Annotated in this window: 47 protein-coding genes (1 of these 47 running past the window's edge); 25 read left to right on the top strand and 22 right to left on the bottom strand. The window is 40.9% G+C overall.

The annotated features are described in order from the left end of the window. The 11 genes from RB604_RS00235 to glmM all read left to right on the top strand — a co-directional run. Positions 1–156: the end of an L-threonylcarbamoyladenylate synthase gene (locus RB604_RS00235; RefSeq protein ID WP_025818995.1), read on the top strand. Its footprint begins 408 nt before the window's first position; 156 of the gene's 564 nt are visible here — the last part of the coding sequence; the start codon falls outside the window, past its left edge; the stop codon is at positions 154–156. Beyond that, positions 157–726 carry a sugar transferase gene (locus RB604_RS00230; RefSeq protein WP_007482121.1) on the top strand — a complete coding sequence of 190 codons (570 nt, stop codon included), beginning with the start codon at positions 157–159 and terminating at the stop codon, positions 724–726. A 7-nt stretch (positions 727–733) separates the two neighbouring features. Beyond that, positions 734–2524: a chloride channel protein gene (locus RB604_RS00225; protein WP_005933626.1), complete on the top strand. Its 1791-nt coding sequence runs from the start codon at positions 734–736 to the stop codon at positions 2522–2524. Positions 2525–2708: 184 nt separating this feature from the next. Further along, a complete protein-coding gene (gene fmt, locus RB604_RS00220; protein WP_005933623.1) occupies positions 2709–3677 on the top strand; it encodes a methionyl-tRNA formyltransferase in 969 nt (322 codons plus the stop codon). A gap of 304 nt (positions 3678–3981) precedes the next feature. After that, on the top strand, positions 3982–4575 hold the full coding sequence (locus RB604_RS00215; RefSeq protein ID WP_005933619.1) for an RNA polymerase sigma factor: 594 nt from the start codon (positions 3982–3984) through the stop codon (positions 4573–4575). Positions 4576–4653: 78 nt separating this feature from the next. Further along, positions 4654–4827 (top strand): hypothetical protein, encoded by a 174-nt coding sequence (locus tag RB604_RS00210; RefSeq protein WP_005933617.1) that lies wholly within the window; start codon positions 4654–4656, stop codon positions 4825–4827. A gap of 69 nt (positions 4828–4896) precedes the next feature. Continuing rightward, on the top strand, positions 4897–5547 hold the full coding sequence (gene rpe, locus RB604_RS00205; RefSeq protein WP_005933615.1) for a ribulose-phosphate 3-epimerase: 651 nt from the start codon (positions 4897–4899) through the stop codon (positions 5545–5547). Positions 5548–5553: 6 nt separating this feature from the next. After that, a complete protein-coding gene (locus tag RB604_RS00200; RefSeq protein ID WP_055294775.1) occupies positions 5554–7662 on the top strand; it encodes a ComEC/Rec2 family competence protein in 2109 nt (702 codons plus the stop codon). 45 nt (positions 7663–7707) lie between these two features. Further along, a complete protein-coding gene (locus RB604_RS00195; RefSeq protein WP_005933610.1) occupies positions 7708–8742 on the top strand; it encodes a DHH family phosphoesterase in 1035 nt (344 codons plus the stop codon). Positions 8743–9063: 321 nt separating this feature from the next. Next, on the top strand, positions 9064–9762 hold the full coding sequence (gene bamK, locus RB604_RS00190) for a BamK family beta-barrel-assembly machinery protein (RefSeq protein ID WP_005933607.1): 699 nt from the start codon (positions 9064–9066) through the stop codon (positions 9760–9762). A 46-nt stretch (positions 9763–9808) separates the two neighbouring features. Beyond that, entirely contained in the window at positions 9809–11200 is a 1392-nt protein-coding gene (glmM, locus tag RB604_RS00185; protein ID WP_007482123.1) for a phosphoglucosamine mutase, read from the top strand. Between the two features lie 249 nt (positions 11201–11449). Here the strand turns inward: glmM and RB604_RS00180 are convergent, their stop codons facing one another. Together RB604_RS00180 and RB604_RS00175 are read right to left on the bottom strand one after the other, a co-directional pair. Then, positions 11450–11971, bottom strand: a complete 522-nt coding sequence (locus tag RB604_RS00180; protein WP_005933603.1) for an NUDIX hydrolase — start codon at positions 11969–11971, stop codon at positions 11450–11452. 50 nt (positions 11972–12021) lie between these two features. After that, entirely contained in the window at positions 12022–13242 is a 1221-nt protein-coding gene (locus tag RB604_RS00175) for an S-adenosylmethionine:tRNA ribosyltransferase-isomerase (RefSeq protein WP_005933601.1), read from the bottom strand. Between the two features lie 80 nt (positions 13243–13322). Here RB604_RS00175 and RB604_RS00170 point away from each other — a divergent pair, with 80 nt between their 5' ends. After that, entirely contained in the window at positions 13323–14375 is a 1053-nt protein-coding gene (locus tag RB604_RS00170; protein WP_007482124.1) for a DUF2027 domain-containing protein, read from the top strand. A gap of 84 nt (positions 14376–14459) precedes the next feature. Here RB604_RS00170 and RB604_RS00165 read toward each other — a convergent pair whose 3' ends face one another. From RB604_RS00165 to RB604_RS00120, 10 genes are all read right to left on the bottom strand, one after another. Then, positions 14460–14816, bottom strand: a complete 357-nt coding sequence (locus RB604_RS00165; protein WP_005933596.1) for a hypothetical protein — start codon at positions 14814–14816, stop codon at positions 14460–14462. Positions 14817–15064: 248 nt separating this feature from the next. Then, a complete protein-coding gene (locus tag RB604_RS00160) occupies positions 15065–15667 on the bottom strand; it encodes a LysO family transporter (protein ID WP_005933593.1) in 603 nt (200 codons plus the stop codon). Continuing rightward, a complete protein-coding gene (locus RB604_RS00155; protein WP_055294885.1) occupies positions 15664–15945 on the bottom strand; it encodes a LysO family transporter in 282 nt (93 codons plus the stop codon). Before RB604_RS00155 ends, RB604_RS00160 begins: the two co-directional genes overlap by 4 nt. Positions 15946–16026: 81 nt before the next feature. Beyond that, a complete protein-coding gene (locus tag RB604_RS00150; protein WP_055294777.1) occupies positions 16027–17055 on the bottom strand; it encodes a DUF4249 domain-containing protein in 1029 nt (342 codons plus the stop codon). 5 nt (positions 17056–17060) lie between these two features. Continuing rightward, complete coding sequence (locus RB604_RS00145) at positions 17061–19703, bottom strand: carboxypeptidase-like regulatory domain-containing protein (RefSeq protein ID WP_373133521.1); 2643 nt, start codon at positions 19701–19703, stop codon at positions 17061–17063. 165 nt (positions 19704–19868) lie between these two features. Further along, complete coding sequence (locus tag RB604_RS00140; RefSeq protein WP_005933585.1) at positions 19869–20744, bottom strand: FecR family protein; 876 nt, start codon at positions 20742–20744, stop codon at positions 19869–19871. 6 nt (positions 20745–20750) lie between these two features. Continuing rightward, positions 20751–21176 carry a hypothetical protein gene (locus tag RB604_RS00135; RefSeq protein WP_005933583.1) on the bottom strand — a complete coding sequence of 142 codons (426 nt, stop codon included), beginning with the start codon at positions 21174–21176 and terminating at the stop codon, positions 20751–20753. An 87-nt stretch (positions 21177–21263) separates the two neighbouring features. Beyond that, positions 21264–21818, bottom strand: a complete 555-nt coding sequence (locus RB604_RS00130; RefSeq protein WP_007482127.1) for an RNA polymerase sigma-70 factor — start codon at positions 21816–21818, stop codon at positions 21264–21266. An 8-nt stretch (positions 21819–21826) separates the two neighbouring features. Then, a complete protein-coding gene (gene hemW / locus RB604_RS00125; RefSeq protein WP_005933578.1) occupies positions 21827–22960 on the bottom strand; it encodes a radical SAM family heme chaperone HemW in 1134 nt (377 codons plus the stop codon). A gap of 250 nt (positions 22961–23210) precedes the next feature. Next, a complete protein-coding gene (locus tag RB604_RS00120) occupies positions 23211–27287 on the bottom strand; it encodes a hybrid sensor histidine kinase/response regulator transcription factor (protein WP_007482128.1) in 4077 nt (1358 codons plus the stop codon). Positions 27288–27652: 365 nt separating this feature from the next. Between RB604_RS00120 and RB604_RS00115 the strand changes: the two genes are divergently transcribed. The 6 genes from RB604_RS00115 to rprY all read left to right on the top strand — a co-directional run bounded on the left by RB604_RS00115 (position 27653) and on the right by rprY (position 38533). Further along, entirely contained in the window at positions 27653–27904 is a 252-nt protein-coding gene (locus tag RB604_RS00115) for a hypothetical protein (protein ID WP_007482129.1), read from the top strand. 7 nt (positions 27905–27911) lie between these two features. Beyond that, positions 27912–31040 (top strand): glycoside hydrolase, encoded by a 3129-nt coding sequence (locus tag RB604_RS00110; protein WP_055294781.1) that lies wholly within the window; start codon positions 27912–27914, stop codon positions 31038–31040. 378 nt (positions 31041–31418) lie between these two features. Beyond that, the gene (locus tag RB604_RS00105) at positions 31419–33587 is read left to right on the top strand and encodes a glycoside hydrolase family 2 TIM barrel-domain containing protein (protein WP_373133515.1); all 2169 of its coding nucleotides are present in this window, start codon (positions 31419–31421) and stop codon (positions 33585–33587) included. A 267-nt stretch (positions 33588–33854) separates the two neighbouring features. After that, positions 33855–36011, top strand: coding sequence for an elongation factor G2 (gene fusA2, locus RB604_RS00100; RefSeq protein WP_005933566.1), 2157 nt, complete (start codon positions 33855–33857; stop codon positions 36009–36011). Positions 36012–36276: 265 nt separating this feature from the next. Beyond that, a complete protein-coding gene (locus RB604_RS00095) occupies positions 36277–37827 on the top strand; it encodes a sensor histidine kinase (RefSeq protein WP_005933563.1) in 1551 nt (516 codons plus the stop codon). A gap of 4 nt (positions 37828–37831) precedes the next feature. Next, on the top strand, positions 37832–38533 hold the full coding sequence (rprY, locus tag RB604_RS00090) for a response regulator transcription factor RprY (RefSeq protein ID WP_002562540.1): 702 nt from the start codon (positions 37832–37834) through the stop codon (positions 38531–38533). A gap of 63 nt (positions 38534–38596) precedes the next feature. Here the strand turns inward: rprY and RB604_RS00085 are convergent, their stop codons facing one another. Beyond that, positions 38597–38773 (bottom strand): hypothetical protein, encoded by a 177-nt coding sequence (locus RB604_RS00085; protein WP_005933561.1) that lies wholly within the window; start codon positions 38771–38773, stop codon positions 38597–38599. A 131-nt stretch (positions 38774–38904) separates the two neighbouring features. Then, complete coding sequence (locus RB604_RS00080) at positions 38905–39351, bottom strand: MarR family winged helix-turn-helix transcriptional regulator (RefSeq protein ID WP_005933559.1); 447 nt, start codon at positions 39349–39351, stop codon at positions 38905–38907. 161 nt (positions 39352–39512) lie between these two features. Between RB604_RS00080 and rpsF the strand changes: the two genes are divergently transcribed. Genes rpsF through rplI form a run of 3 tightly spaced genes read left to right on the top strand, consistent with a single transcriptional unit; the run spans position 39513 to position 40590 of the window. Continuing rightward, positions 39513–39857, top strand: a complete 345-nt coding sequence (gene rpsF / locus RB604_RS00075) for a 30S ribosomal protein S6 (RefSeq protein ID WP_002562537.1) — start codon at positions 39513–39515, stop codon at positions 39855–39857. 2 nt (positions 39858–39859) lie between these two features. Beyond that, entirely contained in the window at positions 39860–40132 is a 273-nt protein-coding gene (gene rpsR / locus RB604_RS00070) for a 30S ribosomal protein S18 (protein ID WP_002562536.1), read from the top strand. 14 nt (positions 40133–40146) lie between these two features. Then, positions 40147–40590, top strand: a complete 444-nt coding sequence (rplI, locus tag RB604_RS00065) for a 50S ribosomal protein L9 (protein ID WP_005933552.1) — start codon at positions 40147–40149, stop codon at positions 40588–40590. Between the two features lie 205 nt (positions 40591–40795). On the opposite strand, the gene RB604_RS00060 is transcribed toward rplI, so the two are convergent. Both RB604_RS00060 and RB604_RS00055 read right to left on the bottom strand, forming a co-directional pair. Then, a complete protein-coding gene (locus tag RB604_RS00060; protein WP_005933549.1) occupies positions 40796–41011 on the bottom strand; it encodes a hypothetical protein in 216 nt (71 codons plus the stop codon). A 157-nt stretch (positions 41012–41168) separates the two neighbouring features. Further along, positions 41169–42842, bottom strand: coding sequence for a long-chain fatty acid--CoA ligase (locus tag RB604_RS00055; protein WP_007482132.1), 1674 nt, complete (start codon positions 42840–42842; stop codon positions 41169–41171). Positions 42843–43046: 204 nt separating this feature from the next. Here RB604_RS00055 and mtaB point away from each other — a divergent pair, with 204 nt between their 5' ends. Genes mtaB through RB604_RS00040 form a run of 3 tightly spaced genes read left to right on the top strand, consistent with a single transcriptional unit; the run spans position 43047 to position 45925 of the window. After that, on the top strand, positions 43047–44366 hold the full coding sequence (gene mtaB / locus RB604_RS00050) for a tRNA (N(6)-L-threonylcarbamoyladenosine(37)-C(2))-methylthiotransferase MtaB (protein WP_007482133.1): 1320 nt from the start codon (positions 43047–43049) through the stop codon (positions 44364–44366). After that, positions 44367–45398 carry a glycosyltransferase family 2 protein gene (locus RB604_RS00045; protein WP_007482134.1) on the top strand — a complete coding sequence of 344 codons (1032 nt, stop codon included), beginning with the start codon at positions 44367–44369 and terminating at the stop codon, positions 45396–45398. A gap of 5 nt (positions 45399–45403) precedes the next feature. Next, positions 45404–45925, top strand: a complete 522-nt coding sequence (locus RB604_RS00040; RefSeq protein WP_005933538.1) for a methylglyoxal synthase — start codon at positions 45404–45406, stop codon at positions 45923–45925. A gap of 426 nt (positions 45926–46351) precedes the next feature. Here the strand turns inward: RB604_RS00040 and RB604_RS00035 are convergent, their stop codons facing one another. The 5 genes from RB604_RS00035 to RB604_RS00015 all read right to left on the bottom strand — a co-directional run bounded on the left by RB604_RS00035 (position 46352) and on the right by RB604_RS00015 (position 55170). Continuing rightward, positions 46352–47311, bottom strand: coding sequence for a hypothetical protein (locus RB604_RS00035; RefSeq protein WP_055294887.1), 960 nt, complete (start codon positions 47309–47311; stop codon positions 46352–46354). A gap of 283 nt (positions 47312–47594) precedes the next feature. Further along, a complete protein-coding gene (gene folB, locus RB604_RS00030; RefSeq protein WP_055294783.1) occupies positions 47595–47966 on the bottom strand; it encodes a dihydroneopterin aldolase in 372 nt (123 codons plus the stop codon). 60 nt (positions 47967–48026) lie between these two features. Next, the gene (locus RB604_RS00025) at positions 48027–49037 is read right to left on the bottom strand and encodes an acyltransferase family protein (RefSeq protein ID WP_055294785.1); all 1011 of its coding nucleotides are present in this window, start codon (positions 49035–49037) and stop codon (positions 48027–48029) included. A 124-nt stretch (positions 49038–49161) separates the two neighbouring features. Further along, entirely contained in the window at positions 49162–51864 is a 2703-nt protein-coding gene (locus RB604_RS00020) for a 4-alpha-glucanotransferase (RefSeq protein ID WP_055294787.1), read from the bottom strand. 768 nt (positions 51865–52632) lie between these two features. Then, complete coding sequence (locus tag RB604_RS00015; RefSeq protein WP_005933524.1) at positions 52633–55170, bottom strand: adenosylcobalamin-dependent ribonucleoside-diphosphate reductase; 2538 nt, start codon at positions 55168–55170, stop codon at positions 52633–52635. A 287-nt stretch (positions 55171–55457) separates the two neighbouring features. On the opposite strand from RB604_RS00015, the gene RB604_RS00010 reads away from it, so the two are divergent. After that, positions 55458–56198 carry an NADPH-dependent oxidoreductase gene (locus RB604_RS00010; protein ID WP_055294789.1) on the top strand — a complete coding sequence of 247 codons (741 nt, stop codon included), beginning with the start codon at positions 55458–55460 and terminating at the stop codon, positions 56196–56198. A gap of 51 nt (positions 56199–56249) precedes the next feature. Here RB604_RS00010 and dnaA read toward each other — a convergent pair whose 3' ends face one another. Further along, entirely contained in the window at positions 56250–57671 is a 1422-nt protein-coding gene (gene dnaA / locus RB604_RS00005; protein WP_005933520.1) for a chromosomal replication initiator protein DnaA, read from the bottom strand.

The raw sequence follows: 57671 nt of genomic DNA, 5'->3' as shown, positions 1-57671 counted from the left end.
CAACCGGGTGCAGCTAATTTCAGCGAGATAAGTGATGAGGTTAAATCACAAGTAGATTATGTTGTCGGTTTTCGTCAGGATGACATGAGCCGTCCGAAGCCGTCGAGTATTATTAAACTCGAAAAAGGTGGGGTAATAAAGATAATACGTGAATAGATGAAGCAGTTGATGGATTATATAGTGGCGGCGTTGGTGTTGCTGCTGTGTTGGCCATTACTGCTCTATATTGCTATTCGTATCCGCATGCAGGGAACGGGTAGTATTTTTTACCAACAGGAGCGGTTGGGAAAGGGAGGTATTCCTTTTCGGATGGTGAAGTTTCGTACGATGGTGGCGGATGCCGAAGACGGCACTCCTTTGCTCGCTGTCTCCGATGATTGTCGTGTGACACCTTTCGGACGTACGTTGCGTAAACATCATCTGGATGAATTGCCACAATTTTGGAATGTGCTGAAAGGAGATATGTCCATTGTAGGCCCTCGCCCCGAACGTGCTTATTTCGTACAGCAGATTCTAAAGAAAGAACCCCGTTATAAACAGGTGTTCCGTTTGAAACCGGGAATTACTTCTTTGGGAATGGTGAAATTCGGTTATGCTAACACGACAGAGAAAATGGTTGAACGTGCCCGTTACGACCTTTATTATTTAGAACACTATAGCTTTTGGCTCGATATCAAAATTCTGCTGGCAACGGTCCGGGAGGTTTGGATCGGCAAAGGCATTTAAAAATAAGATGGAAAAAGAAAAGATTACTCTGATCCAACGTTTTATCCGTTGGCGTGAAAACAACATTAAGGAGAAACAGTTTATTCTGATTCTCAGTTTTCTTGTAGGTATTTTCACAGCATTTGCTGCACTGATTTTGAAGTTCTTTATCCATTCGATACAGAATTTCCTCACTGATAATTTCAATGCTACGGAAGCGAACTACCTTTATTTGGTTTACCCGGTGGTGGGTATCTTCTTGTCGGGATGGTTCGTGCGGAACATTGTGAAAGATGATATCAGTCATGGGGTGACAAAGATTCTGTATGCTATCTCTCGCCGGCAAGGACGTATTAAACGCCATAATGTGTGGTCGTCTACGATTGCCAGTGCCATTACTATCGGTTTTGGCGGGTCGGTCGGAGCAGAAGCGCCTATTGTACTGACAGGTTCGGCCATCGGCTCTAACTTAGGAAGTGTGTTCAAGATGGAACATCGTACGTTGATGCTGCTTGTGGGGTGTGGTGCTGCCGGGGCCATTGCGGGCATTTTCAAAGCGCCGATTGCAGGACTGGTGTTCACGCTGGAAGTACTGATGATCGATCTTACGATGTCGTCTTTGTTGCCTCTGCTTATTTCTGCCGTAACTGCTGCAACGGTTTCCTATATTGTTACCGGCACGGAAGCCATGTTTAAATTCCATCTCGATCAGGCGTTTGAGCTAGAACGTATTCCTTTCGTTATTTTGTTAGGAATCTTTTGCGGACTCGTTTCTCTTTATTTTACCCGTGCCATGAATTCGGTGGAAGGGGTTTTTGGAAAACTCAACAATCCGTATAAGAAATTAGCTTTAGGCGGTGTGATGCTGAGTGTACTCATCTTTCTTTTTCCTCCGCTTTATGGTGAAGGTTACGACACAATTGAACTGTTGCTGAATGGAACGAGCAATGCCGATTGGGATACGGTACTGAACAATTCTTTGTTTTATGGTTATGGCAACCTTTTGCTGGTTTATTTGTGTTTGATTATCCTATTGAAAGTTTTTGCTTCCAGTGCTACAAATGGTGGTGGCGGTTGTGGTGGTATTTTTGCGCCTTCGCTTTATTTGGGTTGTATTGCCGGGTTTATCTTTTCTCATTTCAGCAATGACTTTGAGTTCTCTGCTTATTTGCCCGAAAAGAATTTCGCACTCATGGGGATGGCGGGTGTGATGAGTGGAGTAATGCATGCCCCATTGACAGGGGTGTTCCTTATTGCCGAGTTGACAGGCGGCTATGACTTGTTTTTGCCGTTGATGATTGTTTCCGTCAGTTCTTATTTGACTATTATCGCTTTTGAGCCGCATAGTATTTATTCCATGCGTTTGGCAAAGAAAGGCCAGTTGCTGACTCATCATAAAGACCGTGCCGTACTCACATTGATGAAGATGGAAAATGTGGTTGAAACAGATTTTGTAACTGTTCATCCGGAAATGGATTTAGGGGAATTGGTGAAAGCGATAGCTTCTTCTCACCGTAATGTTTTTCCGGTAACTGATAAAGAGGGTGTTCTGATTGGCATTGTCCTGTTGGATGACATCCGGAATATAATGTTCCGACAAGAACTTTATCATCGTTTTACGGTTAGTAAATTGATGACATCCGCGCCGGCTAAATTGTTTAATACCGATGGTATGGAGCAGGTAATGCAGACTTTTGATGATACAAAAGCATGGAATTTACCTGTGGTGAACGAAGAAGGTAAGTATTTAGGATTTGTATCAAAGTCGAAAATATTCAATTCATATCGGCAGGTACTGGTGCATTTCTCGGAAGACTAAGAAATAATGTGCCAATATAATAATGTGCCAATGTGGCAATATGCCAATAGGCTGCGCTATGTAAAGGATATAAAACAAATTGGTGCATTTCTGAATTAGTATATTGGCATTTTATTGGATAATTGTTATTTCATTCCTTAATTGGCACATTGGCATATTAGCATATTATTTAATTATTTATAGTATGAAGAAAGAAGATCTGAGAATCGTTTATATGGGTACGCCCGAGTTTGCGGTGGAAGGCCTGCGTTGTCTTGTAGAAGGCGGATACAATATAGTCGGTGTTATTACGATGCCCGATAAACCTGCCGGGCGTGGACATAAAATTCAATATTCTCCAGTCAAGCAGTATGCATTGGATCATGATCTCCCCCTGTTGCAGCCGGAAAAACTAAAGGATGAGGCTTTTGTACAGGCTTTGCGTGATTGGAAAGCCGATTTGCAGATTGTAGTTGCCTTTCGTATGTTGCCCGAGGTGGTATGGAATATGCCCCGTTTGGGAACTTTTAACTTGCATGCTTCTTTGCTTCCTCAATATCGTGGAGCAGCTCCGATTAATTGGGCGGTGATTAACGGTGATACGGAAACAGGTATTACTACTTTCTTTTTGAAACATGAGATAGATACGGGAGAAGTTATTCAGCAAGTTCGTGTTCCTATTGCCGATACGGATAATGTAGGTGTCGTACACGATAAATTGATGGTGTTAGGTGGCCGTTTAGTTGTAGAAACGGTAGATGCAATATTGAATGATGAGGTAAAAGCTATTCCACAAGACGAAATGGCTGTTGTTGGCGAACTCCGTTCTGCACCGAAGATATTTAAAGAGACCTGTAGAATCGATTGGAATCAACCGGTGAAACGTATTTATGATTTTATTCGCGGACTTTCTCCTTATCCGGCTGCATGGTGTGAACTTACCGACGCTACCGGTGAAGCGGTTGCCGTAAAAGTGTTTGAGACAGAAAAAATACAGGAGACTCATCAGTTGGTTCCCGGCACGATTGTTACAGACGGTAAAAACTATCTGAAAATAGCTGCGACTGATGGTTTTGTAGGTATCCTGACTCTTCAGCTTCCCGGCAAAAAACGACTGAGAACAGATGAACTATTGCGTGGGTATAAAATAGATAAAACGGCATTGATGAGGTAATAATTGGAGAATGAAAGAATTAAGGAATGAAGAGAATGAAGAAATTCATCTGTTGACAATATTAGCCGATTATTCAATTGACATATTTCACGTTATTTTACAACGCAGTCCATTGGCCCACTTTCATTCTTTCATTGATCATTAACTTCGCCAATGAGTTAATATTGTTGTCTCCATTAAAAATATTTCTCTTTTCTTTTGGTTCTTTCATTGGGATTCCTTTTCTTTGTCCCGAGTTATTAATCCTTTAAATATGAATGCCTATAGAAACACGTTACGCTAATTATATCTAATCGCATACGTAATGGACACATGGAATAACAAGGCTGACGAAACGTTGGTCGCTCTCTATGCTAAAGGAGAGAATCAGGCATTTAATGTTCTTCTGAACAGATATAAGGATAAGCTATATACCTATATTTATTATATAGTACGCAACTCCGAGATGACAGAAGACATTTTTCAAGAAACATTTATGAAGGCAATTATCACAATTCGCCAAGGACGTTATAATGAGAATGGCAAATTCTCAGCATGGTTGCGCCGTATTGCCCATAATTTGATTATTGACTCTTTCCGCCAAGAAAAATCCGAGAATCTGGTATCTTGCGATGAACCGGAAGTGAACATTCTGAACAATATAGGCTTGGCCGAAGGTACGATAGAAAATACGATTGTCAACCGGCAGATATTGGCGGATGTACGTCGTTTGATGGAATTTTTGCCGGATGAACAGCGCGAAGTGGTGTATATGCGTTTCTATCAAGATCTTAGTTTTAAAGAGATTGCCGAGCAAACAGGTGTAAGCATTAATACTTCTTTGGGTCGCATGCGCTATGCCATCCTTAATTTGCGTCGTATGGCAGAAAAGAATGGAGTCGTTCTTACCGTAGACTAAATTTAATTAAGTACCTATATACTAAAAGGTTTGTTTCCTACGTTCTAAAGGAAACAAACCTTTTGATATATAAGGCCTATGAATAAAAAAACTACTCCCTCTCATCAGCAGTGTCCCGAAGAAAAGCATTTGCCGGAAAGTAAGAGACTCCGGGTCAGTGAACAAACATTGGCTTTTCTGCGTTCTTTTGCAAGTAACTATTATGTAGAACAGCAATTGCCGCAAGGGTTGCAGGGGATTATTTTGGGATAAATTTGTTACTTCCGTTTATTCCCCCTACTTTTGTATCATTGTACTAAATTCTTAAAAAAAGACGGACTAATGAAACCAATGATATCACCATCTATTCTCTCGGCAGACTTTGCTCATTTGGCTAAGGATGTTGAAATGTTAAACCGTAGTGAAGCCGATTGGGTTCATATCGATATTATGGATGGGGTATTTGTTCCTAACATTTCCTTTGGATTTCCTGTATTGAAATATGTGGCAAAGTTGAGTGAGAAACCGCTTGATGTGCATCTGATGATCGTGCAGCCCGAGAAATTTATTCAGGAAGTGAAGGCATTGGGTGCTCATGTGATGACTGTACATTATGAGGCATGTCCTCATTTGCACAGGGTGGTACAGCAGATTCGGGAGGCCGGTATGCAACCGGCTGTGACCATTAATCCTGCTACTCCGGTGGCAATGCTCCAGGATATCATCCGTGATGTGTACATGGTGCTTATTATGAGCGTTAATCCCGGTTTTGGCGGGCAGAAGTTTATAGAGCACTCGGTTGAGAAAGTTCGTGAACTTCGTGCTTTGATAGAACGTACAGGCTCTAAGGCTTTGATCGAAGTAGATGGTGGTGTAAATGTGGAAACCGGTGCACGTTTAGTGGCTGCCGGAGCAGATATCTTAGTGGCAGGAAACGCAGTATTTGCCGCTGAAGATCCCGAAGGAATGATCCGTCGTTTGAAAGAGCTATAATAAATAATGCTCTTTGCCTGGCTACATCGCTATCCTTTTTTTCGCTTGTTAGGCCCTTTGATTGTGGGCATTTATTGCAGCGATGAACTTATTTTCCAGGGGCAATCCGGTTGGGTTGCCTCTTGTGTTTTTCCGCTATTCTTTTCTTTTCTCGGGATATTGATGCTTTCTTCTTTTCAGAAATGCTATTCCAGACGTTGGATATTCGGTGTTGTTCTTTTTCTCTTTTGCTTTGTTTTAGGCTTTATGAGGATGAATCGTCAAATGCAGGCGGTTGAATTTGCTTTTGGCAGTGAAGAAACGACTTATCGAATGTTTCTTGTAGAAGAACCACAGATAAAAGAACGAAACGTTTTCTGCCGGGTATTATTGACAGAACGGATTGATTCATCTTATCGAAAAACAACGCTGAATCACAAAGCTATTGTTTATTTGAGTAGGGATTCGCTTAGTGAATGTTTAGGTTGTGGTGACGAATTAATTGCCTATACCGGGTTTTCTACTCCTGCCAATAATGGGAATCCGGATGAGTTTGACTATGCCCGTTTTCTTCTTCGGCATCAGGTTAGTGCCATTGGAAATGTTCATACGGGTAAGTGGAGAAGAATTTCACAAGATGCTATCCATTCGTTTCGGCAAAAGGCATTTGATTGCAGAGAGCGGGTATTGGCCATTTATCGTCATCTGGGATTCCAAGGAGATGATTTTGCGGTACTTTCTGCCCTTACCGTGGGGTATAAAGAGGGGTTGAGTGAGGAAATACGCGAGAGTTTTTCGGTATCCGGTTCCAGTCATGTACTGGCGTTGTCCGGTTTGCATATCGGTTTTTTGTATGCGTTGCTTTGGTTTTGTCTACGGTGGTTGCCGGGGCGTTGGCGGGCAATGGCGGTGTTGCGTACCTTATTGATCATTGCATTTCTTTGGGGATTTGCTTTTTTCACAGGACTGTCTGCTTCGGTGGTTCGTTCGGTATTTATGTTTTCTTTATTTGCTTTGTCGGGGCTGAGCCGGCGAAAGAATTTTTCTTTGAATACGCTTTCTGCGGTGGCTTTCTTTATGCTTCTCTGTCGGCCTGTCTGGCTGTTTGACGTTGGTTTCCAGCTTTCGTTTTGTGCAGTGACGGCCATATTGCTATTACAACCGCGGATATACAGGTGGTTTCCCGGAGTACATTCCCGCATCGGTCATTATCTGTGCAGTTTGATGAGTGTCTCTATTGCGGCGCAGATTGGTACGGCTCCGTTGGTACTTCTGTATTTTTCCCGATTCTCTACACATTTTTTGTTGACCAATTTATTGGTAATACCTCTTGTTTCCTTTATTATGTATACAACTGTCATCATGTTGTTGTTTACGCTTTATTTTCCTCTTCAATCGATTATTGCGATAGGAGTAAAGTGGCTGATCGGATTGTTGAACTCTTGTGTCCGTTGGGTAGAGCAACTTCCCTGGGCATCCTTTGATGGCATATGGCTTTACGGTACAGATGTATTGGGTATTTATCTTTTTCTCTTTTTATTAGGATACTATTTGAATACATGCAAAGCGAGGAATTTGATTCTTAGTGTTTTCTGTTTGTTGGCTGTTTGTACTTGCCATATGGTACGGCAGGCTAATGATCGTCCTAAACCGGGTTTTGTGTTTTATAATGTTCGTAACTGCCCTGCGGTTCACTGTTTGGCAGCCGATGGGCATTCCTGGCTGATTTATGCAGATAACATTCCGGATACTTCCCGCTTGCGTAAAGCTGTTTCCGGATATTGGAATCGCTTGCATCTGGAGCCACCACAAGCTATAATTACGGACTATACAGGGGATATGTTGGCTTATCGTGATCATATCCTTTCTTATTCCGGTCGGCGTATTTGTGTGCTTAGTGATAACCGTTGGCGGAACAAATGGGCGGCTCAGCCGTTATCTATAGATTATCTTTATTTGTGTAAGGGGTATGATGGCTGTTTGAAAGAACTGTTGGAGTTGTTTACGGTTCGTACTGTAATATTGGATGCTTCCCTTTCTGATCATCGCCGGCAGGCATACGGGAAAGAGTGCAGACAGTTGGATCTTCCTTTTATATCACTGCCGGATGAAGGTTCTGTGAGCTTTATGCTTTAAGTATGAAGAAATATCGTAATTTTGCCGTGAAATAATATATAGTATATGTTGACTAAAGTAATTGAACAAGCTAAGATAGATCATTTTACGAAATGGTTTGAACGTGCTGATAAGATAGTGATTGTGTCTCATGTGTCGCCCGATGGTGATGCGATCGGTTCCTCTTTAGGGTTAGCCCAATTTTTGGATTCACAGGATAAAACCGTCAATGTTATTGTACCCAACGCTTTTCCCGATTTCCTGAAATGGATGCCTGGCAGTAAAGATATTCTGCTCTATGACCGCTATAAGGAGTTTGCTGATAAATTGATAAACGAGGCTGATATTATTTGTTGTCTCGACTTTAATTCTTTGAAACGTATTGAGGAAATGGCGGATTCGGTAGCAACTTCCCCCGCCCGTAAAATCCTGATTGATCATCACCTTTATCCGGAAGATTTTTGTAGGATCGTCATTTCTCATCCGGAAATTTCTTCCACTTCCGAACTTGTTTTCCGTTTGATTTGTCGTATGGGGTATTTCAGTGATATTTCTCGTGAAGGTGCCGAATGTATCTATACAGGTATGATGACCGATACCGGAGGGTTTACGTATAATTCCAATAACCGTGAGATTTACTTTATTATAAGCGAATTGTTGTCTAAAGGAATTGATAAGGATGATATTTATCGAAAGGTGTACAATACTTATTCGGAGAGCCGGTTGAGATTGATGGGATACGTATTGTCGAATATGAAAGTCTATCGTGAGTACAATTCCGCATTGATTTCTTTGACTAAAGAAGAACAAGGTAAGTTCGACTATATTAAAGGTGATAGCGAAGGATTTGTCAATATCCCTCTTTCAATAAAGAATGTTCGTTTTTCTTGTTTCTTACGGGAAGATACAGAGAGAAGGATAATTAAGATCTCCTTGCGTTCTGTCGGAACATTCCCTTGTAATAAGTTAGCTGCGGAATTCTTCAATGGCGGTGGACATCTGAATGCCTCAGGCGGTGAGTTTACCGGTACGATGGCCGAAGCTAAGCAGGTTTTTGAAGAAGCATTGAAAAAATATAAAACGTTGCTGACGGAAAACTAAAAAAGAGATGAAGAGATTAATGGGAGATGGAAGAAGTAAATGAGCCTTTTAGGCGATGAGTTTTATCTTATTGGAACGATGAGTTTCATTCTGTTGCAACACTAAGTTCCATTCTATCGGAACAATGAGTTCCAATAGAATGAATCATAGTGTTTCTCCCATCTCTCATCTTCCATCTTCCCTTAATCCTCCTTCTTCTCTTAATTCCCTCCTTTCTTTTGAACTAAATAAGTTAAAAGTGTTGAACTTTCAACTCTCAACATTCAATTTTCAACTAAATTGCGGTACATTTGTACGGACATATAGTTAAGATACAGACGAATGAAGAAACTTATATTATTATTTATCTCTCTGCTGGCTGTTGGAGCCGCTTTTCAATCATGTGATAATACGAAGACCTATGCCGAGATGCTTGAGGAAGAGAGAGATGGTGTGAATGATTTTATTAATAAGTATAATATTCAGGTAATCTCCGAAAGTGAATTTCTGGTGGATACCATCACTAAATGTGAACCCGATTATCCGGGATACAATCAATATGTCGGTTTTTCGAATGGTGTCTATATGCAGATTGTGAAACGTTTTGGAACTCCGCGTGCATCATCTGTTCCTTATCCGAATCTGGAGTCTGCTCTTCCTTTTGAAAACAACAATCTGATCCTTGTACGCTTTATAGAGAAAGATATTCTTACGGACTCTATTACATTAGCTTCTAATGTCGATAATCCTTATTTGGATGCTTTGAATATTTATCCGGCAGGCTTCCGCTATACGGTTAGTGGGACTACTATTTACGGGCAGTTTGTGCAGGAGCCGGGGATTTCTTCTTACTATTATTATGACTATACCATAGATGGCATGTATGGTACTTCTGTTCCTGCAGGCTGGCTTATGGCGTTGCAATATGTGAAAGATGGTGCGCACGTAAAGTTGATTGTTCCTTCGAAGAGCGGACACTCGATTGCACAGCAGAAAGTATATCCTTACTTCTATGATATACGGGAACTTTCTATCGATTAATACAACACTGATACAACTAACTTTAATTTTTGATATTTAAATCCTTATGACTCTAATCAAATCTATCTCTGGTATCCGCGGAACGATTGGCGGAGGGGCAGGCGAGGGATTGAACCCGCTTGACATAGTGAAATTCACGTCGGCTTATGCCACTTTGATTCGTAAAACATGTAAATCGACCAGTAATAAAATCGTTGTAGGCCGTGATGCACGTATCTCCGGTGAAATGGTGAAGAACGTAGTAGTCGGTACTCTTATGGGTATGGGTTGGGATGTAGTAGATATTGATCTTGCTTCTACTCCTACTACCGAGTTGGCTGTAACGATGGAAGGAGCTTGCGGAGGTATTATCCTGACTGCTTCGCATAATCCTAAACAGTGGAATGCTTTGAAGCTTCTCAACGAGCATGGCGAGTTCCTGAATGCAGCCGAAGGAAATGAAGTTCTTCGCATTGCCGAAGCGGAAGAATTTGATTATGCCGATGTAGACCATCTCGGTTCTTATCGCAAAGACCTTACTTATAACACAAAGCATATTGACAGTGTGCTGGCACTCGACTTGGTGGATGTGGACGCTATTAAGAAAGCAGACTTCCGTGTGGCGATCGATTGTGTAAATTCGGTTGGTGGAATTATACTTCCCGAGTTGTTGGAACGTTTGGGCGTGAAGCATGTAGAAAAGCTCTATTGTGAGCCTACCGGAAACTTTGCACACAATCCGGAGCCGCTTGAAAAGAATTTGGGAGATATCATGAATCTTATGAAAGGCGGTAAGGCAGATGTGGCTTTTGTTGTAGATCCGGATGTGGATCGCTTGGCTATGATTTGTGAAAACGGTGTGATGTATGGCGAAGAATATACATTGGTAACCGTAGCCGATTATGTATTGAAGCATACTCCGGGCAATACGGTTTCTAATTTAAGTTCTACCCGCGCTTTGCGTGATGTGACTCGTAAATATGGTATGGAATACAATGCTTCGGCGGTAGGCGAGGTTAATGTGGTGACTAAGATGAAAGCTACCAATGCCGTTATTGGTGGTGAAGGCAACGGTGGAGTTATTTATCCGGCCAGTCATTACGGACGTGATGCTTTGGTAGGTATCGCCCTTTTCCTCAGTCATTTGGCTCATGAAGGTAAAAAGGTGAGCGAGTTGCGTGCTACTTATCCTCCTTACTTTATTGCCAAGAATCGTGTAGATCTTACTCCGGAAATAGATGTGGATGCTATTTTGGCTAAGGTGAAGGAAATCTATAAGAACGAGGAGATTAATGATATCGACGGTGTGAAGATTGATTTTGCCGACAAATGGGTACACTTGCGTAAGAGTAATACGGAACCGATTATCCGTGTGTATAGCGAGGCATCTACAATGGAAGCTGCCGAAGAAATCGGGCAGAAGATCATGGATGTCATTAACGATTTGGCAAAAAAATAAACTGTATTTAGTTTTAGCTAATACAGTATTTATTGTTGTAATCATAAAGTAATTCAGTTAAACTACACATATTAAAATTAAAGAGGAGGTCAGTGACTTCCTCTTTTTTATATATACCTGTAAGAATCTCTTTAGGAAGTATTAATCTCTTTAGGAAGTATTCTTAGTATACTTTTAAAACGGTTTTTAGTAAAGATAGGTTAGTATATAACGATATGTTTCATTATCGGTTGTGATAACATTTCGCTATTATACTTTGTTCGAAGTGTGTAACGCAATGACTTTCTCTATCTCTCCTTCAAAATTTGGAGTAAACACCTCTTTTCCCAAGTTCTCTTTTATCTCTTCCAAACTCCAGAATCGGCCACCATTTAATTCATCGCTGGGGTGTATTTCTCCGTCGTATATGGTTTTGTGTACGAAGACGAGCTCCCGTTCGCGGGTAGATTCAAAAATATAACTGGTTAACTTTTCCGGCATAAAATCCGTGATACCTAATTCTTCCTGTGTTTCGCGTCTTAGGGCAATATCTACACTTTCTCCCAAGTCGATGTGCCCTCCTACAGAGGTATCCCATTTCCCCGGCTGTATGTCTTTCCAATCCGGACGTTTCTGTAAATATAGTTCTCCTTTACTATTGAAAACATGCAGGTGTATTACCGGATGGAGCAGTTTGCTGCCGTTATGGCATTCGCCACGGGTGGCGGCAGCGATGATGTTTCCTTCTTCGTCTACAACGGGGAACATCTCTTCGTTATTATCGCTTTGCATCTTTATTGTCTTTTAAAAGGTTTGGTTCGCCTTGAATGGCATATGAATGTTTATGGGATCAGCAACGATGAATCTCCGTAACTCAGAAAACGGAAATCGTGACTGAGTGCATAGTCGTATATCGTTCGCCAGTTTCCTTTTACAAATGCTGAAACCAAAAGCAGCAAGGTACTTTGCGGCTGGTGGAAATTGGTTATCATTGCTTTTACTATCTTATAGTCGTATCCGGGGGCGATGATGATCTGTGTACTGGTGTGCAAAGTCTCCATACCGTTGTAATCAAGGTAATCCAGTATTTTCTGAAGCGCCACGACCGGCGGAATCTCATCGTATTTTTCGTAGGGTTGCCATTGGCGTACGTGGAGTTCCTCTTCTGTTGCTTGTGGATTGGCAGCCAGAGTTACTCCGATATGATACAGACTTTCTAAAGTACGTACCGAGGTTGTTCCCACGGCAATGGCACAGGCGTTATGGCCGATCAACTTCCGGAGGGTCGAACGTGAGACGGAAATGTATTCCGTATGCATTTCGTGTCCTTCAATTTCTTCACTTTTTACCGGTTTGAATGTTCCTGCCCCCACATGCAATGTCAGTTCTTCCAGATCGACTCCTTTTTTCCGGAGAGTATCCAGTACCCGTGGTGTAAAGTGAAGTCCTGCTGTCGGGGCGGCTACGGAACCTTTTATTTTTGAATATACCGTTTGATAAGTCTCCTTGTCGCTTTCCTGGGTTTCCCGGTTCAGGTAGGGCGGGATGGGCAACTCTCCGAAAACCTCTAAGATATCGGCAAAGGTGACTTCGGAATTATTCCAAGAGAAGTCTACCCAGTGGCTTGTTCCCCGGCATTCGCCACGTGTGGCGGTAAGTGTGAGCGGATGTCCCTTTACCGTCAGTTCTCTGTGGAGCGGGCCCTCTTTCCATTTCTTCAGGTTGCCGATCATGCAGAGCCATGCTGCATGTTCCGTTTGCTGAAAGTTCAGTGCGTAGTCATTCGGTTGGACAGGCTCGAGGCAAAACACCTCTATCAGTGCTCCTGTTTCTTTACGGAAGTGGAGGCGGGCCTGAATGACTTTCGTGTTGTTGAATATCATTAGGCTGTCTTTGGCGAGGTATTTGGGAAGAGAGGTAAACACGTCTTCGGTTACTGCACCTTGACGGTATACGAGCAGTTTTGACTGGTCACGTACGGGAAGGGGAAATTTGGCGATACGTTCCTCCGGCAGGGGATAGTTGTATTCGCTAATACGGATATGTTTAGGGTTTTCTTTCATCTTTTCTTTCATTGCGATCGCAAAAGTAACTATATTTGCCCTAAATTGTAGTTTGTAAACGGTAAATTGTAAATAGAAAAATGAAAATAGGTGATAAAGTGCGCTTTCTCAGTGAAGTAGGCGGGGGAATTGTGAAAGGTTTCCAGGGAAAAGACATTGTGTTGGTGGAAGATGCGGACGGATTTGATATCCCGATGCAGGTTCGTGAGTGCGTGGTGATTGAAACGGACGACTATAACATAAATAGAAAACCGGCTGCGGCTCCTAAAAAGGCTGAAGAACCTGCCAAGCCCGTCAAACCGGAAATTCCTGTTCTGCAGCGTCGACCGGAAATGCGGGGTGGGGATGTTCTGAACGTTTTTTTAGCTTTCGTGCCCGAAGATGTCAAGGCTATCAGCAGCACTGCTTTCGAGGCTTATCTGGTGAATGATAGTAATTACTATCTTTATTATACTTACCTCAGTGCTGAAGGCAAGGCTTGGAAAACTCGCTCTCACGGATTGGCAGAGCCTAATACGAAGCTGTTTCTTGAGGATTTTGCCAAAGACGTATTGAATGAATTGGAGCGTGTTTCCATACAGTTTATTGCTTTTAAGGACAGCAAGACTTTCTCTGTGAAACCGGCGGTCAGTGTGGAGCTTCGTATCGATACGGTAAAGTTCTATAAACTGCATACTTTCCGTGAATCGGATTTCTTTGAAGAGCCGGCATTGATTTATGATATCATAACAAATGATGTTCCGGCTAAGCAGGTGTATGTTTCGGCCGAAGAAATACAGGCGGCTCTGTTGCAGAAAAAAGATGTGGAGAAACCTAAATCACAGCCGATCGTGAAACGGGGTGTTTCCAATGGTATTGTGGAGGTAGATCTGCATATCAATGAATTGTTGGATGATACTCATGGTATGAGTAATGCCGAGATATTGAATTATCAGTTGGATAAGTTTCGTGAGGTGATGGAACGGTATAAGACAAAGCGCGAACAAAAAATAGTTTTCATTCACGGTAAGGGAGATGGAGTACTCCGCAAGGCCTTACTCGATGAGTTAAAGCGCAAATATAGCACTTGCCGTTATCAGGACGCTTCTTTTCAGGAATATGGTTTTGGAGCTACATTGGTAACTATCCGTTAGGTTTCGTTACGAAGTAATGATAGAAAAAAAGGTGCCGACGCATAAAACTGTCGACACCTTTTTCACATTTATGTATTAATCAATTTACTTGCTCAGTTCAATGCCTTTATTCTTTAAAGTGATGTTCAGTAAAGCTGTGTATTTGGCATACTGTTCATCGGTGAGCGTTCTTTTCATCAATTTCAGGTTTCCGTAAACGGCGTTGTGCAACTTTGTTTCCTTATTTTTTCTGGCAACAGTAGCACGTCCCATCTGTTCTGTGAAATATTCACAGATATTGGAAACCTCTTCACTTTGTACTGAATTTAAATTCAGATACTGACTCAACTTATTTACGTTGATGTTTCCTTCCCATTTTGCAGTCGTAGGTTGGTTTCCTGCTGCAAAAGTCATAGCAGCCAGGCAGAATGCTGCCACGAATGTTAATCCTAATCTTTTCATAATACCTACTTTTTAATTGTTATACCTAAAAACTAATCCTAAAAACTAAATCTAATACCTATTGAAAACGTAGTTAAGCGCTTAATTTTTCTTTTTACCTATGCAAATATAAGAATATGTTTTATAGCATAAAAATAAAATAGGGATAAAGTGCATATTACACCTGCATTTATTGATGTACATCAATAAATGAGCATTAAAAAGTAGAAGATATGCCTTTAAATGTAATCTATTTGAAATACGTTTGCCTACACGGAACAGAATAGTGTCACAAGAAACGGTACGCTGAAATCTACAATAAAGCCATGAAAGATGGAAATTATGACAAATTCTTTTCCGCAATAGCGGGTAATGATGGGTAGAGTAGTATCCATGGTGGTAGCACCGCCTACGGAGATGGGAGCCAGCCGGCCGAAAAACTTCACGAAAAGTGAGGCACCTAACAGGGCTATAATTTCACGAAGAATATTCGATAGCAATGCAATCGTTCCTAATTCTGCCCCTTTATATTCGGTGATGAAGATACTGGAGAGGGAATAATAACCGAATCCGGCACCTACCGCCATACAATCTGTGGCCGAACGATGGGGCAGGAACAAGCTGGCAACAGCACATCCGGCTAACGTACCCAGTATTGTCATGACAGGTAGAAAGAGCAACCGTGGATTGAGCGAGCGGAAACTTTTCAGGGTATTCGGATCGTTACCGATACTGATTCCGACACAGAACATCAGGCCGCACAGGGCATAATAACTTAGATTGCTGTGAGTGAATTCATACGGAATCAGATGATATAACCCGCAAAAGGTTCCTACGATAAAGAATGAAACGATAATGAGACTCCCTTTCATTGCTTCGCCTCCTTATTCCTTATATATACAAGGTACCACAGTCCCCATGCTGCCAGTACGCTTCCGGCAACGGCGGCGAATGTGATGGCAAGAGCTTCCAGGCCGATGGCATGCAGGTTCCTGATGATCGTTTCGTTTCCTCCTACGTCGATGCCTAATAGAAAAAGCAGCAGCCATATCAGTAGGGTGATCACTTTATGAATCCACAAAAGACGTTTGCTCCGCAACAGATAGCCGACGAGCATTCCTGTGAGCATTATTCCGATAATAGTAAACATGATTTCCGTACTTTTAGGCTGCAAAGATAATGTTTTCTTATGGTGTAGGCAGTGTAAGGTTCATTCTTTGACCGATATTTTTTATCGTTCGTCATACTTTTCATCTGTGAGATTGATCTTTACGCTTGTTTCTGTGCTGATGCTCACGATTCCGAGTCCGCCGTGCACATTACTGGCAAAGACAATCGGTTCCATGATGGTTTCATCGTACACATCGGAGTCGATTAGATTCAGTGCTTTAAAATACAGAAAATCCGTTTCGTTGATACTGAGCAGCCGGACGTGGCAATCGCTGATTTTCCGTTTGACAGTGTGAGGCGGAAAGAGATCCGGCCACTCTTCATAACTTGTAGCATAAACTGTCATCGTATAACTTTGTCCGGCGAAGCGGCTGTTATCGAATACTCCATAGATGTTTTCTGCTTGTTCGAACAGGTCGTTGTCATTTCCCGACATGGATGGGTGTCCGTCAGTAAGGACTACATCTTCGCGAGAAAGCATTCGAAAGTTCTGGCTGGTAAGTATTGTGTCTTTTAGTTCGGGACTGAAAATGGTAGCGTAGATCGTGTTACGGCGATCCAGAACGAGCCGGTAATAATTCCTCGTATTATCAGTGCGGTCAGAAAATGTGATACGGTAACGCAGGCGGTTTGTATAATAGTTGTCGTACTCATTGACCGGGACGGTTGCTGTGTCTACCCGTACGATGGGCATTGGTGGCTGTGGGACAATTACTTCTGCCCAAGCATGATGGACACTGTCTCTGGTCATGGCATCGATACGTACTTTGTCTCCAGGGTGGAACTTTGTGGTAATAAGAAAGCGTTTCTGAAGGGAGGTAAATTCCCCTTCGGGCATCGGCAATGCTTCCGGAGTCTCTACCAATGCGTCATTCACCCGGATCTCTACGCTGGCGTCAGTGACGTGGCTGATTACATTCTGCCCGCTTTTATTGAGATAGAGCACATTGTTTGTGCTGTCGGCATTAATGAGTGCGTTCATTATCAGCTTGGGCGGGTTGGCTTCTTTGTTAAAAGGGATTTCATTTTCACAACTGCTGATGAATGTCGATAGCAGAAAAAGAAGCAACAGGTTCTCTCTTTTTATCATAATGCTTAGAATTTATAAGTGTAAGTGACGGAAGGAATACAGGGTAATATGGTCAGCTTGGTTATTTTCCGTTTCCCGGGTATATATTGATAGTAGACTTTCCCATTTTCCTGATTTTTGATATATGTGGCGTATCCACCGCTTCCGTTACTGTATACCAAGGTCGGATTCATTGCATTATAGGCGTTGTAAAGGCTGATGTTCCAGGTACGGATACCGTGTTTGGTCTTTTTATTGAAATTGACACCTATGTTGAGGCGGTGACTGGCGGGAAGCCTGTAGTTATTGCGATGTTCAACGTAATTTTCCTGCCGGACAAAATTTTCTCCGGGACGGATTACAGCCGTTACCTCTTCGGGAATGGTAGCTGTTCCACCGGTAGCAAATATCCATGAAACTCCTATGTCGATCCGGTTATTGAATTGATGATTGGCTACTAAGGTGAGATTATGCCTCCGGTCATACTTATAGGGAAATCGTATTCCATTATTGATACTGCCCGGAGAGAACTTACGATCGCTTTTCGCCAGTGTGTAGGCTATCCATCCGGTTGTTTTTCCGGTAGTTTTCTGTACCATGAACTCTATTCCCATGGAGCGCCCTTTTCCCATTTCTACCTTGTTCTCCCAGCCGGAAGAAGATCCTAAGAAACTGACTCCTTCTTTATATTCCAGAACATTACGCATTTGCTTGTAGTAACTTTCTACAGAAAACTCCCATCCTTTCAGGCCCGTATAATAACTTCCCAATGAATATTGATGAGCTTGCATCGGTTTGATTTTGCTGGTTACGGGTACCCACAGGTCTGTCGGCATGGAGATGGGAGTTGATGAAAGCAGATGTATATACTGGCTCATTTTGGTATACGACGTTTTCAATGCAATGTCTTTATTCAATTGATAACGGGCGGATACACGGGGCTGTGCGGAGAAATAACTCTTTTTCTGCACATAAAATGTGGATAGGTGTAAACCGATATTCATGCGCAGGCGCGAACCGATATCGAAATTGTCTTCTATGTATGCTGATATTTCGTGTGCCCGGACTGTACTATTGGAGATACTGTTGTAGGTGGTATCCTGTGCAATGTCGCCCTCTTCCTTTTCTGTGATTTTGGAGGTTGCCACTTCCGGGTGAAAATTGTGGCGGAGGTAACCTGCACCGAATTTGATGTGATGCGTGGGAGTCGGATTGTAATCGAAATCCATTTGATAATTCCAGTCGCGGATACCGGAATGATAGTTGGCAAGGTAGCTGTTTTCGTTTACTGCATTGCCAACCCAGTTGCTGCTGTATGTGCCGGAGTTGGCATCCATTTGATATTTGTTGTAAGCGATGGTGGTGTTGCAGAACAATTTCTGGTTGAAGATATAATTCCAGCGGACGGATGCAACAGTGTTTCCCCAGTCGAGCGACATTTTATTTTCATAGGTGTTGCCGAAATCATAATCATTGCCCCATGTGGTGGTAGAAAATACACTTTTACTTTTGAAAGAGTAATGATCTTTTCCTTTATAAAAACTGAGAAAGAGACGGCTTCGGTCTGAAAATTTGTGGTTGACCTTTGCGTTGATATCGTAGAAATAATAACTCATTTTGTCATCTTTGGGCATAAAAGGTTTGGCTACCAGATCTATATAAGAGCGTCGTGCCGAAAGATTGAAGGACGTTTTGTCTTTGATGATAGGACCTTCCAATTGTAGTTTGCTTGCGAGCAGTCCTACGCTGAGCGTACCATGAAATTTCTTCATGTCTCCGTTGTTGCTACGTACGTCTACTACTGATGAAAGGCGGCCACCAAAACGTGCAGGAAAGGAACTTTTGAAAAATGTTACTTTTTTTACGGCTTCCGGTGTAAAAACCGAGAAGAAACCGAATAGGTGATCTACATTGTATATGGGTATTCCATCCAGAAGAATCAGATTTTGATCCGGACCGCCGCCACGTACGTACAATCCGGCCGAACCCTCGACTCCAGCTTGTACTCCCGGCATCAACTGGATGGTTTTCATTACATCCGCTTCTCCCAAAGCACCGGGTGTATTCTTTATTTGTGCCATCGGGATTTCTATGGCTCCCATTTGTGTGGCAGTAATCCCTGCTTCTGTCTTGTCGGATACAATCACTACTTCTTCCAATTGGTTATTGTCTTGCATGAGGACGTTGAGTACTGTGTCTTTATTCAGTGCCAGCGTGTGATGCTGGGTTTCGTATCCCAAATAAGAGAAACTGAGTTCTGTTTCTCCCATGGGCAGGGTGATGCTGTAAAAGCCGTAAGGATTGGTAGTAGTGCCTTGTTTGTGACGACTCTCAAGGATGTTAGCGCCAATCAACGTCTCGGCGGACGTCCCGTCTGTCACATATCCGCTGATTGTGAACTTGCGGCTTACCGGCTTTTGTTTTTTCTTTTGCAGAAGAATGTGCCGTCCGGCAATCTGATAACCTATCGGTTCATTCTTAAAAGCTTGGTCGAGAATTTCCCGTATCGTCTTTTGTTTTACTTCGAGTGTGATGCGGCGGTTGATTTTCACCTCTTCACCGTAGATGAATGAGAAGCCGGTAGAATTTTCCAAGTATTTGATAAATTCTTCAAGGCTGGCATTACGAATGCTGAATGATAATTGGGTATCGTTTTTTTGCGCTTGCATTTGTAATGAGAAAAAAAGTATTCCGCATGTCAGAATCAGATTCTCGACATACAGGGGTATATGAGATTTGTTCATATTTTCTTGTGAGTGGCTTGTTTTATAAGTCCGTGCATTCATGTGCCGGTCGGGATGTCTGGTGTGATATTACCATGATCCGGTGGCACATCAATTGATTGTTATTCCTTTATCGGTTTGTTTATATTTGAAATCCCTTCCTTGTTGCAACAGATACAGAATGTCTTCCAGGCTTTCTCCATCGGTAAATTTGGCAGTAAGCCGGTAGTTGCGCAGCTTCTCATTTTCTATCTTTATTTTTACTCCGAATGAGTTGCTCAACTCCCGTACGATTTCCTGCAGAGGGAGATGATTGAAAATGAATATACCGTTTTGCCATGCGATTTCTTCAGAAACATTCTTCTCTGCTTCACGGGTCAGACTTTCTTTCTTCTTATTATATATGGCGCTCTCGTTGGGACGTAGTACGATGCCTTCCGGATGACTGGCGGTGCTTACGGCAACGGATCCTTCGAAAAGAGTTGTCTTTACTTCCGGATCACCGGGGTAGGCTTCAATATTGAAGTGTGTGCCCAATACCCGTACTTTGACAGCTTCGGCTTGCACGATGAACGGGTGCTCTTTGCTTTTGCTCACTTCGAAATAGCCTTCACCTTTTAGCGTCACTTTACGATGTTTGCCGCGAAAACGTTCCGGATAAGTGAGTGAAGAAAAATGGTTTAAAGTCACTTCTGTTCCATCCGGCAGTTTTACGTTTTTGCATTCGGTCAGAGTGGAGATCGTATACAGGCCGACCGGGAGCATGTATTCATAGACGACCCATCCCATTGTACAGAATAATGCCACGGTGGCAGCTATTGCGAAAACGCGCACTTTACGCATGCTCAACATGCGTTGTTCTTTTTGCGGAAGCCGTTTTTTTAGCAATGCGTAACTTTTTTCTGCCGAAAAGCGTCCTCTGGGCGAACGGGTGGAGGCGATGAGCTTTTCCAGTATTTTTTCTGCTTCTGTTGCTGTATATTTCATTGTTTTCTATTTGGGTATCAGTTCGATAGACATTTTTGATGTTTGTCCGCCTTCCCATAAAGGTGTACAGACTATCTGGATGATTTCCCCTTTAATGGCCTTTCCCGGAAAAAGTGTGATAGTGGCTTTGGCTTCTTTCTTTCCGGCTTTTATTATTAACCGGTCATTATTTAGCTTGCACACCACGCCTATTCCCGGTATAGCAGACCGGTTGATACTTAATTTAACTTCTCTATCCTCTTTCTTTTTATCAACGGCAATCACTTTTACTTCTATTGTTTCTTCTTTGTCACTTTTGCTGTAGAAGTGAGATTGCATAGAATGCTCGAAGCCTACATAGTCGGTAGGGTAGTTCTTGTTTTTGTCATCACATGCCAATAATAAGAGGCTTACTAACAACGCTACGGTTGTTTGAAAATAGAATCGTTTCATACGTTAGTCTAATAAATAATAAACATTGTTCATTGATAAAGACAGTGGGACGATGATAATTCCCTATCCTTTATCTCTAAATAAATGTTAATCTATTTCGACAGACATAATCATCTCTTTCAATCGACCGGTGGCTTTCTGCAATTGGGCATCTACTGTTTTAGTACTGATACCTAATTCTTCGGCCACTTGTGCATAGCTCTGTTTTTCTTCCCGTATGCGGATAAATACCTCTCGGCAACGCTCAGGCAGACGGTCCAATGCTTTTACATAGCGGGCGAACAACTCTTCGCTGATAAGTTCGTCTTCGGGATTATAGTCGCTTTCCGGCGATTCGGGAAGTTCGTTGTCGGTATAAGCACTTCGGCGCATTTCCTTCTCCAGATAGTTGAGGGAAGCATTCTTGGTGATAACAAAGCAATAGTCTTCAATATTTCTGACTTCGGGCAATGTGTTGCGTTGCTCCCAAAGTTTTAGGAAAATATCGAGTACGATTTCCTGTGACCATTCCTCCCGTTTTACGTAATAGTAGGCAATACGAAACAGGCGGTCGTAGGTTAAATCGTAGAATCTGCGGAATGCGGTCTGAGAGTCCCATTCCTTCATTTGTCGCAATAGCTTTCGTACTTCGGATTCGGTCATGGCTCTTTCTACTCCTCTATTTTGAGCAGGTCGCTCATGATACTGTCGGATATGAATATCCCTTCCCGCGTAAGGCGCAAGGCATTGTCTTTCTCGATTAACTTCCCGTTTTTAAGGGATAAGGCAGCCGAGTCGAGGCAATATTGCCACAATCCGGTACCGAATTCTTCTTTTAGTTTCGCGAGAGGAATGCCCCAACAAGTGCGTAATGAGGTAATGATAAACTCATTGTATCGTGTCACTGTGTTCAGATCTTCCGTTTCGTAAATTCGTTTCCCGTTTTCTATGCCGTTTATATAATCATTCAGTGAAGCTATGTTCCATTCTCGTTCCTGGCGGTTGAAAGAGTGCGCTGACGGTCCGCAGCCTAAATAAGGAATGTTTTTCCAATATGCCGTATTATGCTGCGAGTGATATCCGGGGCGGCTGAAATTGGATATTTCGTAATGCTCATATCCGGCGGTCGTTAATTGGTCAATAAGTTCGGAAAAGAACCCGACACTGCTTTCCTCGTCTACTTCGCTGATACGATGCTGCTGTAACATATTATACATGGGGGTACCTTCCTCATATATCAGATGATAGGCCGATATATGTTCCACATTCAAGGCGATAGCCTGCTTCAGATCGTATTTCCAACTTTCTGCTGTTTCTCCGGGGAGTCCGTAGATGAGGTCGATACTTATATTTTGGAACCCTGCTTTCCTGCAATGCTCTACGGCTGCGATGGCTTGCGGGGCGGTGTGACGTCGCTTAAGCAATTGCAAAGTTTTCTCATTGAAAGTCTGTATCCCCATGCTGATACGGTTGAAAGGCAGGGTGGCAAGCATCCGTGTATACTCCGGAGTAAGGTCGTCGGGATTGGCTTCAAGGGTAATCTCGCGTACCTGCTTCATACCATAAACTCTTTCGATTGTTTCGAAAATCTGTAAGAAGTCTTCTTGTGTTAGTTGCGATGGAGTACCTCCTCCTAAATAAATTGTCTCGATGGGGGCACCTTGCAGATAGTCCCGGCGTATTTCCAATTCCCGGCAAAGGGTTTGGATATATCGTCCTTTGAATTCACTGAGGGTAGTGGAATAGAAATCACAATAAATACAACGGGTTTTACAAAAAGGGATATGAATGTAGATACCTGCCATAATCCGGTTATGTTGTTTACTTTTGCAAATGTAAGACTTTAGGTTCAGAAACCGGTTATCGCTTCTGCTTATTTATGTGAACGCTGTAATTTAGTACATTTATTGTGGATAAGGTATTGGAAGAAAAATCTCTTATCATTCGGTATAAACTTCCTGTTGGTAGGTAGAAAGCTTTTATTCTTTCCTACTTGCTTACTACTTAACTACTTAATAACCATTTATTTACTGTTGGTTATGAATTGTTCAGGCTCTAAACTGTTTCTTCTCCTTTCAATCCTTTTAAGTATTCCGATGGCGATATTCCGAATTCCTCTTTAAAACATTGCCTGAAATAGACCGGACTGTTTACTCCCACCTTGAAAGCTATTTCAGAAATGGTATATCTACCTTCCAGTATCAATTTTTCTGCATTCTTCATTTTTATTTTCCGTACATATTCATTTGTTGAAATTCCGGTCAAGGCTTTCACTTTTCGGTAGAGAGTAGATTTGCTCATGCATAGTTTGTCTGATAGATAGGCTACGTCTATTTTTTCCGATTGCAGATTATCTTCAATGATTTGCGTTATCTTTTGTATGAACTCGTCATCCAGTCGGTTCAGAGACTCATGGAGCATTATACATTTATCAGAATTTATATTTAAGTTGGAGTTAAACTGATTGGCTAATTTTCTGCGGGATTCCAATAAGTTGTAGATACGGCTTCTCAATAAACTTGCACTAAATGGTTTTGTCAGATAAGAGTCGGCACCTGCCTGATAACCTTCTTCTTTATTCTGCAAAGAGTCTTTTGCGGTAAGCATTATGACTGGGATATGACTTGTACGTACATCTTCTTTTATGATTTTACAGAAAGTGATACCGTTCATTCCGGCCATCATGATATCCGTTACTATAATGTCGGGGATATGTGCGATGGCGGCACGGCAACCGGCTTCTCCTTCGCTTGCGGTTACTACATCAAATGAGTCGGAGAATGATTCTGATATATATTCGCATATATCAGAATTGTCTTCTACCACCAGCAAGATTGGTTTTTCGCAAGAAATATCATCAGTGGGCACTACCTCTGCCGATTCTATTTCCGTATTGCCTTTCGGGGCCTTTTCACCAGAATCTGTATGTAGGGCATTGGGGTATATGTTATGCATAATAAGAGAAAAGTAGAAGCTGCTCCCTTCGCCCGGAACGCTTTCCGCATATATTTCTCCTTGATGTAGTTTGGCAAGGTTTTTAACTAATGCTAAGCCGATACCGGTACCCGATGCCTGGCGGTCACTTCTGGCCTGATAATATCTTTCGAAAATATGTGGTAACTCATCTGCGGATATACCTTGTCCCGTATCAGAAACTTTGATTTCTACATAGTCCGTATCATTTTTTCGGGTAGTATAGAGTGAGATATTGATATAACCTTTTTCAGTATATTTGGCGGCATTGGAAATTAGGTTATCAAGTATCATAGTTACTATTTCTCTGTCGAAATAGAGCGAAAGCGGTTCAGGCTCAATTGTTATGTTAAATTCAACTTCTTTATTCAAGTTCAGTTCTTTATATCTCAGACTGACCTCTGTAACCAGTGCTGCAAGATTGTCTTTACTCACACAAAGTTTTTTATTTTGCGTCTCTGTTTTACGGAATTCAAGTATCTGATTAATCAGGTTTAAAAGCCGAATAGCACTGTTGTGAATGATAGATATTTTCTTACGTTGATGTGGAAGCAGTTCTTTGTCTTCCTGAAAATCTTCCAGTGGTCCCAGAATTAGGGTTAACGGGGTGCGTAATTCATGAGTGATATTGGTATAAAAGCGTAAACGTTCGTTGTTAAGTTCCTGTTCCTGTTCATGATTCTTCTTTTCCAGTTCATAAAAACTTTGCATATCTACTTTTTTCTTATAAAGATTAAGAAGATAGAAAATGATATATCCTGCGAGAATAAAATAAAGCACTTTTGCCCACCATGATAGCCAGATGGGGGGAGTAATGTGAATAGGAAGAATATTGATCTCGCCAGACCATTTCTGATTATGTATCCGTGTTTTCACTTGAAATTCATACTCTCCCGGTGGAATGTTGTGGAACATTACCGTATTTTCGTTGACGGTGTACCATGAGTCATCAAAACCTTTCAAACGGTATGCGTAATCTATCCAATTAGCTTGAGAATAATCAAGAACGCTATATGCCAGATTAAAAGTGTTTTGTTTGTAAGTTAGTTGTATGGTTTCATTGTTTTGGCCATAAAAGTTTATAGTGTTATTATCTTTATGTGCGGATTGTTCTTCGAATATTTTCATCTCGGTGATGATGACAGGAGATACCTCACGGTTACTTAATACGGTAACCGGATCAAAATAGCGGGCACCATTTATTGAGCCGAAATAAATGATACCATTTTCATCTTTTGTTACGGCTGCGCTGGAGAAATTGCCTATTGGCGTTTTGTCGAAATAGTTGTAGTTTATGAATTGTCCGGTTGCCGTGATATAGCAACTGATACCTGCATTGGTGCTAAACCAGATGTTACCCTCACCATCTTCGGTAATGGCGCGAATATAGGAGTTGTAAATGCCGTCTTGCCGGTTATAAACTTTGTATTCGTGAATTTTATTGGCTGGGAAACAGACTAATCCATCGCCTGTCGCTATCCAGATTCTACTCTCAGAGTCTCTGAAAATATAATTTATGCTATTGGAACAGAAGCCGTTGTATTCATTGAAATGACAGATGGATTTCATTTCGTTGGTGAGGATGGATAATCCTTGTCCGAAGGTACCTATCCAGATTCTTCCTTTTGTATCTTGAATGAGGCTGCGTATGGTATTTTCTGGAAGAGAAGAATTCTCAGTGGTATAATGCATTATGTTTTCATAAGTTTGAGTGTTAACAATAAATATTCCCGAACTGGTTCCTATCCACATATTGTTTTTGTTGTCTTCATAAAAACAACGGGCGTCACAGGAAGAAATCTCTTTAAGGCTGGCATGGGAAAAGTTTTTTTTATTATAATCGTAGATATCTACACCACCCATGAAGGTTCCTATCCATATATTGTTTTGAGAATCGCAATATTCGCTTATAATAGAATTATGGCTCAGTTTCCCATTTTCTTCGTTATAGATGACCGTGCGATTGTCTTTTTCAAAGACATTGATTCCCCCTCCGTCAGTACCGATCCATAACTTATTGTCTTTGTCTGTACATAAACTCAATACGACCCGATTACTAAGACTGTTTTTATAATCTTTAATTGGAGAATAGCTGTGGCTTTTGAAAAAAGGCGGAGTGTGGCCTATAAAATTAATACCGCCCCCATAGGTGCCTATCCAGATGTTTTTGAAAGAATCTTGAAATAAACACCTCGCTGTCGGATTGGATAAACTATAATTATTGCTTCCCACTGTGAGATGTTCCAGATTAAACTGATTTTGCGGGAGGAATAATTGTTGCTTGATATCTACGATAAAGATACCGTTTAGTTCGGTGGCCATCCAGATTTTTTTATTATCCATTTGCCGGATATCGAAAACTGTAGACGTTGAGGGAATATTGGCTATTTGATTTATGGAGAAAAATTGTTCTGTTTGGGTGTCGAATAAAGCAGCTCCCCTTTCAGTTCCTATCCATATATTGTCGGTACTATCTTTGTATATGCAGTGAACATGATTTCCAGGTATACCGTTTTTATTGTCGGGATTATACTTGAAATTCTTTACACGTTTGGTTTTCAATGAAACAATACTCATTCCATGTTCTACGTGGCCAATGTATATTTTTCCATTGCCGTCTTCTACTACCGTCCAAACATTGTTGGATGGTAAATTGGGCAAAGTCGTGGTATTGTAATGAGTAAATTCTCCGGTGTTCTTATTGAAGTATTCTATTCCCCTATGATAAGTACTGAGCCATAAATTGCCGTCACTTGCTGGTGAGATATGTGTAACGTCGTTTGTGATGAGGCTATTAGGATTGGAGTCGTCATGTGTAAATACGGTTAATTCATCTTTTTCATAATTGTATGCATTCATGCCCGCCCGTTGAGTTGCTATCCAGATAATCGGTTCTGTAGGATCGGCATAGATACTGTTAAGTTCATTACCACTAATATGGTTCGTGTGTTTGTAATAGTTAATGAAACGGTTTCCGTCAAATTTATTGAGCCCTTCCTCGGTGGCAAACCACAGAAAACCGTCTTTATCCTGAGTGATGTTTACAACACTGTTATTCGATAAGCCTTGTTCTATTCCCAATTGTTTGACATAATAATTTTGAGAATATAGAAAAGAGGAGAAAATAAGGACGAGACTTGTCAACAGGCTTTTCATCATTTGCATATGTGTTTGGAAATAAGTACTTAACTTCTTTAATTATTGACCGTCAAATATACTATTTAATTTCTATTTCACTGATGATAAAAACTTCTTTGCACGATTCACTGTCTATATTTGAATGATTTGGTATGTTTCGGGGGCGCGATGGGGATGAATCTGATTTCTGAAAGACCGATTCATTTTGTATGCACGATTTAGCGCTTATCGTTGCACGATTTTTGGTCTATTGCTTTGCTGTTAAATACATAGATTTGCAATAATAGAACAGAGGGTGAGGGAGATTAGGTGATCTTGGATTTAAGATAAACTGTTTTGGACAACGCTTTGTTTGAATAAATTGTTTCACTTTAATTTTAATATGTATGAAAAAGAGTTTAGCACTATTGGGGAGACTGACCGGCATTTCTCCTGTAAAAGACATTTGTCCTGTACCGAAATCCGATAGAGATTTCTCTATTGAAGGAGTTGTGATTGAACAGACTGAGCTGTATAATAAAAAAAATGAATCGGGAATTGATGTTGCTGACCTGAATACAGGCATTTGCATTATGTACACTGAGAATATTGATAATATGATAATGTCAGTGAAAATAGTAAACAATATAAATATCTAATACAAATATGACCTTAAAAAAAATACTCATATATCTCGCCTTGGTTTTGCCGCTATGTTTGTCTGCACAAAATTATGCTGATTATAAACTATATGCTTCATATGACTTTGAACAAGGCGTGATTGACAGACAGGCTAATACAAGCTTGGAGTTGAAAAATGGTGCCAGGATTGTGGAAGACGCTGTCCGTGGAAAAGTTCTTTATTTTAGTGGCGATAAGTGTCAACATGCTGTAATGGTGCCCGCACCTGTTATGGGAGACACAATGTCCCTTTCTTTTTGGTATAAGCGTAGTTCACGGGATGATTCTAAGGTTAGTTGGAAACAGATCTTTGAATTCTATAATTCCGTTGACGGTAGCAATATTTATTTTATGCCTGTATATGGATTTGATGATTCGCTAAGTGGTGTTGTTTGCGATGCCAGAACATTCAATTCGGGTGTTTGGGAACCGTTGTACGGTCCATGTATAGATGCGAATGATGCGTGGCATCATGTTGTCTTAGTAGTACACGAAACCTCTTGGAGTTATTATCTGGATGGTGAGAAAGTGGGAACAAAGAATATTTTTGTCTCTTTATCTCTTATGAATCTGACACATCTGTTTTTTGGAATGAATCCTAACCGTGAGCTACATCCGTCGACTGGTTCGATAGATGATATTAATATTTATCATTATCCGTTGAGCCAGAGTCAGGTTTCCCAAATATATGCAGGTGAAGCTATCACGGAACCACTTGGAGAAGGGCCTCTTACCTTTCATTTTGATAATAATTTGAATGAAGAAGGCAGGCGTATAACTCTTGATGGCTTTAAATATTCATTTGTTCGTGACGGTCAAAGAGGGCCGGCCGTAAAAATAGATGCAGGGGGACAACTGAATTTCTCTGATAATATCTTATCTAACGGTTCGTCAACCATAAACTTTTTGTATAAAAAAGAATCGATTGGTGCCACCGATGATGGAAAATATATCTATCAGGCTTCAAAAGACGATGACAACAGCTATGGTATTAAAATAAAAGTCGATGGTGATGCGGCTTACCTTGTACTGGAAACGGTAAAGAATGGTGTAAAGAATGAAACAGTAAGCCAGGAAAAACTTGAATCTGATGAATGGAATGCCATAAGTATTTTCTACTCCATGACTGCCCAGAATAATATGCGAATTTATCAGAATGGCAAACAAATCATTGTAAACGCAGGGGTGGAAACTTATAGTTTGGGATTAAATCAGTGGAGCTTGGGAAGTACCACTACTTCAAAAAGTGCAGGTGGGCTTTATGATGAATTCGTAGTGGAAAATTATGCAATGAGACCGGACGGGGTAAACGAATATTATAAAAGTAATCTTACTTCCTTAAGTATAACTGTTGATTTTGCCAATAAACATCAAACTATACGTAATTTTGGTGCTTCCGATGCTTGGGATGCCGACGTATTAGGTAAGTACTGGCCCGAAGAAAAAAAGAATCGGCTCGCGGAACTGCTTTTCAGCAAAGAATTTGATAACGAAGGAAATCCTAAGGGGATCGGATTGTCTTGCTGGAGGTTTAATATCGGTTCGGGGTCTGCGGAGCAGGGCGAAGAAAGCAAAATAGCGGGACCCAGTAAGCGTACTGAATGTTTCATGAATCCTGATGGTACTTACAATTGGGAGAAACAAAAAGGACAACAATGGTTTCTCAAGAAAGCTGTACTGGATTATGAAGTAGAAGATATTGTCGGTTTCATGAATTCTCCCCCCGTATATTTTACTAAACACGGATATGCTTTCAATCAGGAAAACGGATGGGATTATATTCTTGCATCTGATAAATACGATAATTTTGCATCGTTTACTGCCGATGTCGTAGAGCATTTTGATAAGGAAGGTATTCATTTCGATTATATCAGCCCGATAAACGAACCGCAATATCAATGGGGACCCGGAGGTGACGGATGGGCCGGTCAGGAAGGATCGCCTGCTACTGACCAGCAAATTGCAGATGTTACGAAAAGTATGAGTAGGGTATTTGCTTCCAGAAAGCTCACAACGGAAGTGTCTATTGCAGAAGGCGGTGCGATTGGTAGCTTAATAGCTCAAATACCGAAATTCTGGGGTAACGAAGAACCGGATATGAAAGTAGGTGGGCTGCCGAATGTTTCTTATGTGGCATCCGGACATAGTTATTGGAGCGACCGTAATCCGGAAGATATGTATAATAGCCGTGTACATCTTCGGGAAGTAATGGAGGCGACAGATGACAAGCTCGAGTATTTTCAGACCGAATACAGTCTTTTAGACGGCGGTTATACTTGGGGACATCCTGGTGGCATAGTAGGAAACTTTCGTGAGATAGAGTGTGCAATAGCCCTTGCCCGTATGTTGCATGTCGATTTATCAGTGGGTAATGCTACCGGATGGCACTGGTGGACTGCTTTCAGCCAAGGAAAACATTTGGGAGAAAGCCGCTTTGCATTGCTTGAGACGATGACAACAAAAGATATGACAGATGGTTTTTACAACGATACAAAACTTCTTTATACACTTGGGCAGTACTCCCGCTTTGTACGTCCGGGAATGAAACGGGTGGAGGTAAATCGTTCTGATAATTTAAGCGTCATAGCAGCGCTGAGAAATGATATGTATTCTGCATATATTGATGAAGAAACCAATCAGGTTATTATTGTTGCGGCAAATTCAAAGATCACTCAAAGCAGGATTGAGTTGGCAGTAGAAAATCTGCCTGTATCTGCTAATAGCGGTTTAGAATTTACTCCTTATATTACTTCTGATAATGATGATATGAGAGCTTATCCGAAAATCAAGGAAGGGGAAACATTTATCTTGCCTCCTCTTTCTATAGTAACATTTGTTTCGGAATCTACCGTTCCTTCTTCAATAACAGAAGAACCAGAGGAGATAAATATCCATATTTATCCTAATCCTATCGTTGATGAAGCAACTGTCAACAGTAGAAATACGATACGAAATATCACAGTATATGATGTTTATGGAAAAGTAGTTTATCAGCAGGCAGGTATCAATGATAATATGTGCAAGTTGTTTTTGCCGGGATTTTCCGCCGGTATATATATCGCAAGTATAGAAACTGATGAAGGCTATAGAATACAAAAGATCGTGAAGAAATAATTTTAAAGATGCGGTTTTAAAAAGAAACCGCATCTTTAGACACAAAAACAATAGGTATGAAAAGAAAATTAAGTGCATTGATATTGATAGTTCTATCAATATTTCTATCTGATGATCTATTTGCCGATCCGATGTTTGGAAAAAAGAATTAATAACGGACGATTGGCAGTTCATCTTAAATGATTCTCCGGAGCTTCCTGACGCAAATCAGAATTGGTTAAAAGTTGACTTGCCGCATGATTGGAGTGTGCGAGGACAATTGAGTCCTACATTAGCCAGTTGTACGGGATATCTTCCCGGAGGAACCGGCTGGTATAAGAAAAAATAAAAATAGCAGATGAATTAAAGGGTAAAAAGCTTTATGTATATTTTGAAGGTGTGTACAACAGGAGTGAGGTCTACATTAACGGACACTTATTGGGTAAACGTCCGAATGGTTATATTTCTTTTATGTATGATATTACCTCTTATGTAAAGTATGATTCGGATAACATGCTTGCGGTTAAGGTAGATCATAGTCGGCGGGCTGATTCTCGCTGGTACACCGGATCTGGTATTTACCGGAATGTTTATTTGGTGGAGGCCAATCCTGTGCATATTGCTCAATGGGGAGTATATGCTTATCCGAAGTCGGTAACAAAAAAACAAACTGTTCTTCATGTCGAAGTGGAAGTAGAGAACGAGTCGGACGTAAATTCTATTGTAACTGTAAATAATGAATTGATTGATACTGAAGGAAATACGGTGGCAAGGAAATCTGGGAAATTATCCATACAATCCGGTCTGAGTGAAAAGATCCGGTCTGATTTAAAAGTAAATGCCCCTCGACTTTGGGATATCGACCATCCCAATCTTTATCAACTGAAAACCACTGTTTCTAAAAATGGAGAAATCATTGGTGAAACAGTGGCCAAAGCCGGTTTACGATCTTTCACTTTCGACCCTGATAGAGGATTCGCACTCAATGGCAACTGGATGAAAATGAAAGGAGTGTGCATTCATCATGATGCCGGAACTTTAGGAACGGTTGTTCCACGGGACGTTTGGAGGAAAAGGTTACTGAATCTGAAAGAGATCGGTTGTAATGCCATTCGTACGAGCCACAATCCGCAAGCTCCCGATTTATATGATTTATGTGATGAATTGGGGCTTCTGGTTTTGAATGAGGCTTATGATGAATGGGAGTTTCCTAAACGTAAGTGGATAGAAGGCTGGAACGTAGGCGTACCCGGATTTCAAGGTTCATACGATTTCTTTCGGGAGTGGGGTGAGAAAGATCTTGCCGATATGGTACAACGTGACAGAAATCACGCATCTGTATTTGCATGGAGCATAGGAAATGAGGTTGATTATCCGAACGATCCTTATTCGCATCCCATACTTGATGGAGATGGAGGTTTTACTCAGGCCATGTATGGCGGTTATAAAAAAGATGCACCCGACGCGATGCGTCTTGGGGATATAGCGAAAAGGCTTGTAAAAGTAGTAAAACAGTATGATATTTCTCGTCCTGTTACTGCTGGTTTGGCCGGAGTAGCGATGTCTAACGAAACGGAATATCCCGGTGCTTTGGATATTGCCGGATATAACTATACGGAAAGCCGGTATGATTCAGATCATTTAAAATATCCCGGTCGTGTGATTTATGGAAGTGAAAACCGGCACGATATGGAAGCATGGAGAGCGGTTAGGGATAAAGAACACATATTGGGGCAATTTTTGTGGACTGGTATCGACTATTTGGGGGAATCCGGCAGATGGCCTTCGCGTGGATTCTATTCGGGGCTTTTGGATTTTAGTGGAGAGATCAAACCGCGCGGTTATTTTCGTCAGGCACTTTGGTCGACAAAACCGATGGCTTATATTGGAACTTATCCCACTCCGGGAATGAGAAGCGGGAGTTTGATGAAAGATGTTTGGTCTGGGTTGGAGGCATTGAATAGCGGAAGCGGTTATATCGAGAAGACGCCTTCTATGGATGCGTGGCCCATCTGGAATTATATTGTCGGACAGTCTGTTCGTGTGGTTTGTTACACGAATGCTGCAAAAGCCAGATTGGAATTGAATAATAAAATTGTCGGCCAAACAAAAGATTATGATGATAATACGGGAATTATCTATTGGGATATTCCTTTTGAGTCTGGTAGATTGGAGGTGATAGGGCTGGATGTTAATGGCAATGAAGTCATACGTCATGCGATACAATCTTCAGGCCGGCCTTATGCATTGAAAATTGTACATCAGAATAATGTTATATCCAAAGATAAGGGGCTGGCTCAGGTAAGTTTAGAGGTGGTAGATGAAGAGGGTATTCCGGTGATGATTTCAGATGATGAAATAACGTGTCATATAGTTGGCCCTGCACGGCTTTTGGGGTTGGAAGCGAGTAATAACTCTGATATGGGAGATTATACAGATCACGTTCAGCGTGTGTTTCATGGACGGTTGCTGGCATATATACAGGCTTCCGGAGCAGAAGGAATAATAAAAGTAAAATTCACATCCCCCTGGCTTAAGGAAATACAAACTGAAATTGCGACAAAATAGGATAATTGAATGCCTGTTTAAATTTCACATCCTTCGTAGAGGTTGTATGCCATGCACCTCTACAAAAAGTGGTCGTTCGGCATTTAACCTTTTTTACTCTGCGAACAGTTTCTTCCCGTTTTGTTTATTTCCATAACGTGTTACATAACATTGTTTAGTAACACAGTGCTCTTTGTTGCTTTTCCCCTTATTAATTCCTAATTTGCGCCACACTAAAATAATGGTATGCGAGAACATACTGAGTAATTCATTTAAATCTTATATATTATGAAGGTATATCAGACTAACGAAATTAAGAACATCGCCTTATTGGGAAGTTCTGGCTCTGGGAAAACCACTCTCGTGGAAGCAATGCTTTTCGAGAGTGGTGTTATAAAACGTCGCGGAACAATTGCCGCAAAAAATACAGTTAGTGATTATTTCCCTGTTGAACAAGAGTATGGCTACTCCGTTTTCTCTACCGTATTCCATGTAGAATGGAACAATAAAAAGCTGAATATGATAGACTGTCCGGGTTCGGACGACTTTGTAGGAGGCACAGTTACTGCACTTAATGTGACCGATACAGCAATTCTTCTTCTTAATGGCCAATATGGCATCGAAGTCGGTACACAGAATCATTTCCGTTACACTGAAAAATTGAATAAACCCGTTATTTTCCTTGTCAACCAGCTTGATAATGATAAATGCGACTATGATAATATCTTGGAACAGTTAAGAGAGGCTTATGGCTCAAAAGTTGTTCCTATCCAGTATCCTATTGCTACAGGTCCCGGCTTTAACGCCCTTATCGATGTTCTGTTGATGAAGAAGTATTCATGGAAACCCGAAGGAGGTGCTCCTATCATTGAGGATGTTCCGGCCGAAGAAATGGATAAGGCTATGGAATTGCACAAGGCGCTTGTAGAAGCAGCTGCCGAAAATGATGAGGGACTGATGGAAAAATTCTTTGAACAGGATTCATTGACCGAAGATGAAATGCGTGAAGGAATCCGTAAAGGGCTTGCGGCTCGTGGAATGTTCCCTGTCTTCTGTGTATGTGCGGGTAAGGATATGGGTGTACGCCGTTTAATGGAGTTTTTGGGTAATGTTGTTCCGTTCGTTTCTGAAATGCCTAAAGTAACGAACACCGAAGGCAAAGAGGTGGCACCCGATGCTAATGGCCCTACTTCCCTCTATTTCTTTAAAACCAGTGTCGAACCTCATATCGGAGAGGTGTCTTATTTTAAAGTAATGAGTGGAAAAGTGCACGAAGGCGATGATTTGGTTAATGCCGACCGTGGATCAAAAGAGCGTATGGCGCAGCTTTATGTGGTAGCTGGTTCCAATCGTATTAAAGTGGAGGAACTTTTAGCCGGTGATATCGGAGCTACTGTAAAATTGAAAGATGTTAAAACCGGTAATACGCTGGATGGTAAGGATTGTGATTATAAATTTAATTTTATCAAATATCCCAACTCGAAATATTCACGTGCCATCAAACCTGTCAATGAGGCTGATGTGGAGAAGATGATGAGTATTCTAAACCGTATGCGTGAAGAAGATCCGACTTGGGTGGTTGAGCAGTCTAAGGAATTGAAGCAGACGATTGTACACGGACAGGGAGAATTCCATCTGCGTACTTTGAAATGGCGCCTGGAAAATAATGAAAAACTTCAGGTGAAATTTGAAGAGCCGAAGATACCTTATCGCGAAACGATAACCAAGGCTGCCCGTGCCGATTATCGCCATAAAAAGCAATCCGGAGGTGCAGGCCAGTTTGGTGAGGTACATCTTATTGTTGAACCATACAAGGAAGGAATGCCTGTGCCGGATACTTACAAATTTAACGGGCAGGAATTTAAGATCAATGTAAAAGGTACTGAAGAGGTACCATTGGAATGGGGAGGAAAATTGGTTTTTGTCAATAGTATCGTCGGAGGTTCTATCGATGCCCGTTTTTTACCTGCTATCTTGAAGGGAGTGATGGCACGCATGGAGCAAGGGCCGTTGACCGGTTCGTATGCCCGTGATGTACGTGTGATTGTGTATGATGGAAAAATGCACCCGGTAGATTCCAATGAAATTTCTTTTATGCTGGCGGGACGTAACGCGTTTAGTGAAGCCTTTAAGAATGCCGGTCCGAAAATTCTGGAACCTATTTATGATGTGGAAGTATTTGTTCCGTCGGATAAGATGGGTGATGTAATGGGCGATTTGCAAGGACGCCGTGCTATGATTATGGGCATGAGCAGTGAGAAGGGATTTGAGAAACTCATAGCTAAAGTGCCTCTCAAAGAGATGGCTTCTTACTCTACGGCCTTGAGTTCTTTGACTGGTGGGCGTGCTTCGTTTATTATGAAATTCGCAAGTTACGAACTGGTACCGTCCGATGTACAGGATAAGTTAATTAAGGACTTCGAAGCCAAACAGGTAGAGGAGTAATTATTATTCGTTTATAATGCTTTAGCCGCTTTTCTTTCTTTTGAAAGAGAAGCGGCTTTTTTACTTAACAATGATTAAGAAAAGTGGAATTATTCAAGAGAAAGATTTAATTTTTTATTAAATTTGCAAACCAAAGGGTAGAATGTTTTGTTATAGTCGTCAGAACATGAGCTAAATATCGCCTTTCGGTTAATTTACGAGAATGTACGGTTAAAACAGGTTAATGTGTTAGGCGTGTTAATTAGGGAGTGTTAATTTTGTTGCTATGAAAAAGTCAACAATCTGGATATTAGGTATTGTAATGGGTCTTTCCTTCCTCGGATTACTTTACTTGCAAGTGAGTTATATAGAGGCAATGGTAAAGATGCGCAAAGAACAATTTGATAATTCTGTGCGGAATAGTCTGTATCAGGTATCAAAAGATGTGGAATTTGCGGAGACGGACCGTTGGCTGAGAGAGGATATTTCTGAAGCCGAACGGAAAGCACTGACAGCTTCTTCTACTATACAAGGAGAGGATTTGGTTCAGCAGACGCAACGTTTTACGGTGAAATCACCGGATGGAAGAATAATGACGGACTTTGAATTGAAAGTGATGACGAACAAACCGTCGGAGTTACCCAAAATGATGATTTCACGCAGGCATGGTGGAAATACGATTCCGAAAACATCGAAGTCATTGCTCGATGCGGTTAAGAATCGTTATATGTATCAACGGGTTTTGCTTGACGAAGTAGCACTGCAAATGGTTTATCGTGCCAGTGACAAGTCGATAGGCGAACGCGTAAGATTTAAGGATTTGGATGATTACTTGAAGTCGGCCCTACTTAATAATGGTATAGAATTGCCTTACCACTTTACAGTAATCGATAAAGATGGACGAGAAGTATACCGTTGTGCGGATTTTGAAATGAAAGGAAGCGAGGACTCTTATACCCAACCTCTTTTTCAGAACGATCCGCCGGCCAAGATGAGTATCGTAAAAGTGCACTTTCCCGGAAAAAAAGATTATATTTTTGATTCGGTGAGTTTTATGATTCCATCTATGATATTTACTTTCGTGTTGTTGATAACGTTTATTTTCACGTTGTATATTGTTTTCCGTCAGAAGAAACTGACAGAAATGAAGAACGATTTTATCAATAATATGACACATGAGTTTAAGACGCCGATATCGACTATCTCGCTGGCAGCACAAATGCTGAAAGATCCTGCGGTGGGCAAGTCTCCACAGATGTTCCAGCATATATCGGGAGTGATCAATGATGAGACGAAGCGACTGCGTTTCCAAGTGGAAAAAGTGCTTCAGATGTCAATGTTCGACCGGCAGAAAGCAACGCTTAAGATGAAGGAAATCGATGCGAACGAGTTGATAACAGGGGTGATAAATACTTTCACTTTAAAGGTGGAACGATATAATGGTAAGATAACATCGAACCTTGAGGCCACTGATCCTGTTATATTTGCAGATGAAATGCATATCACCAATGTGATCTTCAATTTGATGGACAATGCGGTGAAGTATAAGAAGCCGGAAGAGGACCTGTTGCTAAATGTCAGAACTTGGAATGAACCGGGAAAGTTGATGATTTCTATACAGGATAACGGTATCGGTATAAAAAAAGAAAACCTTAAAAAGGTATTTGATAAGTTCTATCGCGTGCATACAGGTAATCTGCACGATGTAAAAGGATTCGGATTAGGGTTAGCCTATGTGAAGAAGATTATTCAGGATCATAAGGGAACTATCCGTGCCGAGAGCGAATTGAATGTGGGAACAAAATTTATTATTGCATTACCTTTATTAAAAAATTAATGATATGGACGAGAAACTGCGTATTTTATTATGCGAAGATGACGAGAATCTTGGCATGCTTTTAAGAGAATATTTACAGGCAAAAGGTTATTCTGCTGAGTTGTATCCGGATGGAGAAGCTGGTTATAAGGCTTTCTTGAAGAATAAGTATGATTTGTGTGTGTTTGATGTAATGATGCCTAAGAAAGACGGATTTACATTGGCGCAGGATGTACGTGCTGCAAATGCGGAAATTCCTATTATTTTTCTGACAGCAAAAACACTGAAAGAAGATATTTTGGAAGGTTTTAAGATTGGTGCGGATGACTACATAACCAAACCTTTCAGTATGGAAGAACTGACTTTCAGAATCGAGGCTATCTTGAGACGTGTGCGTGGAAAGAAGAACAAAGAAAGTAATATCTATAAAATCGGTAAGTTTACTTTCGATACACAGAAACAAATTCTTGCCTCGGAAGGGAAGCAAACGAAACTGACTACAAAAGAATCGGAATTACTTGGTTTGCTTTGTGCACATGCAAATGAAATCTTGCAACGTGATTTCGCTTTAAAGACTATCTGGATTGATGATAACTATTTCAATGCTCGCAGTATGGATGTATACATCACTAAATTGCGTAAACATTTGAAAGAAGATGACTCTATCGAGATTATCAATATTCACGGAAAAGGGTACAAACTGATTACTCCTGAAGTTGAAAACTAAACGGAGGATAAAATAAAAAAGTCCGGAAATATTCATTCCCGGACTTTTTTATTTCCATTAATATCAATCTGCGATTCTCTTGTTGATTACAATATAAGAGATAAGACCTAAAACTACCAAGACTACAGAAGTTCCTAAGATGGCATTGTTGTTTACATTGCCAGTAAAAGAACAAGCAATCAAGATGATTACTCCAGCCAAGATCAATATTAATCCTAAATTCTTTAATAAGCCTTTCATGTGTGTGTATTTTTATAGATTATTTTATTCTTAGCCACAAATTAAAGCATAATTCTTTAACGGGCGAAATTATTTATGCAAAAAAACTATTATTCAGTGTAAATAGTCAGTTTTTGCATATTTATAAACATCTAATCTTTGGTATTAAAGAATATTTTTCTCAGAACTTCCTGGCTGACGCTTAGCTCTTCAACGGTAATACCTTGTAAGGCTTCCATGAGAGTCCGGTTGGCTATAAGACGTGCCTTTTCTTCCAGTTCCTTACCGGTTTTTGTTAAGTGGATGAGGTTGGTACGGCGGTCTTTCTTGTCTGAGATACGAACTACAAGATGCTGACGTTCCATATTGTCTATCAGCCGGGTCATGCTTGGCTTATCTTTAAAAGTTGCATTACACAACTCTTGCTGGGTCACACCGTCTTTTTCCCAAAGAAAAATGAGTACGGTCCATTGTTCTGGACTGATTTCCAAACCGCCTTGGCGGAAGTTACGGTACAGCTTTCGGTTAATAGCAGCAGAGACTTTGCCATTCAAAATGGCAAAAATAAGTCGGATGTCAAAGTTAAACTGTTCTATCATGAAATTATTGTTTCAACAACTTTGCAAAGGTAGGATGCTTCTTCGATAAATCCTATTTTCCGGGTATAAAAAAAGATTAAATGTTTGTTGTTCAAAATAAAATGTCTAACTTTGCACCCGCATTTTTAAATCAAATAAATTATTTATTTAATTAAACGAGTATGAATCAATACGAAACCGTTTTCATTTTAACTCCCGTTTTGTCTGATGTTCAGATGAAGGAAGCGGTAGAAAAATTCAAAGGCATTCTTCAGGCTGAAGGTGCTGAGATTATTAATGAAGAGAACTGGGGACTGAAGAAGTTGGCTTATCCTATCCAGAAGAAGTCTACAGGTTTTTATCAGTTGATCGAGTTCAATGCAGATCCTACTGTTATCGACAAGTTGGAACTGAATTTTCGTCGTGACGAACGCGTGATCCGTTTCTTGACTTTCAAGATGGATAAATACGCTGCAGAGTATGCTGCTAAAAGAAGAAGTGTTAAATCAAGCAAAAAGGAGGATTAATTATGGCACAACAAGTTCAATCAGAAATCAGATATTTGACTCCGCCTTCAGTAGACGTAAAGAAGAAAAAATACTGCCGTTTCAAAAAAAGTGGTATCCGTTATATCGACTACAAAGATCCTGAATTTTTGAAGAAATTCTTGAATGAACAGGGAAAAATCCTTCCTCGCCGTATTACTGGTACTTCTTTGAAGTTCCAACGTCGTATTGCGCAGGCTGTGAAGAGAGCACGTCACTTGGCATTGTTGCCTTATGTAACTGACATGATGAAATAAGAAGGAGGAAAAGTATGGAAATTATATTGAAAGAAGACGTAGTAAATTTGGGTTATAAGAATGACATCGTAACTGTTAAGTCTGGTTATGGTCGTAATTATTTGATCCCGACTGGAAAAGCCATTATTGCTTCTCCTTCTGCAAAAAAAATGTTGGCTGAAGAACTGAAACAGCGTGCTCACAAACTTGAAAAGATCAAGAAAGATGCTGAAGCTATGGCTGCTAAGTTGGAAGGTGTATCTTTGACTATTGCTACTAAGGTTAGCTCTACGGGTACAATCTTTGGTTCTGTAAGTAATATCCAAATTGCTGAGGCATTGGCTAAATTGGGTCATGAAGTAGACAGAAAGATTATCGTAGTGAAAGATGCTGTGAAAGAAGTTGGTTCTTACAAAGCTGTCGTTAAACTGCATAAGGAAGTTGCTGTAGAAATTCCTTTTGAGGTAGTTGCTGAATAATAAGATACTTATTATATAAAAAGAAAAGCCTGTTCTCTCAAAAACAGGCTTTTCTTTTTATATAATCTTTTATTGTGTCCTTTTACACGTTTTTTTATCACTTATTCGTTGTGCTTCCTTGATATTTTATTGGGAAAGGGGACATAAAAAAAGTCTGTCCGTGATTTTTCACGTCAGACTTTCAATTCTCTCTAAACTGTAGAAATTATTCAGCTACAGTTTCTGTTACTGCTACGCTATCAACTACTTCTACTGTATCAATTGCTGCGGCTGCTTCAGCTGCAGCTGCTTCTACTGCTTCAAGTGAATCAGCGATACGGATAGAGTCTGCTTCTGCTTTTGCTGCATCAGCTGCTTTATTACCACAAGATGCCAACGATACTGCTGCGATAGCTGCGAACATTAAAACTAATTTTTTCATTTTCTTTGCTTTTTAATCTATAATACAATCAATTGCTTATTAAAACGCTGCAAAGATATAGACTTTTGGAATACGTTGTTCTCGATATACCAACTTTTTTTATATTTTTTTTCGAAGATCGCTTTCTATTTGTCTCACAATATGTTTTACAACATGGTTAGTTTACTGCTATGCTATTGTATAAGTAGCGTTTAATACTTCTTTTAGGAGTTTTTTCAAATTCCGTGGGATAGAGTTGGATCTGGCTTATCTTCTCATAGTTGGCTACGCTTGCATTTAGATTCTTCAGGTTTTCATCCATGATCGTTTTTAAATTCTCCGGTTGGTTGAGTCCTAACGAATCTAATGATTCATAATCTGCATATACCAAAGCCACTAACTTTTTGTTTCGTTCGATAATAAGGCTTTCAAGAATGAAAGGCAAGTTATTCAGTTTGGCTTCAATTTCTTCCGGGAATATATTTTGCCCGCTTGAACTCAGAATCATTGTTTTCAAACGTCCGCGTATAAAGATATTGCCATTGGCATCCATTGTTCCCAAGTCACCGGTGCGCAACCAGCCATCTTCGGTGAATACCTCTTGGGTTGCTTCCGGGTTTTTGTAATAGCCGGTCATTACATTTTCGCCGCGTACTTGAATTTCTCCGGTTTCCGCTTCCGGATTTTCTTTATAGATGCGTGCTTCCATAATGTCGAGTATCTTACCGGAAGAGGTTGGGATAAATTCGTTCCATGGTGCGTAGCTGATGAGCGGACCACATTCTGTCATTCCGTATCCGATGGTAAACGGAAATTTTATTTTATGGAAAAATTCCTCCACTTCCGGATTCATAGCCGCTCCGCCAATGATTATTTCTTTGAAACGTCCTCCCAGAGCATCGATCAGTTTTTTACGGATCTGTGCATAAATCTGTCCGTCGAGTAGTGGAATGCTGAGTGCCCATTTCATTCCTTTCTTATTAATGAGAGGTTGAATGGTGTTTTTATATATTTTCTCAATAACGAGCGGAACAGTGATAATCAAATTGGGTTTCACTTCTTCGAAAGCTTTCATGATGATTTTCGGAGAGGGGGTTTTGCCGAGCAGTGTGACATGGGTGCCTACAGCTGTAGCTGTCAGGAAGTCGAAAGCACAGCCATAGGCATGTGCCAGTGGGAGGAAAGAAAGTACTTTATCTCCTTTTTTCAGTAGCTCGGTACGGATACCGAAAGTAACGTTGCCTGCCAGATTGTTTCCGGTTAACATTACTCCCTTACTGAAACCGGTAGTGCCGGAAGTATAGTTCAATAGCATTACCTTGTCATTGGAAAGCGTGGTATATTGTACGTCTTCGCGCTGGAATCCCTTGGGATAGGTGTGATGCATCTCTTCATCCAGATGCTTGATGAATTTCTGTATGGTTTCTCCATCCCGCTGATATAGACAGCGGAAGTCTGATAAGGAAAATACTCCACGAAGCCCTGTTAGTTTTTCTTCTTCCAGATTTTCCCAGATGGTGTCACTGGTGAAAAGGAATACGGATTCGGAATGATTGACGATGTGGTGTACGTCGCTCGGATTGAAATCCTGAAGGATGGGAACAATAATGGCCCCATAAGTAATTGTGGCCATGTAAGCAATGCACCAACGGGCATTGTTTTTTCCGATAACCGCAATTTTGTCACCACGTCGCAGGCTACAATGTTTGAACAGCAGGTGAAGGCGGGCTATCTCTTCGGCAACTTGCCCATAGGTATAACTGATGTTGTCACCATAATCGGTATAACAAGGTAAATCCCAATTTTCGTGAAAACTGTTCTCGTATAATTTGATGAAATTCTCTTTTATCATTGCACGTTTTTTAGTAAACTGTGCAAAAATAGGAATAATAATTTAATTAGGAACCAAAAAATAAGATTTAACCACTGTGCGGAGGTTAAATTTTTTAATTTAAGTAAACGCTTAATTCTCTGTTTTTAATCCTTAATTCACATAGAATGCATTACTTTTCTTATATAATATGTAACTTTGTCACAAATATGCGTTTATTAAAATATGATAGATACCACTGTATTTCAAAATAAGACAGCTGTTTACTATACGTTAGGCTGTAAGTTGAATTTTTCTGAGACCTCGACTATTGGTAAGATTTTGCGGGAAGCAGGTGTACGTACGGCTCGTAAGGGAGAACATGCGGATATCTGTGTTGTGAATACATGTTCGGTGACCGAAATGGCGGATAAGAAGTGTCGTCAAGCTATTCACAGACTGGTGAAACAGCATCCGGGCGCTTTTGTTGTGGTCACAGGATGTTATGCACAGCTTAAGCCGGGTGACGTGGCGAAGATTGAGGGTGTAGATGTGGTATTGGGTGCTGAACAGAAAAAAGATTTGCTTCAATATTTAGGTGATTTGCAGAAGCATGGAGAAGGAGAAGCTTATACTACGGCAACCAAAGATATCCGTTCGTTTGCACCGTCTTGTTCGCGGGGAGATCGTACCCGCTTTTTTCTGAAGGTACAGGATGGCTGCGATTATTTTTGTTCTTATTGTACCATTCCTTTTGCTCGTGGGCGTAGCAGAAACGGAACGATTGCTTCGATGGTGGAGCAAGCTTGTCAGGCTGCTGCCGAAGGCGGTAAGGAGATTGTGCTTACCGGTGTGAATATCGGTGATTTCGGTAAGACGACCGGAGAAACTTTTTTTGATTTGGTGAAAGCCCTTGATGAAGTGGAAGGCATTGAGCGCTATCGTATTTCTTCCATCGAACCGAACTTGTTGACAGATGAGATTATAGAATTTGTATCCCGTTCCCGTCGTTTTATGCCTCATTTTCATATTCCTTTGCAATCGGGCAGTGATGAGGTGCTTAAACTGATGCGCCGTCGCTACGATACGACTTTGTTTGCTTCTAAAGTAAAAAAAATAAAAGAGATAATGCCAGATGCCTTTATCGGTGTGGATGTGATTGTGGGTACACGCGGTGAAACCGGAGAGTTCTTTGAAAATGCCTATGAATTTATTGCCGGGCTGGATGTGACACAGCTTCATGTATTCAGTTACTCGGAACGTCCGGGTACACAAGCGCTGAAAATAGAGCATGTGGTAACTCCCGACGAGAAACATAAACGTAGCCAGAGGTTGCTGACTCTTTCTGACGAGAAAACGCGCTCTTTTTATGTCCGTCATACGGGGCAGGTGATGCCTGTTTTGATGGAAAAGACTAAGGCTGGTTTGCCGATGCATGGTTTTACTACTAATTATATACGGGTAGAAGTTGAAAATGATCCTTCTCTTGATAATAAAGTGGTTAATGTTTTGTTGGGTGAACTTAATGAGGAGGGAACGGCATTGAAAGGCACTATTCTATCATAAATGAAAAAGATATCGATTGTTATATTGAATTGGAATGGCTGTGAGATACTCCGTTCATTTCTTCCGTCGGTAATTCATTATTCGGATGGAGACGATATAGAGATATGCGTGGCAGATAATGGTTCTACGGATACTTCTGTTGCCATGTTGCGGGAGGAATTTCCTGCTGTCCGTTTGATTCTGTTGGAACAAAATCACGGTTTTGCAGAGGGGTATAATCTTGCTTTAAATAAGGTAGATGCGGAATATGTCGTTTTGCTGAATTCGGATGTGGAGGTAACGGAACATTGGCTCGAACCACTTGTTGCCTATATGGATACTCATCCCGAAGTGGCGGCTTGCCAGCCGAAAATTCGCAGTTGGCATCAAAAGCAGATGTTTGAATACGCTGGTGCGGCAGGTGGCTACATTGATCGTTATGGTTATCCTTTTTGCCGGGGGCGCATGATGGGGACGACGGAAAGAGATGAAGGACAATATGATACCGTTGTTCCGGTCTTTTGGGCTACGGGGGCTGCTTTGTTTATTCGTCTGACGGATTATACGGATGTAGGTGGGCTCGATGCACGTTTTTTTGCGCATATGGAAGAGATCGACCTTTGTTGGCGGCTTCGTTCGCGGGGGAGAGGCATTGTCTGTATTCCACAAAGCGTAGTTTATCATGTAGGTGCGGCAACACTGAAAAAAGAGAGTCCGCGTAAGACTTTTCTCAATTTTCGTAATAACCTTGTCATGCTTTACAAAAATCTTCCTTCTGAAGAATTAAGTGGGGTAATGCGTGTTCGTACGATTCTTGATTACGTCGCTGCCTTTCAATTTTTGCTTAAGGGACAGTTTGGGAATGCCAAGGCGGTGCTTCATGCACGAAAAGAGTATAAGCGGCTTCGTTCTTATTTTAGTAAGGCCCGGGAGGAAAATTTACGAAAAACTTATGTGAATCCGATTCCCGAACAGATAAAAAACTGTATCTTGTGGCAGTTTTATGCGAAAGGGCGCAAGCGTTTTTCGCAATTGTCTAACTTTAAAGGATAGCATAAATGGAAAAAAGGTTGGTTAGAAAGATCGGTTTGGTGGCACATGATGCTATGAAGAGAGATCTTATTGAATGGGTACTTTGGAATTCCGAATTGTTAATGGGGCATAAGTTCTACTGTACGGGGACGACCGGAACACTGATTTTGGAAGCTCTTAAAGAAAAGCATCCCGATGTAGAGTGGGATTTTACTATTTTGAAATCCGGTCCGTTGGGGGGTGACCAACAGATGGGATCACGTATTGTGGATGGGGAAATTGACTATTTGTTTTTCTTTACCGATCCAATGACACTGCAACCTCACGATACAGATGTTAAAGCCTTGACCCGCTTGGCCGGCGTGGAGAATATCGTGTTTTGCTGTAACCGTTCTACGGCCGATCATATCATATCCAGTCCATTGTTTATGGATCCCGACTATGAACGGACTCATCCCGATTATTCCGGATATACCAAGCGGTTCGAGAACAAACCGGTGGTAACGGAAGCAGTGGCATCTGTCAATAAGCGTAAGAAAAAGAAATAACGGATTTGAGAAAAAAGATATAGCATCTTTTAAAAAAGGATGTAACAGGTTTCAGTAAAAGATGTAACGGTTTTTAAAAAAAAGATGTAGCAAGCTTCTTCGGAAAGATGCTATATCTTTTTTTGTAAACGACATTTTGATGTGAAGTAGACAGAATTTATATTCCCAAATAACTTGTTTTTCAGTTTGATTTCCCCCTTTCACCTTCTTCACCTTCTGGTTGTATCCCCTTATTGATGGGTAATACGAGGTGAAAGCTTTCTTGATACTGTTCTTGTGGAAAGCAGTTAGGATGTTTAGTGCACTTGTGTAGCCGATTCAGCCGTCTTAGGCATGATGTATAAGAGACGGGGATACCGCCTTCACCTTGTATTGCCCATCAATAAGGGGATGTAGTGAAATGGTGAAGGAAGTGAAGGGGGCGAATTATAGGGCTGCAATAATGTTTTTCTGTTTTTCAAGAAAAGCGATACGTTGTGTTTCTCCACTTTCTGATATCTGTGTAGAATGTCGTTTCAAAGATTGAATCCATTTCTTTTGCATCCGGCAGATATGAGGATTTTGCGAATCCATGGAATTGAGAGAGTAGATACTGAAAAGGCTGACCTCAAAGTTCTTTTTGGAAATGTAGCTGTAAGTCGTTTCAAAATTAATGTTTGACAGATAAATGGATAATTTATTACCATTATTGAACTCCCCTTTGACAGACAGGTATTCCAGATCGGTGAGCAGTTGTTGCAATTCTTTTTTTAGCTGGATGACATCCTTTGCAGATATTAGCTTTAATCCGGCAAAGTATTGTATTTCTTTTACGAAAGAATGAAAGATGCTGTTGTCCCATATAAAATAGGTCTTTCCACTTTTTTTTGCACTTTCACTTAATCTTTTATGGGCGATAATAAGCTTTTCCGGAATTTGTACTTCAGATAGGGAATTGGGAGCTTGTATTTCTCCGTTTTGGTAAATCCATTGGCACAGGCGGAATTTTGTGAGGTATTCGTATGATGAATAGAGTACAAATGGAATTGTATTGGAGGCAGTATATATTTCAGTATTATCATCTCCTTTTATAAGATAGAGGAGTTGGTGATAGTGCTCTATAATTTCATGATAACTTTCTAACAGATCGGATTTATGTAATAAATTCATATTAAAAGTTACTCGGTTTGCTAAGTGGTTTCCGATAATCTGGTCGATAGATATTCCCAAGTTGCAAGAGATTATGGCTATTTCGTCAAGGGTGAATGCTACTTCTCCCCGTAATCTACGGTAGGCAGCTTCTTTTCCTATGCATAATGTATTTATCAGATAACTTGCCAGACTTTGATCTTGTGGCATTCTATCTTTCATTTCATTAATCAATTCTTTTACGATATAGCTTTTTATCATGTTTTTTTCTTTACTTTTATTAGTAGTCAGGAGATTGTTTATGGGTTGAGACTTGCATTTGCTACAAATTTAGGAATAGAAAATAAAAATTAAATGATTCTTATCATGTGCGCAATTAAATACTTTTTCTTATTAAGTAATCCGGAAAAGCAAATTGGTGTAAAGCGAAAAACGGATGCGTAGTTTATCGGGAATTTATAGAGAGAGGAAAAGAATGTTTACCGGATATTCTCTTTTCGTGCATGAAATAAATATTGGAATCATGAAATGGAATGCAAAATTAGCTTCTGGTACAGTGCATTTCTACTCCTGCAGAATCAATGTCTGCTCCCATTGGGGGATTTCTTTTTGACAACTTGATTTCTATCTCTTCAATGCCCGGAAACTCTTGAAATAATCTGGTCGCGATACGTCCGCATACATGTTCTAATAATTTGGACGGTATTTCCATCTCCTGTTTCAGTATTGCATAAATGTCCGCATAACTGATTGTATCGTCTAACTCGTCTGTGACGGCAGCATGTTTGAAATCTGTTTTTAACCTTAGATTGATGTAAAATTCATTACCTGTAACCGTTTCCTGCGGGGCTACTCCGTGGTGGGCAAAGAAAAGTACATTTTTCAGAAGTATATGGCAACTGTTTATATTCATGATAGTGTTTTTAAGATGATCTGTTTTGCAAAGATATAATAAAACTCGGATATGTCTCTTTTATCTGATTTTAATCAAATCTTTTTGTGCTACTACTTGCGGCATGACTTTTAGAAAAAATGGGGTCAATACAATACAAATGGCAAGGGTCACGAATAACAAAGTAAAGGAGAGTACCCATTCGTTGTGGATGTATCGCGATACGAATTGTCCGCCAAAGTGGAGTATGGGGCCGTGAATGCCGAGTGTGATGACCGAATAACGTCCGAGATAGGATATTACGGAGATGTGCTTGATCCGTTTGCAGAAAAGCATGATCATAAAGATGCCGGCAAGCGCGGCTATATAGAATTGAGCGATATTTCCTGTATAGCTGTTGGTGCGCATTCCGGGGGTGGTAGCGGTAAAATACATGATGGTAAGGGCCATTGCCATAAACAATGGGATCCATTTATCGAAACGGTGAGGAAATAAGAAGAAATTATAACGCCGTATCCAGAATCCGGCTGCATAAAATGGGAGGGCAGTCATTGCCACATCCATGTAAAATGGCAGTTCGAAACGATATTTTCCCATATAGAATCCCGCAGCCCCTATGAGCAGGGTAGAGGCAAACATCAAATTCAAATGTTTGTTGCGTAAAAAATGGATCAGGTAAAACAGGATGTTACAGTTAAACAGGGCTATTAGAAACCAGATAGGCGGATTGAATTTAATCAAGTCGTGACCGTGGAAGATGACGAGCATTTCACTCCACTGAACCGGTAAATGGAATACTCCCGGAGCGATTTTCCATACGACGTATTTTAGTAGGAAAGCGGTTATATAGAAGAAAGTGAAAGGAATGAGCAATTTGTTTATTTTGCGGATAAGAAAACCAGCAAACCCTTCATAGGATTTAAAGAAGATGCCGGATATAAAAAAATAAAGCGGCATGCGAAAGCAGGATATCATTGAACTTTCATCGAATTTGGCAAATGCTCCGTCAATGTGTGCCATAACCACCAGAATGATGCAGATCCCTTTGGTTAGGTCTACAAAATCAATCCGTTTATTTGTGTTGTCGTTCATTATCTGCTTTTTAAAGTGCACAAAGATACAGGATATCTATTAAAAAACAACGCCTCCTCCGGATTGATTTATCGGGAGAAGGCGTATTGATGATTTTAGAATGAACTTGTTGTTGAACGGGCTGTTATTTTTCCGGTTTTCTTCCGGTCTGTTTCACGAGCTCTTTTATTTTTTCATTCAGACTTTCTGCTTTCATCAGTTGTTCTAATGTCAGATGCATGCGGTAACGCCAATAATGGCGTGGGTTGGCAGGTACGTTGATACGTTCTTCCTGTACATTCGGATTGCGCCATTTACCGTCTATCGACAACCAGTCTTGCAACGAGAGGATGCAAAGGATAGAGTTGCTATACAGATGTTTGCGTACTACCTCTTCGCACAATTCCGGAGTGGCTGTCGATGGAGCGGAACCGTAATGTCCGAGCATCGTATTATAATACCTTTGTGTCTGCTGATAGTCCTCTTCCCACCATCCGCGGAGCGTCGACATGTCATGTGTGGAAATGGTACAGACCGAACGATACGGATACTCATCCAGATGTCCGAATTCGTAAGCCGGATTTTTAGGCATGCGTTGTATCTCCAAGCTGAGGATACGTAAATCGTTCATCACCCAGGCTACGCAATCAGGAATCATACCAAGATCTTCACCACATACCAGCATGCGGGTGGACTGTGTCAATTGAGGCAACTTTTTCATGGCTTGTTGTTGCCAGAATTGATTGTGACGATGGTAGTAATATTGATCGTACAAACGGTTGAAAGCGGCTTTTTCCCAATCGTTCAAGGAGCGATATATGAAGTCGTGCTGTACACCGATACGCGGATGATATTTATGGGCTTCTTGTCGGTCCGGTACAAACAATACGTCACTGATAAGTGCATAGAGTCCGTCACGAATCCAGATGCTGTCATCATCGGTTTTTCCGGTGAAGAAAGCTTCTATTTTACGTTGGGTATCGAATTCGGGACGCATGCGGTACACCTCCCATGTTTCGGTAGGCTCGATAAAGGTCTGTTTTACATAATCGGTATGTGGACCGAATAATTGCCCCAGGAAATATTCATGGATATAAGGTTTTAAAAACTCTTCACGGAAGGGCAATCCGTAACTTTCTATCTCTTCGCGGCTCATGGGCAATGAGGGCACAAACTGGCCTAACAATCCATGAACTGCATTCATGGGTATTTCCCAGATGCGGAAGAATCCGAGTATATGGTCGATACGGTAAGCGTCGAAGTATTCGGACATTTTTTTGAAACGCTTCATCCACCAGCTATAACCGTCTTGTTCCATCACTTCCCAATTATAAGTAGGAAATCCCCAATTTTGTCCGTTTACAGAGAAATCATCGGGCGGTGCACCGGCCTGACCGTTGAGGTTGAAGTAATAAGGCTCTGTCCAAGCTTCTACACTGTTGCGACTGATTCCGATAGGAATATCCCCTTTAAGTACTACACCGTTTTCGCGGGCATAAGTGGTTGCTTCCAGCAGTTGAAGATGAAGATTAAATTGGATATAGAAATAGATAGAGATGAATGGATAATCTACTGAATCCGGTTGGCACATCTTTTCTATTTCATCTGCATTGTATGTGGCATGGCGTGGCCATTCACGGAAATTGGGCGTTTGGAATGCGTCACGTAAATAGCTGAAAACAGCATAGGGTTGTAGCCATTCCTTATTGGCATCGAAGAAAGTTTTGAAAGCTTTGGATGCTAATACTTTTTCACCTTCCTGGAGGAAGATAAGGCGGAAATACTCCCATTTTGTCCGATTTACCGCCTCATAGTCGATGGTAGGAAGTGTATTCAGCTCTTTTTGTTTTTTGTTGAAAGCCGAGGCTGCTTCTTTGTTCTTTAACGTACCCATTCTTTTGAGATCGGCGTACATCGGATGAAATGCATAGATGGAGATACTGTTGTATGGATAAGAATCTGTCCATGTATGCGTCATGGTAGTATCGTTGATCGGTAGTATCTGTACTACTTTCTGGTCGGTGCTGACCGCCCAGTCGATCATACGTTTCAGATCGCCAAAGTCGCCTACGCCGAAGCTCTTTTCTGATTTCAGTGAGAAAATAGGAACGGCTACTCCTGCACCTTTCCAGGCAGGAATATCAAAGTATGCATAACGGTCGGAAATGACAAGTGTCTCGTTGGCTTTCAGTTCCGGCTTTGCCATATAACGGTTGGGATTGTTTTCCCATGCTTCGGCATGTTTTTCTTTTTTGTTGTAGAGTATGAATTTGTACTCGATAGGGAAACTCAGTTTACCGGCATCCAGTTCTGTTTGCCATTCTGGAAAATTGATATCGCTCATCAATAACGCTTTGTCCGGATTCCAGTCTCCCAATATCTTTTGATTACCACAAATAGCCAGGCAATAATCTTCGTTGACACGTGGAGCATATGCTTTTATCATCAGCCCCTTTTTATAACTTTTGGGTATTTCCATTCTGTTTCGGTGCGCCAAAAGTGATTCGGTGAAAGCCGAGCTATAAAAATATTGCTGTTCAGGAAGATTTTTCCAACTGTCATTTATGAGGTATCTCTTTTTGCTGTCTCCTATAAGATAAAGACGACGGGGAAAGCTGTCCCATTCACGACGAACTGCTTTTCCGTCTTGCCAGATGAGATAGCTATAGTCTACTATTCCTCTTTCGGAAATCTGTATTTCAGTTTCTACTGTCCAATGAATCCCATCTACGGTATGGAGAGGAATGGAATGTTCGGGCTGATTATTTCCCAATTCGGGGGCAGAACCTGTAATCCTTACTTCTTCTCCCCAGTTGGTACGGTATTCAATATTAAACGATACTGTCATATATATTAGATTTTGATTATAGACGATTGATTGATAATGCAAGTATAAGACATTCTTTTTATATATTATGTATTGGGATTATTGGAAGTAATTTAAAATGTTATGCAAACGTTTGTGTTGAGGTGTACTTTTCTTTTGTCTTGATACAAAAGAAAAGATACCAAAAGAAAAAATCAAGGCTGCATTTTTTCTCCTACTCTCTTCCTTCGTTTCGCTAAAGGGGCTCGAACTCGCTTCGCTCAGACAATCGCCCCTTTTTACGCTACACTGCGGGCGTTCGCTTGACGGAGAAAAAATGAGGCCGCTGCGGTTACCGTAGAGCAGTGAGGCATTTGCTCGTTTTTTCGATTGTATGTTGTGCATATTTGTTTTTTGTATGATTCTTATATATGATTCCCATATATACTTTTCCTATATGATTCTTTAGTATGACTTATCTATGCTCTTTTATATCAAATTTTCTCTTTATTATATTTAATGAAAGGACTTTGCCCTTTTCGTTTTCGATTGTTTTTATATGATAAAAGTTTATTCTTATTATATTCCTGTGCTTATGTCATTATTTATCATTTCCACGCCGAATGGCTCCCCGGCCTCATTTATGTAGCGTAAAACGGAACTCCGGTAAAAAGCGTAGAAAGGGCGATTGTTTGAGCGAAGCGAGTTCGAGCCCTTTTAGCTTTTTGCCGGAGTGCAGTAGCTACATAAATGCAGCCTTGATTTTTTCTTTGGTTCTTTCTTTTGCATCAAGGCAAAAGAAAGAATAGTTTATCCACAGCGTGATGCCCCACACGTCGTACAAATAAGGCATCCCTCCTGATAGACGAGAGTTTCGTTTCCACAGTTCGGGCATTTCTTACCTTTAGCTTCCGTACCGTCCTGGATATATTTTTTCAACGCACGTTCTACACCATTTTTCCAGGTATTGATATTTTCACTGTCTAACTGTAATGAACTTACCAGTTTGATAACTTGTTCGATAGGCATTCTGTAACGAAGTACTCCTGAAATTAGTTTTGCATAATTCCAGTATTCTTTATTGAACTTTTCGGACAAGCCTTCGATAGTCATTTTATATCCGCGTTTGTTCTCAAACTGGAAGTCGTAGCGCTTGTTTCCATTTTCATCTACATTTTTGATGATACGTCCGCTTACTACGCTTTTCGGGATGAATATCCCTTCGTCGTCGTCTTGCAAACCGGTAAATATCTCGTAAGGATGTCCGTCGAGTAGACCGACCAAGGCTACCCATTTTTCCTTATTGTTTTGAAAACGAACGACGTCTGCTTCAAGTACCGTCGGACGGGTTTCTACAATCGTAGGCGGTTTACATGGAGGTAGTTCTTCTTTCTTATCCGATTTGGTTGAAATCAATACTCCCGAACGTGAGCCGTCACGATAGACCGTACAACCTTTACATCCGGATTTCCATGCTTCTACATATAAACGGTTTACAAGGTCTTCATCCACGTCATTAGGCAAGTTGATCGTAACACTGATCGAATGATCCACCCATTTTTGGATGCGTCCTTGCATTTTTACTTTCATTAGCCAGTCAACATCGTTGGACGTTGCTTTATTATAGGGTGATTGGGCAACCAAATCATCGATCTCTTCCTGTGTGTACCGTTTGGACGGATCGTAGCCGTTGGCTTCCATCCAAGTGACAAATTTATGGTGGAATACGATGTATTCCTCGAAAGCGTCTCCTGTTTCATCCACGAAGTCCACATGTACATTTGTGTCGTTCGGATTTACTTTTCTGCGGCGTTTATATACCGGTAAGAAAACAGGCTCGATACCTGAGGTGGTTTGTGTCATCAAACTGGTTGTTCCGGTCGGGGCAATGGTAAGGCAAGCTATATTGCGGCGGCCGTATTTTTTCATCTCTTCGTAAAGTTCCGGATCTGCTTCGCGCAGGCGATTGATGAATGGATTTTCTTTTTCACGTTCCGTATCGTATATTTCGAAAGCGCCACGTTCTTTTGCCATCTCTACAGAGGAACGGTAGGCACAAAGAGCCACTGTTTTATGGACTTGTTCGGAAAACTCGGTAGCTTCCTCTGTTCCGTATCGCAGTCCCAATGCGGCAAGCATATCACCTTCGGCGGTGATACCTACACCTGTACGTCTTCCCTGACCGCTTTTCTTATATATTTTTTCCCATAACACACGTTCGGTACGTTTTACCTCTTCATTTTCCGGATCTTCATTTATCTTTTGCATGATCCGTTCTATCTTCTCCAGTTCCAGGTCGATGATATCGTCCATGATACGTTGTGCCAATGCTATATGTTTTTTGAAGAGATCGAAATCAAAATAAGCATCCGGCTTGAACGGATTTACTACGTATGAGTATAAATTGATGGCCAACAGACGGCATGAGTCGTAGGGACATAAAGGAATTTCTCCACATGGGTTGGTAGAAACGGTTTTATAGCCGAGATCTGCATAACAGTCAGGGACGGATTCACGAATGATCGTATCCCAGAACAGTACACCCGGTTCTGCTGATTTCCATGCATTGTGCACAATCTTTTTCCACAGAACGGAAGCGTCAATTTCTTTTGTTGTTGTCGGATTAGCGGATTCAATCGGATATTGTTGTACATAAGACTGATTGTCTATGGCAGCTTGCATGAAAGCATCGTCCAGTTTTACGGAAACATTGGCTCCGGTTACTTTTCCTTCCGTCATCTTGGCGTCGATGAATGCCTCAGAGTCTGGGTGTTTGATAGATACGCTTAACATTAATGCTCCCCGACGTCCGTCTTGTGCAACTTCTCGTGTAGAGTTGGAGTAGCGTTCCATAAAAGGAACCAAACCGGTAGAAGTCAATGCGGAGTTTTTGACAGGCGATCCCTTAGGGCGGATATGTGAAAGATCATGACCCACACCACCGCGTCTTTTCATTAATTGTACTTGCTCCTCGTCAATTTTGATAATAGCACCGTAAGAGTCGGCCGATCCGTCTACACCGATTACAAAACAGTTGGATAATGAAGCTACCTGATAGTCATTACCGATACCGGTCATCGGGCTACCTTGTGGAACAATGTATTTAAAATGATCGAGCAGTTTGAATAATTCTTCCGCACTAAGGCCGTTAGCGTACTTGGCTTCGATACGTGCCACTTCGTTTGCAATTCTCCAATGCATATCTTCCGGAGATTTCTCGTAAATATTTCCGAAAGAGTCCTTAACTGCGTATTTGTTTACCCAAACCCTGGCAGCAAGTTCATCACCTTGAAAATATCGTAAAGATTCTTCAAAGGCTTCTTCATAAGAATAAATTTGTTCTTTCACGTTAGTATGTGTCTTAGATTTCTTTATTTAATAAGTAAATGTGTAGAAGCTTACTTATCATTAACAAACGTGCCTGCAAAGCTATGAATGTTTTTTGGTATATCAAAATAAAAATGGGATAATTTATATATAGATTATAAGTTTCCCGTTTTTAAATGCTAAGTTGTTGAAAAACAATATAATGATGTTTTTGTTTGTTGCTTGAAGTTTTCTAAAAAGAAAATTAATCTATATTATAGAAATAATGAATTGAATATTCTTTTTGTTATCTTTGCAGGAAAAAAGATATGATTGATACCGTTAAGAACAGAAGAACAATCAGAAAGTATTTACAAAAAGATATTTCATCTGATTTGTTAAATGATTTGCTTGAAACTTCTTCCCGTGCTTCTACTATGGGAGGAATGCAGTTGTACAGTGTCGTTATCACGCGTAATGCTGAAATGAAGGAAAAACTTTCACCGGCACATTTTAATCAACCCATGGTTAAGGGGGCTCCTGTTGTACTTACATTTTGTGCAGATTTTCGTCGTTTTAGTAAATGGTGTGAACAGCGTAACGCAGTGCCCGGGTACAATAATTTGATGTCGTTTATGAATGCGGCAATGGATACATTGTTGGTTGCACAGACTTTCTGTACATTGGCGGAGGAAGCTGGTTTGGGAATTTGTTATTTGGGGACTACCACTTACAATCCTCAAATGGTTATTGATGCTTTGCAACTTCCTGAACTTGTTTTTCCTATCACTACGGTAACGGTAGGTTACCCGGATGGTATTCCTGCCCAGGTAGACCGTTTGCCGTTAGAGGCAACTGTTCACGAAGAGTATTATCATGATTATTCCAAAGCCGATATTGATAAACTGTATGCTTATAAAGAATCATTGCCGGAAAATGAGCAGTTTGTGAAAGAAAACCGGAAGGAAACATTGGCGCAAGTATTCACAGATGTTCGTTATACGAAGAAAGATAACGAGTTCATGTCTGATAATTTATTGAAAGTGTTGCATCAGCAAGGATTTATGTGATTTATCATATGAAAAAAGAGAGACTGGAACTTTAATAGTCTCTCTTTTTTATTAACTGTTTTTCTTTTTCAGTGAAGATTCTATAGTTTCCAGATCGGCACGGAATCCCTTATCGACTTCGCATTGCCCTTTTACGGTTTTGCATGCGTGGAGTACGGTGGCATGATCTTTGTTTCCAATAAATTTCCCAATTTTCGAAGTAGAGAAATCTGTGTATGTCTTTGCCAAATACATCGCTACTTGACGTGCTTGTACCACTTCTCTTTTTCTTGATTTGGTATGAATGGCGTTGGTCTCAAGGCCAAAATGTTTGCAAACAGTATTGATAATGTCGTCAATACTGATACTTTTGGTCTCATTACGGACAACACCGCGAACGATATGTTGCGCCAAGTCGAGATCTATCTCCTTATTGAAGATTGTAGAACGTGCCATAATAGCGATTACGATACCTTCCAGGTCACGAACGCTTTCATTGACATTTTCCGCAATATAGTCTATAACCTCCGGTGGAAATTGCAATCCGTCACGATGGATTTTATTTCGTAAAATATTCTTCCGCAATTCTACTGTCGGTTTTTCCAACTCGGCTACCATTCCCCATTTGAAGCGGGTCAAAAGACGCTCTTCCATTCCTTGTAATAATACAGGAGCACGGTCTGAAGTCAGAATTAATTGTTTGCCGTTTTGATGCAGATGATTGAAAATATGAAAGAAGGTATTTTGAGTCTTGGTGACGCCTGCAAATTCTTGAATATCATCAATAATTAATACATCGATCGTCTGGTAGAAGTTGATGAAGTCATTGGTCGTATTGTTACGTACAGAATCTGTGTATTGCACTTGAAAGAGATGGGCCGATACGTATAACACTCTTTTTTCGGGGTATATCTCTTTGATTCTTGTACCGATGGCGTTGGCAAGATGCGTTTTTCCCACTCCGGATGCACCATGCAGGAATAAAGGGTTAAAAGCTGTACCGGCCGGGTTTTGGGCAACGGCTTCAGCGACGCTTCTTGAAAGTTTATTGCTATATCCTTCGATGAAGTTTTCGAAATTGTAGTTCGGATTCAGATGGGGATCCAAATCTTGAGGAGCCGGAGCGTGTAATATATTCGGTGCTTTATTACCGTTACCGCGAATAATGCTTGGTTGCGGTACGGCTATAGAACGGTTACTGGCTTCAAGATTTACCGTTTTATTCGGTATTGAAGTCCGGTCTACCATTACATTATACATCAACTTGGTTCCCTCGCCAATGACTTTATATAACGTTTTTCGTAGCAAGTCCACAAATTTATCTTCCAGAAACTCGTAAAAGAACTGGCTGGGTACTTGTACAATCAACGTTTTGTCCTCATATTTTAATGGTACAATGGGAACAAACCAAGTTTTATATGTCGAATCGGGAACATTGTCTCTAATAATTTCAAGACAGCGGTTCCACAGCCCGACATGATTCGATTCACTCAT

The organism is Bacteroides salyersiae (genome assembly GCF_031172035.1).
GTDB lineage: Bacteria > Bacteroidota > Bacteroidia > Bacteroidales > Bacteroidaceae > Bacteroides > Bacteroides salyersiae.
This window is presented reverse-complemented; position numbering and strand designations above follow the sequence as displayed.

Coding starts and splice junctions, on each gene's coding strand:
- RB604_RS00230 (WP_007482121.1), top strand. CDS start 157: ATGAAGCAGTTGATGGATTATATAGTGGCGGCGTTGGTGTTGCTGCTG.
- RB604_RS00225 (WP_005933626.1), top strand. CDS start 734: ATGGAAAAAGAAAAGATTACTCTGATCCAACGTTTTATCCGTTGGCGT.
- fmt (WP_005933623.1), top strand. CDS start 2,709: ATGAAGAAAGAAGATCTGAGAATCGTTTATATGGGTACGCCCGAGTTT.
- RB604_RS00215 (WP_005933619.1), top strand. CDS start 3,982: ATGGACACATGGAATAACAAGGCTGACGAAACGTTGGTCGCTCTCTAT.
- RB604_RS00210 (WP_005933617.1), top strand. CDS start 4,654: ATGAATAAAAAAACTACTCCCTCTCATCAGCAGTGTCCCGAAGAAAAG.
- rpe (WP_005933615.1), top strand. CDS start 4,897: ATGAAACCAATGATATCACCATCTATTCTCTCGGCAGACTTTGCTCAT.
- RB604_RS00200 (WP_055294775.1), top strand. CDS start 5,554: ATGCTCTTTGCCTGGCTACATCGCTATCCTTTTTTTCGCTTGTTAGGC.
- RB604_RS00195 (WP_005933610.1), top strand. CDS start 7,708: ATGTTGACTAAAGTAATTGAACAAGCTAAGATAGATCATTTTACGAAA.
- bamK (WP_005933607.1), top strand. CDS start 9,064: ATGAAGAAACTTATATTATTATTTATCTCTCTGCTGGCTGTTGGAGCC.
- glmM (WP_007482123.1), top strand. CDS start 9,809: ATGACTCTAATCAAATCTATCTCTGGTATCCGCGGAACGATTGGCGGA.
- RB604_RS00180 (WP_005933603.1), bottom strand. CDS start 11,971: ATGCAAAGCGATAATAACGAAGAGATGTTCCCCGTTGTAGACGAAGAA.
- RB604_RS00175 (WP_005933601.1), bottom strand. CDS start 13,242: ATGAAAGAAAACCCTAAACATATCCGTATTAGCGAATACAACTATCCC.
- RB604_RS00170 (WP_007482124.1), top strand. CDS start 13,323: ATGAAAATAGGTGATAAAGTGCGCTTTCTCAGTGAAGTAGGCGGGGGA.
- RB604_RS00165 (WP_005933596.1), bottom strand. CDS start 14,816: ATGAAAAGATTAGGATTAACATTCGTGGCAGCATTCTGCCTGGCTGCT.
- RB604_RS00160 (WP_005933593.1), bottom strand. CDS start 15,667: ATGAAAGGGAGTCTCATTATCGTTTCATTCTTTATCGTAGGAACCTTT.
- RB604_RS00155 (WP_055294885.1), bottom strand. CDS start 15,945: ATGTTTACTATTATCGGAATAATGCTCACAGGAATGCTCGTCGGCTAT.
- RB604_RS00150 (WP_055294777.1), bottom strand. CDS start 17,055: ATGATAAAAAGAGAGAACCTGTTGCTTCTTTTTCTGCTATCGACATTC.
- RB604_RS00145 (WP_373133521.1), bottom strand. CDS start 19,703: ATGCAAGCGCAAAAAAACGATACCCAATTATCATTCAGCATTCGTAAT.
- RB604_RS00140 (WP_005933585.1), bottom strand. CDS start 20,744: ATGAAATATACAGCAACAGAAGCAGAAAAAATACTGGAAAAGCTCATC.
- RB604_RS00135 (WP_005933583.1), bottom strand. CDS start 21,176: ATGAAACGATTCTATTTTCAAACAACCGTAGCGTTGTTAGTAAGCCTC.
- RB604_RS00130 (WP_007482127.1), bottom strand. CDS start 21,818: ATGACCGAATCCGAAGTACGAAAGCTATTGCGACAAATGAAGGAATGG.
- hemW (WP_005933578.1), bottom strand. CDS start 22,960: ATGGCAGGTATCTACATTCATATCCCTTTTTGTAAAACCCGTTGTATT.
- RB604_RS00120 (WP_007482128.1), bottom strand. CDS start 27,287: ATGATGAAAAGCCTGTTGACAAGTCTCGTCCTTATTTTCTCCTCTTTT.
- RB604_RS00115 (WP_007482129.1), top strand. CDS start 27,653: ATGAAAAAGAGTTTAGCACTATTGGGGAGACTGACCGGCATTTCTCCT.
- RB604_RS00110 (WP_055294781.1), top strand. CDS start 27,912: ATGACCTTAAAAAAAATACTCATATATCTCGCCTTGGTTTTGCCGCTA.
- fusA2 (WP_005933566.1), top strand. CDS start 33,855: ATGAAGGTATATCAGACTAACGAAATTAAGAACATCGCCTTATTGGGA.
- RB604_RS00095 (WP_005933563.1), top strand. CDS start 36,277: ATGAAAAAGTCAACAATCTGGATATTAGGTATTGTAATGGGTCTTTCC.
- rprY (WP_002562540.1), top strand. CDS start 37,832: ATGGACGAGAAACTGCGTATTTTATTATGCGAAGATGACGAGAATCTT.
- RB604_RS00085 (WP_005933561.1), bottom strand. CDS start 38,773: ATGAAAGGCTTATTAAAGAATTTAGGATTAATATTGATCTTGGCTGGA.
- RB604_RS00080 (WP_005933559.1), bottom strand. CDS start 39,351: ATGATAGAACAGTTTAACTTTGACATCCGACTTATTTTTGCCATTTTG.
- rpsF (WP_002562537.1), top strand. CDS start 39,513: ATGAATCAATACGAAACCGTTTTCATTTTAACTCCCGTTTTGTCTGAT.
- rpsR (WP_002562536.1), top strand. CDS start 39,860: ATGGCACAACAAGTTCAATCAGAAATCAGATATTTGACTCCGCCTTCA.
- rplI (WP_005933552.1), top strand. CDS start 40,147: ATGGAAATTATATTGAAAGAAGACGTAGTAAATTTGGGTTATAAGAAT.
- RB604_RS00060 (WP_005933549.1), bottom strand. CDS start 41,011: ATGAAAAAATTAGTTTTAATGTTCGCAGCTATCGCAGCAGTATCGTTG.
- RB604_RS00055 (WP_007482132.1), bottom strand. CDS start 42,842: ATGATAAAAGAGAATTTCATCAAATTATACGAGAACAGTTTTCACGAA.
- mtaB (WP_007482133.1), top strand. CDS start 43,047: ATGATAGATACCACTGTATTTCAAAATAAGACAGCTGTTTACTATACG.
- RB604_RS00045 (WP_007482134.1), top strand. CDS start 44,367: ATGAAAAAGATATCGATTGTTATATTGAATTGGAATGGCTGTGAGATA.
- RB604_RS00040 (WP_005933538.1), top strand. CDS start 45,404: ATGGAAAAAAGGTTGGTTAGAAAGATCGGTTTGGTGGCACATGATGCT.
- folB (WP_055294783.1), bottom strand. CDS start 47,966: ATGAATATAAACAGTTGCCATATACTTCTGAAAAATGTACTTTTCTTT.
- RB604_RS00025 (WP_055294785.1), bottom strand. CDS start 49,037: ATGAACGACAACACAAATAAACGGATTGATTTTGTAGACCTAACCAAA.
- RB604_RS00020 (WP_055294787.1), bottom strand. CDS start 51,864: ATGACAGTATCGTTTAATATTGAATACCGTACCAACTGGGGAGAAGAA.
- RB604_RS00010 (WP_055294789.1), top strand. CDS start 55,458: ATGATTGATACCGTTAAGAACAGAAGAACAATCAGAAAGTATTTACAA.
- dnaA (WP_005933520.1), bottom strand. CDS start 57,671: ATGAGTGAATCGAATCATGTCGGGCTGTGGAACCGCTGTCTTGAAATT.